Source organism: Chitinivibrionia bacterium (assembly GCA_009779925.1).
Taxonomy (GTDB): Bacteria; Fibrobacterota; Chitinivibrionia; order Chitinivibrionales; family Chitinivibrionaceae; genus WRFX01.
This window is the reverse complement of sequence record WRAZ01000012.1, coordinates 1-54577: the sequence shown is the minus strand read 5'-3', so window position 1 is coordinate 54577 and position 54577 is coordinate 1. Positions and strand designations below refer to the sequence as shown.

Genomic DNA, 54577 nt, shown 5'->3' with positions numbered 1-54577 from the left:
TGTGTGAAAACGGCAAATGCGAACTTTCAATGGGAATGAGCAGCGATTTTGCCTTAGCGATTAAATACGGCGCAACGATGATAAGGGTCGGAACGCGAATTTTCGGACCAAGAGATTACGATAAATAGAACGTGAATGAAACGTAGAGACGTATTGAATACGTCTCTCAAAAACAAATAAAAAGGAGACATTTATGCAGATAACGCCGCTTGAAATAAGAAAGTTTACATTCCGCAAGAAAGCATTCAACGGAATAGACCCCGACCATTTGGACAGTTTTTTACAGCAAATTGCAAGTCAGGTAGAAGAGCAAACGAGCGAAAACACGGCTATGTCGTCTAAGATTAAAGACCTCGAAAACCAGCTCGCTCACTACAAAAAAATCGACAGAACGCTCAACGAAACGCTTATGACCGCGCAAAGAGCAACCGACGACGCAAGAGCAAACGCGCAAAAAGAAGCGGAACTTATAATAAAAGACGCGCAAGTCCGCGCCGACCGCTACGAAAGCGAAAGCCGCGAAAGAGTGTATCGTTTAGAAAGTGAAATCCGCGCCCTTTCCGCCCAAAAAGAGAGTTTCATTTCCCGCTTTCGCTCGTTTTTGAACGACCAAGTTCAATATTTGGACGTAATGGCGAAAAATTTGGATGATGATAAAAAAGGAACCGCGGCAAAAACAACGGAAAAGGTAGCGCTATAGAAGAAGTAAGTCGGATATTTTGCAGGGCGTAAAACTACGCCCTTTTTTTATTTTTTTGCTTCAGGATAAACCCTTAAAATCGCCTCTTTGCTCGCCTCAAAAACACCTCTTTCTGTAATCAAATTCGTTATTAACCGAGCAGGGCTCACATCAAAACCCCAATTTTTTGCAGGGGTATCGTCAGGACAAATCTGAACGTCGCAGATGTTGCCGTTTTTGTCTTTGCCGCTCATTATTCGGACTTCGTCGCCCGTGCGCTCTTCTATTTCTATTTCTTTAACGCCGTCTTCTATTTCAAAGTCGAAAGTGGAAGATGGGAACGCTACGTAAAAAGGGACGTTATTATCTTTTGCGGCGAGGGCTTTAAGATACGTGCCGATTTTATTTGCCGCGTCGCCGCCGAGCGACACCCTGTCCGCGCCGACAATCGCCATATCCACAAGTCCGTGTTGCATTAAATGTCCGCCGCTGTTATCGGCGATAAGATGGTGTTTTACGCCTTGCTGTCCTAATTCCCACGCGGTCAAACTTGCGCCTTGGTTTCTTGGGCGCGTTTCGTCCACCCAGACGTGAATGTCAATTCCTGCGTTTTGGGCGGCGTAAATAGGGGAGAGCGCGGAGCCGTAATCGGTGAATGCAAGCCAGCCTGCGTTGCAGTGTGTTAGAATATTTACAGTTGCGCCGTTTTTCTTTTTTGCTATTTCTTTAATTATTTCGAGTCCGTTTTCACCGATTTTTCTGCAAAATTCCGCGTCTTCGTCGGCTATTGCTTCGGCTTCGGTTTTTGCGACTTTTCTTTTTTCGGCGACCGATAAATTATTGTCGCAAATTTTGGATATTTGTCGAGCGACTGCCCACGACAAATTTTTTGCGGTGGGGCGTGTTGCCGCCAAAATTTCGCCCGATTTTTTTACGTCGTCGTCAAAGTTTTCGTCGCTTGCTTCTAAGGCGGCAATATACATACTGTACCCTGCGGTTGCGCCGATAAGTCCCGCGCCTCTGACAATCATATCTTTTATCGCCCAACGAAAATCCTCGACCGTTTTCAGATTGACGGTTTCAAATGAGTGCGGAAGTTTGGTTTGGTCTATTATTGATACGATTTTATCGTCTTTTTCGTTTAGCCAAATTGTTCTGTAATGTTTGCCTGATACAAGCATATCATTTCTCCTCTATTTGCGTTCTCTTGAATGTTAACGGGCCGCATATTTCAAACCAAATTTTATCGACCAAATCGAAGATTTTATCATAGCGTTTTTCTATTTGCGCGTCAACTATTGTCGATTCGGTTTCGATTAAACAGCCGCCCATTCTTATGTGCTCGTCTTCTATTATATTTATTGAGTATGCGCCGTCGGTGTGGCGGTTGAAATCCGAAAGATGCGAATTTACATACTCGTAATCGTCTTTTGAAACGCGAATTGTTATGCCGTCGCGTTGCGAAATATGCGAAATCGCTTTTCTGATAACGTCTATTATAAGGTTTGCATTCGTGTTAATTTCTGCGTCGAGAATTTTTTTTGCAATCGAAATAACAGCGCTATAAATATCATTTTCGAGTGATTTAAAGTATTTATCACGTTCGCCCAGTTCCGAAGCAATTTGTCCTGCTCGCCACTCTTGAATTTCGTTTTTCAGTTTAGCTTCAATTTCAACGATGGACTCTTGTATTCTGTCCTGACATTCCTCTATTCCTTGAGCTCTTCCGTCTTCAAACGCCTGTTGTTTTATCGCCTCGATTTGGGCGTCTTTTTGCCGCAAACGCTCTTCGCATTCCGCCATAACTTTGCTGAGTTCCACCTCTTTTAGCTCGTCGTTAGAAAAAATGCTCTCGTTTTCGCGCGATTTTTCTTTGCTATCAATGCTGAAAACTTCGGGACTGTGCGAAGAAAACGATTTTGTAGAAGTCAAATTCTCATTTTTGGAACGCAGTATTTTGCGAACTTTAACGAGCGCAGGATCTTTGCGTTTCAGTAATTCGTCGAGCAATTCGTGGGTTTGTTTTTCTTCGGTGTTCATCTGCGCTTCCCTTTAATTTTATACGATAATTTCTTCGCTTCCGCCGCGACCGCTGATGATAATTTCGCCTTCTTCTTCGAGCTTGCGGACAACATCCACAATTATCTGTTGCACCTCTTCCACCTCTTTGAGACGTAGAGGACCGAGATACGAAATTTCTTCCAAGAGCATTTCGGAAGCGCGATTGGACATATTGCTTGTAAATTTTTCCTGCAATTCGGGCGAAGCGCCTTTGAGCGCCTTTGGCAAGTGTTTTTGGTCGATTTTCTTGAGCACCAAGCGCATCGAAGCGTTGTCGAGAAGCATAATATCCTCGAAAACGAACATAAGATTTTTGATTTCCATCGCCAAGCTCGGATTTTCGCGCTCAAGGTTATCAAGAATGTTTTTCTCGGACGAACGGTCGATATTGTTAAGCATTTCTGCAACCGCTTTAACGCCGCCGATTTCGGAAACGTCGCCGCCGAATAGTGATTTAATCTGTTCTATAAGTACCTCCTCAACCAAGTCCAATGTGTCGGGCGTGACCGAATCCATAAGCGCAATTCGCGCCGCTACGTCCACTTGAATTTCGGGCGCCAACTGTGCCAAAACGGGTGCGGAAGCGTTGGGTTCCATGTGCGCCAAAAGAAGCGCTATTGTTTGTGGGTGCTCTTTTCTCATAAAGTTCACGAGTTGCGCGGGGTCAACTTTTTCGAGCAAATTAAAGCCGGTTGTCCGGATTTTCTGCTGAACGCGCTCCATAATTTCTTTTGCTTTTCGTGAGCCGAGTGCGTCTTCCAAAATGGCGCGTGCGTAGTCCACACCTCCTTGCGAAAGATACTGATAAGCCATTGAAAGCGCGGTGAATTCCTGCAGGACAGCCTCGCGAATTTCGGGGGTAACATCTCCCAAACGAGCGATTTCGGTTGTTAAAAGCTCAACGTCTTTTTCTTCTATATGCCGCAAAACCTTTGCTGAAGATTCGCTCCCCAGCGCTACCATAACTATAGCCGCTTTTTTAGGACCGGGAACGTTTCGCGCCGCTGATACTACTTCTGCTGTTTTTGCGTCTCCGCCTTCATAAAATGGCTGATTTGCTGACACTTTTTAACCTCCGTTAAGACTTAATCTTTTTTGCCTAATACGGGCTCGTTGAGCCAATCTTTTATTATTTTCGCCACGTTTTGCGGGTCGTTTTCTGTCATAATTTCGACTTTTTCAAGCAATTCGTTTGAACGTGCTACGTGCGGCGGAATATTCATAATCTCCTCTTCTACATCTTCGAGGTTCGGGATTTCGACTTCCGGGATTGGCGGGTTCATCGCTTCTCCGAGTGATTTAGCAATGCTTCTGAGCATTACAAAAACAACTATTACTATAAGCGCTAAAGCAACATAGTTGATAATTCTCCTCCAAAATTCTTCTTGTTGAGTCAGTGCGGTCTGCTCTTCAAACAATGCCCACATATCGTTATCGAAAGGAACGTTTATTACGGCTACTTGGTCTCCGCGAGTGAGGTCGAAGCCGATTGCGTTTCGCACCATTGTTTCAAAATTCGCCATTTCTTCCACAGTTCTCGGAGTGGATTCGCCGTTTCTGCGCGCGTTATCGACCATAACCGCAACCGAAAGCCGTCTGATAGTTCCGACTTCGTGCAAAATTCGCTCTACAGTTCTGTCGATTTCAAAGTTTGAGCGTTGTACTTCGTTCATTCTGTCGCCGTCGGGTGCGTTTCTTACGCTCATATCTATACGTTCTTCGGAACGAACAACTCTGCTTTCCGGGTCAAATCGCTCAAGAGTGCTTTCTACTCTGTTAAAATCCAAATCGGCGGTGACTTCTACACTCGCTCTTCCGTGTCCCAACACGTTAGCAAACATCGCTTCAAGTCTGGTTTTGAGCGACCTTTCTACGTTTTGTCGCATTTCCATATTTCGCCCGCCCATCATTCCCGGGTCGTTTTCGTCAACGGGGCGCGAAAGGAGCCTTCCTTCAAAATCGACAATGGAAATGTTGTTTATAGCCAAACCGTCCACGCTACTTGCTACCAAAAACGCTATTCCGTCGATTTGACTGCGGTTGAGCGTTCTGCCTGCGCGAATTCTTATTGCAACCGCCGCTTTTGCAGGTTGTCTTTCTTCTAAAAACAGTGAAGTTTCGGGAATTGTAAGGTGAAGACGGACGTCCTCAATCTCGCTTATTGAACGAATTGTGCGCATAAGTTCGCCTTCAAGCGCTCTTCGCGACCTGAGCCGAAGTTCGAAATCCGTGTCGCCGAAGCGTCTGTTATCGAGAATTTCCCAGCCCGCGCCCGTTTGCCTCGACGGAACGCCCTGACGAGCAAGAGCCATTCGCGCTTCGTAGAAATTTCTTTCTTCGACTAATATTGCAGTTCCGTTATTTGTTAAGCGATACCGAAATCCAGCCGCTTCCAAGCCATCGACGATTGCCGCCGCGTCTTCTACTGCAAGCCCCGAGTGAAGTTGACGAAACCCGCTCGGAGCGCCGCCAACGCCTCCGCCTGCCGCGCCGTTCCAGACAGCAAGCCACAAAAGCCCCACGAACATAAGTATCGTGAGGGCAGTGATTATAACCCGCTGTTGCATCGAAAGTTTTTGCCAAACATCCGATACCTGTGCCAGAAGCTGCTTAAAAAAATCTCCCATAAATCCCTTCATCTCTTAAAGGTACGATGAGAAATTACAGTCGCATTCTCATCACTTCTTCGTAAGCCGTCATAACTCTGTTCCGCATTTCCATCATCATATTAAACGCTGTTTTTGCCTCTTCGGCGGCGTTCATAACTTGATGGACATCCGTGATTTCGCCTGCAGCCATTCTCATAACTTTGTCGTCGGCATTAAGGTGCATTGCGTTCACGTCTTTAAGAAAACCCGAAAGAGTGTCCTTAAAACTCGGACCTGTCATTTCGCTCGGTTTTTGCACGTTGCGCATCGGCGAAACTTGGCTTGACGAGCCGAGCGCACGAATTGCATCAATGTTTCCCATAGCAAAACCTCCTCAAAAAATAATTTATGCGTATGCGTCAAAACGAGAACCAAGGCAAATAATTGTTTGTTCCTGCGTTTTTTCTGTTTTTGAGTAAAATAAATCCACTAATTTGCTCGATTGGACTGATACATCGCTTGTATTTCTCAAAACTTGCCCCGTTTTTTGCGCGGAACCCGTTTTTTGCGGCGACGAAACTCGATTGTCTGTCGTGGTCGCGGTCGTATTTGCAGTACGGGCAAGCGCGGGGTTTTTCTGCCTCGCCATCGCCATAACCGCTTGCAAATCCGCAAGTCCTCTCGTTGCTTGTGTTTCCATTTACTACCTCGCTTTTCCCTGATTATCCATTATCGCCCCTCATCCTTGAAATACCGCCATCATCATTTGTTTTGTCGCATTAAATGCTGTTGCATTTGCTTCGTATGCGCGTGTGGCGTTTATCATATTTGTCATTTCTTCAATAACGTTTATGTTCGGCATTGCAACATATCCCTCTTCGTTTGCGTCGGGGTGAGACGGATTGTGCACCATTCTGTGCTCACGGCTGTCCTGCCGAATTTCCGCAACTCGCACACCCATTCCGCCCTGCGCTTCGTGCATTGCAAATCTGGTGGACGGTATATTTAAATGGTTAAGATTTGTCTTGCTTATCGCCAATGCTCTTTCTTCGCGGATAGCCGTCATTGTATCGCGACCGTCCGCTTCAAAAACCACAAATTCGCGCTTAAAAGGTCCGCCTTCGGGCGTTCGCGTGGTTTCGATGTTCGCCAGATTCGACGTAATAACGCTTTGCTGTATTCTTTGCGCTCTCATTCCCGAAGCGCTTATTCTCATTGTCGAAAAAACTCCCTCAATAGACATAATCTACCTCCTCCTTTTATCTTATCGACTGCAATTGAACTGCCGAATTCATTCTTTCGTACGCGGTTCTCATAAATCTCAACGCGTGATTGAATCCGATTTGATTTTCCGCAAGCTGCGCCATTTCGTGGTCGATATCCACATTGTTTACGCCGCTCGGCATTGTGTTATCAACAGGAGTTATTACGTGGTGCCGCACATCGTTCATTGCAGTTCGTCCGATTGGTAAGTGCGCGCCGTTTGTTCTTGCGCCTCTGAGCCGCGACCTATCTATAGCGGTAGAAAGCGCGTCTTCAAACGTCACCTCTCTTCGCTGAAATCCCGGCGTATTTATATTGGCAATATTTGTCGCGATAACTCTTTGACGAGCCATTCTTGCGTCCAATGTTTTTGCCAACGCCTGATTTCTTTGTGTACCGCTCAAAATGGATTGCAACATACCCAACCCTCCTTTTTTTTGAATTATATGCAAAATGTGTGCCAAGCGATATTTAATTGCGAATTACGAATTAAAAATTACGAATTGTTTTTATTTGTGGTAGGAAAAATTTTCCTATCGGGGAATTTTTTGCCGTTATGGGAAAATGTTGCCGATGGTTAAAGTTTCAATATTCTCGCCTAAGTAAAATAGTATATTTCTATGTTTGTTGTATGTAAATAAAATCTCTTTTGTTAAAATATACTCTTTTTCTTAGCGGCAAATAGTATCTTAATTTGGGAATTAAAAAATCTAAAAAAATAAAGGAATACAAGATGCGGCTTGTGAAATCTTTGAACACACACACACACACACACACACACAAGCGGGATTTGCCGCTAATAAGCGTCATCGTCCCTGTTTATAATGTAGAAGCATATTTGCGTCAATGTCTTGATAGTATAATAAACCAAACTTACAAAAATATAGAGATAGTTTGTGTAAATGACGTTTCTCCTGATAATTCTTTAGCAATTCTTAATGAATATGCGGCAAAAGATAGCAGAATAATCGTTGTAAATAAAGAAATAAACGAAGGAGTTGCCTTAGCGCGAAAAACAGGGCTCGAAAACTCAAACGGAAGATATGTTATTATGATTGACAGCGATGATACAATAGAGCCGAATATGCTTGAAGTTATGCTGGGGACGGCTATTTCGCAGGACTTGGATATGGTTTGTTGCGGACTTTTTGCAGGAACTAGAAATGGTGAGATTGTTCCTATGAAAGCCCCCGGTTTTGCGCAAAGTAAAATTGAGCGTATAATTCTCGCTTCGTTCGGCGGTTCTGCAGCTGCTACGGCTGTTTGGAATAAACTTGTTAAACGCGAAATTTATGAAAAAATATCTTACCCGCCGAGAGGATTGGGTGATGACGATTTTATGCTTGGTCAGGTTGTGTATTATTGCGATAAAATAGCCGATGTAGAAGAATGTTTTTACCATTGGCGTTATGTGGAGAATTCGGCTTGTCGCAACAAAAAAAATCCTCAAAAAGAATATGACGGTAGAATTGCTAATTATTGGCGTATAATAGAATTTTGTAAAGAAAAATTCGGCGATGATTTAAGCATTTTTGAGCCGAATTTAACCCGAAAACGACTTTACATTGAAAATATAAATCCGAATAGAAACATTATACTTCAAGAACTTTATGTTCTGAGAAAATTTTTGAAAAAATCTCCTCTAAAAGCGATAAAAGAGGCGCAAAGTTATATTGTCGGACGGGCAAGTTTAAATATAGAAAAAGTGCAAAACACAGATGAAGCGTATCTTGTGCCTGTGTTTATGGAACTTTTAAAGGCTGTCAAAAAAATGTAAAACATAGAGTGTTATATAATCAGCGCTCTCGCCTCAGCTATATGAAAATCTGCCTTTTCTCCGCAGTGTTTGTTCGCAAAATACAAAAATTCGCCGCTTTTCAGTTTAATTGCGGCAGTTATCGAAAAAAGATTTTCGCCTATTATATTTTCGCCGAATTCGACTTTTTGCACAAACAAATTTTCGGTAATTTCACAAGATATTTTCGGAGGGACGGCAACTTGAGGACGACTTTGATTTTCGCGATAATCCGAAAAATTGAAGCACTCCCAATTTTCGTCGAACCCGAAATTATATTCGTTATAGGATTTGCCGTTTTGGCTCACAAATATCTCAAAACAGCCGATAGTCCAAAGTTCGTTTTTGCGTGTCGGCGTTGGTGATATTTTCGGAAAATCGATTTGCGAAATATCGCCTGAAATTTTTGTGATAAGTTTTGTTTTGTCGATTTCGACAGCGACGTTTAAGGTCGATTTATTTTCAAAATCAGTTAATTTTATTTGCTTCATTGCCTTTTTCTCCTTTGACTTGTGGTAAAATAATATTTTCCATAATAGAATATGGCGTTTTGTTGTTCATAAAAAAAATTAAGGAGTAAAAATGCGCATTTCCAAAACTACAGACACAAATAAGTGGGATTTGCCGCTGATAAGCGTTATTGCATAAAGCAAAAAATAGCGTATGAAAAAAGTAATAATTACACTTTTTTTTCTGATTGCGGCTGTTTTCGGAGCGCAACAAAGAGAATTTATATTCATTTTCGACACCTCTGTAAACAGAATTGCGCTTCCGAATGTCATTGTTGACCCGAATTCAGTCAGAATAATTTGTGAACAGCCTTGCGAAATCCCGAATTGGCGGTTTGTCGCAGAAAATAATGCTGTTGTTTTTGCGGAAGAAGTAAGAGCCGGGCAAGAAATCAATATTGAATATACAGAACTGTTTCCGGGAATTTCAAGAACTTACGGCTTAAATTTACCCGTTTTTGTTTCGGACGCTTCGGCTTCGCTCAGCGACCGATGGGGGGCAGGATTTGAGGGCTCTAACCGGTCGCTGAGCGGAGCCGAAGCGATAAATTTTGAGGGAACAAAAACCATCGGCGTTTCAGTCGGAAGCAACGGGGAAGTCGCTATGGAACAAACGCTTCGGGTTGAAATTTACGGGTATATCGACTCAAACACGCGAATTTCGGCTTTTATCGACGACCAATCGTCTTCGCTTGACGGGCAAACGAGCGAGATAGGTGAATTGGACAGAATTTATATGAAAGTCGAAAATTTCGGAGCAGACGGTCTGCCGCGATGGAGCGCGATTGTCGGAGATTTGGAAATAAGAAGTCGAAACGATGGAATATTGAACGAACTTTATACCCCCAAAGGTGTTTTTTTAGAGTTAAGAAACGACGAAATCGGGCGCAAAAATAACGTATTTGCAGGGATTTCGGGAACAAATTCGGGATATATGCGCTTTGAGCCGAGAGCGGGGCTTCAGGGCGGAATTTACAATTTGACGGCAAGAGACGGCTCGCACGTTTTTCTGATACCAAACTCCGTGATAGTTTTGATTGACGGAGGGGTGCAACAAGAATTTGAAAACTACATCGTCGATTATGACTTAGCCTCAGTCAGATTTACCGCCCAAACTCCTATAAGAAGCGGACAAATAATAGAAATACATTACAAATATCGCAATTTTGAATACAACAGTTTTTTGACGGGCGCGCAAAACAAATTTTCGCTTTTGGATTCAACATTAAACTTTGATTTTTCGTTTTTTTTAGACAGGGACATTTTTGAATCTTCTCAAAGAGATTTCACCCGAGACGAGCTCGAATTGATACGTAATTCGGGCAACACCTCGCCGCTTTTAATGCTTGGTAATCCAATTCACAGAAACGATGTTTTGCGAGTGCAGGCTTTTGAGCGGATTTATTCTTTGGACGAAAACGGAATTTATCAATGGGTCGCTAATCCCGAAGATGTTTATCTGGTAAAAGACCTTTTTACTGTTAGGTTTAGGCGAACGGCTGTCGGCGACGGCGATTATGCTCCATATTTTCCGTCTCAACGGGAATGGTTTTTAGCGCTCGGGCTTGGATATACCCCCGAATTTTTGGACGAAGTGGAGCGTGCAGCAAGCGCGGTTTTGGACTTTATTTATTTGTATGTCGGCACAGGAAACGGCAATTATTCGGCGTTTGGCGAAGTCGCGCTTCCGTCTCAAAGTGTAAAAGGCGAAATCTCCATAAATTATGCGCCAAGCGACCAATTAAGAATTAACATTGCAGGGGCGGGCGAAAATTTTGACCAAAATACGCTTTCTGTAATCGGCGACAGGCATAATAATTCATCGGCATTCAGCGCGGATTTGTTTATTTCCTCAAATTTGGAAAATAATTTTGTTGTGCGAAACGAATTTACAGCAAGCGTGGCGGGCGATTTATTTGTGAACAGCATCTTGGATAATCACGAATTAAGCAGAAATTGGGGAATTGAGAACTCCATACCGTATTCGCTGTGGGAAAATATGTTTTCTGCGGGATTTCAGCGTAATGTTCTTCTTACGGGCGGCTACGGACGCGGATATTTTGATAACGTAGGGGCGTATTGCATACGCCCTGCAACAACGAACAACGGCGATTTGGGCGTATGCAATACGCCCCTACAAAATAATCGCCAATTGGTGCAAAGAATTTCTGCGGGATTTGAAAGCGGCGCTCAAACACCATTTGATTTCAGTTATTTATACACAAAACGCACCAATTCCGAATCAACCGCGGGGCGTATTCAAAACGCGGGGCTCGGCTTTGATTTTGGAGATAATCGCCTTAATTTCTTTGCGCGCGAGGACTGGTTTTTGAACGAAGCGCAATATTATAACGGCAGAATTGAGGCAGGAATAACGCATCGCAACGAATTCAGAAGATTTTCCAATTCCTTTACATATAATGAAACGGGAACATCGCAGGAGAATTCGCACTTTTCCAGAACAAGAACCTTGCATTCACTTGCTTTTTCGTCGGCATTAACAACCGATTTTTCAAGAAATCGCACCCTAACTTCGTCGGGAAGTTTTATTTACGAAGAAACGCGAGAAGGCAGCAGTTCGACATTTTTACTGACGCTTGAAGACCGAGTAGTCTCCGACGACCATTCCAAAGGAATAAACACAACTTGGAATTTAAGCAGTGAATCGAGAAACGAGCGCCGTTGGGAATACATAAGAGTGCCGAGCGGAACGGGAACGCATATACGCGACCCGATTTTCGGCGGTTTTACAGAAAGTCCGTTCGGCGATTATGTCGCGCGCGAAATTGTTGTATCGGGCGGCAATGCGCTTGATTTTTTTGTTCGCAATAATTTTTCGGTAAATTGGCATTATAATATGCGAAACGGTCTTAGTTTTTCAGGTTTTTTGCTTAGTGAAGGCGATGTTCGCCACGACAGAAATAATGATTTATCTGCGCCCGCTTGGCTGATTTATCTGCCGTTTGCGGCAAATATTAACGACGATTTGCGTGAAAAAATCTCGCACTCTCTTATATCTTACAATCAGCATTTGTCTGTTATGCCACCCGAAATTCCCATAAGAGCTTCCGCTCGGCTCGGCGCCTCAACAAGTATATCTCCACAAAGAAACAGGCGAGTTTTGGAAGAAGAAACAAACTTTTTGTATATGTGGGAGCGTTTTCATTTGGGATTTTCAAACAAAGGATTTATCGAAGAAACAGACGGCGGCAACATTACACTTCTGATAAGAGACATAAATATTAAGCCTTTGCAAACATTTGTGGCGAGGGACTGGCTGAATATTTTTTTAGAAGAAACTTTTGGGCGTACAGTCAAAAATAATTCGGGAAATTATACGGCGGCTCGCGGTGGCTTTCGTTTTTTGCCGACAAATGCAGGGAGCGCAGAGATTTCATACACTTATGCCTACGTAAATTTCGACGGTGAATTGCGCCACAATATGGCGGACGGTTTTGCGGTAAACGGTAATCACAGAATTTCAGCGAATTTAGGAATAAGAGCAAGCAATTCTCTTCGTTTTTCGGGCTTTGTAAGAGGCGATAAAAACAGGAATACGTCGCAAGATTGGCGCTTTTCTGCTTCTATAAATGCGGAAATTGCGATAAATTGAACTTTAATACTCTTCTCTTTGGCACTCTATCACCACTTCCTTATCATCAAAGTGATGCTTAACTCCCGCGATTTCCTGATATTTCTCGTGTCCTTTTCCCGCGATTATAACACAATCGCCTGCTTTTGCGGATTTCAGCGCGAATTTTATCGCCTCTTTTCGGTCAATTATTGTTTCGTACGGAAAATCTGACGGAAAACCTTCCTTTACGTCGGATATTATGGTACTTGGCTCCTCGTTTCTGGGATTATCGCTTGTTAAAATTGCAAAATCGCAGTTTTTTGCTACTGCTTCCGCCATTGGCGGACGTTTGGTTTTATCGCGGTTTCCGCCTGCGCCGAATACGCATATAAGATTTCCTTTGCAGAGCTTTCTTGCGGTCGAAAGCACTTTTATAAGCGCGTCGGGAGTGTGTGCGTAGTCCACAAAAACGCTGAAAGGGGAGTTCAATTCAACTTTGTCTATTCGTCCCTCTACTTGTTTTACGGCGGCAAGTCCGTCGATTACTGCGGTTTCGTCAAAACCTTTGGCAAGCAAGCCGCAGACTGCTTGGGCGCAGTTTATTACGTTGAAATGCCCTATAAGTTTTGTGCGGAATTTCAGTGTTTTTTTCTGTGGTGTTGGCAACCGTTGCTCTCGCGTTATTTTGAAAAATGTTCCCGACGTATCGCAATGCGCGTCTGAAATTCTATAATCTGCCTCTTGCGAAAACCCTACGGAAAACACATTTGTAGGGGCAGGTTTGAAACCTGCCCTTACTGCTTCACCCAATTCCCCAAACAACCGTCTTCCGTATTCGTCGTCGATGTTTATTATTGCAATGCCGTTGGGTTTTACGTGTTCGGTAAAAAGTCGTTTTTTTGCCTGATAATAATCTTCCATTGTGCCGTGAAAATCTAAGTGATCTTGCGTTAGATTGCTGAAAATTACCAAGTCAAAAAAGAACTCTGCAAGTCTGTCCAAAACAAGCGCGTGCGAACTCGCTTCCATAGAAAATGCTTTAATTTTGTTTTTTGCGGTGCCGAGCATTTTTAATGTATCGACAGCTTCGGGGGTGGTGCGTTCTGCTTCAAAAAATTCGCCGCAAACTCTGTTGCCTGCAGTTCCCAAAAGGACGGCATTCTCTTCTCCGAAAATTTGAGATAAAATTTCGTAGGTTATTGTGGCAATGCTTGTTTTTCCGTTTGTTCCTGTGGTAGCGGAACAAAAAATTTCGTCAAAATTAACGCCGTAATGATTTTTTGCGATTTTTGCCATTTCTTGTTTTGCGTTTCCGCATTTTATCCATTCTGCAGGGAAATTTTTCGGTTTTTCGTTTTCGGATAAAACGGCAATTGCTCCGTTCTTTACTGCGGTATCGACAAAATCGTTTCCGTCAACCGAAAATCCTTTGATTGCGCAGAATAAATCGCCTTTTTTTACTGTGCGCGAGTCGTAAACAATGTTATTAAATTTTACCATAAATCACTAATTCCTCTCTCTACAAACAGTGAACAGGGCATTCCTTCTTGCCAAAATGTGCCGACTGTCGGGTATTGTCTGCGAACTCTTCCTATTCCCTCTTCTACAAAGGTCGGCGTTATTCCGCGCTGACGAAGCATTTCTATTGCGTCTCTGATATTCACTCCTACAAAATTCGGCATTGTTATTTGCGTGTCAATAGAGTCGGTGAAAAGTACAACGCGCGCAAGATTTCTTACTTCTGTACCCGCTGTGGGGTCTTGAGACAATACCACGTTTCCTGTTCCCATAATTTCAAAATCAATTCTGCTTTCCGATGAAATTCTTCTTGCCGTTCTTAAATCGAGACCTGTTAGATTTGGAAAAATTCTTATTTCTCTTTGTTGGTCGCTCCAATGTTGGGTGGCTGCTTCTGTGGTGTCGCGGTATAAGCGAATGTCTTTTCCGATTGTTACTTTGGGTGAAGCGACAATATTTTTCATTATTTGTGCGACGGCGGCGCCCGCAACAGGACCGCCAAATCTGCCGCGCAACGGGTCGTAAACCGAAACGACCGCAACGAGCGCGGGCTGGTCTATGGGAGTAATTCCTATGAAAGACGCCCAATAGTTGTTTTCAAGGTATCTGCCGCCGCGAACTATACGGCTTGTTCCTGTTTTTCCGCCGATGTTTAAGCCCTCTATAAAGGCGGCTCGTCCCGTTCCTCTTTCGTTTACCACGTCGCTCATAAGCAAACGCATAGTTTCGGCGGTTTCTTCGGAAATTACCTGTCTAACGACCGTTCGTCTTGTTTCGCGGCGTTGTCCGTTGTTGCCCGTTATTATGCGACCTCTTTCGTCGGTAATTCTTCTGTAAATCTGCGGGCGCAAAATGAAGCCGCCGTTGGCTATTGCCGAAGTTGCTATAGCCATTTGCAAAGCAGTGACCGAAATCGCGTTTCCGAAACTTATACTCATAGCGTCGCGGGCTCTCCAATTGTTAAAATGGTGAAGAATTCCGCGCTCTTCCTCAAAAAGCCCGATGCCTGTTTGGGCGCCCATTCCAAATCTTTCTATATAACTGTAAAATAACCTGTTGCCGAGTTTGCCCGCAATTTTGAGCGAAGCAATGTTGCTCGAAAGTCGAAACGCCTCGGAAAAAGTAGTTTCGCTCAGCGGAAACGGGTCTCTTATCGGACGTTCGTTTGGAATTTGAAATTCTCCGCCCAATAAATCAACAACTTGGTCGGGAGTAATCAGTCCTTCTTCGAGCGCCGCGGCAAAGGCGATTATTTTGAATATACTTCCCGGCTCATAATTTTCGCCTATAGCTCTGTTTTTGGGGACTGTGGTTCGGCTAACATTCGGGTCAAAACTCGGATTTGAAGCCATTGCGTAAATTTCGCCTGTATGCGGGTTCATAACTATAGCCATTCCGCCGCTCGCTCTGGAATTTCGGACGGTTTCCGCAAGCACATCATCGACTATTCTTTGTATATTAAGGTCGATTGTTAAATGAACGTCCGAGCCGTGCCTTACGTTTTGTTGCATTCGTCCCGACCTAGGAACAAGCCGTCCGCGACCGTCTCTGCGAAACTGCGAAAATCCTACTTCGCCTGCCAAATAATTGTCGAAAGCTCGCTCCACACCCGCAAGTCCCGCCTGCGTTATGTCTCTTTTAACAAAACCGATAAGAGGCGCGGATTTTGTATATGTATAAACTCTTGTCCATCTTGTTAATGTTGTGTCTCTGTTATCTCTCATCGGCACGGAAAATGCTATTTCGTTTCCGTTTCGGTCTAATATTCTTCCGCGTCTGGGATGTTCGGGGATTGTTCTTTCGGTGGAATTTCTGACAAATTCTCTTTTGTCGCCGCCTTTGACTATCTGCAATTCCCAAAGTCGAGTTATAAAAAACAAGCATATAAGAAAAAAAACAAATATCGAAAGGTGTATAAACCCATCGGTTTTCAGCGAATTAACGAACTTTGCAGAAATGTCTCCGATAGTCATTTTTACTCCAAAAGCGACATTATTTGTTCTACGATACTACGATTTTCTCCTCGGACAGTGTAGGTGTTTCGCCGTGTTTCAAGAGTTATTATGTCCATCGGATTTGTTAAGACCATATTTCGGCTTTCTGCAAAATTTCGGATGTCGCTTAATGACACCGCCGAATTTATATGTAATTTCAGTTCGGCTATTTCCTTTTCTATAACGGCTATTTCGTTTCTTCTTGTTTGAATGTCGCGCTCAATGGCGTCGCTGATTTTCGACTCCAAAACAAACACAAACGCTACCGCGCCAAAAAAGAAAAACCACAACAAATTCTTCATAAATTTATCCTTTCTCCGCATCGAAGTTTCGCGCTTCTTGCTCTGCGGTTATCTGAAATTTCATCATCTTTCGCAACGAGAGATTTTTTTGTAATAAGCTCTAATTTCGCCTTGCCTTCGCAAACGCATTTCGGCAATTCCCGCGGGCAAACACAATTTTGAGCATTGTCGCGAAGAAAATTTTTCACAATCCTGTCTTCAAGCGAATGATACGAAAGCACCACAATTCGTCCGCCCGTATTCAAATATTCCAGCGAGGTTTGCAGGGCGGTTTTCAGTTCGTCCAACTCGCTGTTTACGGCAATTCTGAACGCCTGAAAAATTTTCGATAACACCGCATTTTGCAAATTTCCGTATTCTTCGTTCAAAATCGCTACAAATTCGCCCGTTGTTTCAATTTTCTTCAGTTTTCTGCTTACAACAATTTTTTTTGCCATTCTCTGCGGGTTTCTTACTTCTCCGTATTCGCCTAAAATCTCCGCGAGTTCGCTTTCGCTCGCAAAATTTATTATATCCGCGGCATTTTTTTCGTCGTTCCTGTTCATCCGCATATCCAAAAGCGCGTCGCTTCTATAGCTGAAACCTCGCTCGCCCTCGTCGAACTGGTGTGAAGAAACGCCCAAATCCATCAAAATCCCGTCAATTTTTTCAATCTTGTGTTTCTGCAAAATTTCCGCAAATTGCGAAAACGGGCTTTGCTCTATAATTATTTTGGCTTCGACAGGCTCAGCCTCCGATATTGTTGACCATTTCAGAGTGGCACGTTCTACTGCCGTCAAATCTCTGTCAATTCCGATGGCAATTCCGTCTTTACCCAACATTTTCGCAATTTCGGCAAAATGTCCGCCGCCACCGAGCGTAAAATCACAATAAATACCATCTTTTTTGATATTCAAATGTTCGACGCACTCGTTAAGCAAAACAGGAATATGATAATTATCGCTCATTGCCTTTGTACCCAATTTTCTAATTTTATATTTTCTATGCGAGATAAATGTTTTTCATTTTCGCTGACCATAATTAAATTATTTGCAACCGCTGTTGTTCCTATTAGTAAATCAAAATCATCTATTATTTGTCCTTTTTTTTTTAATCTTACCTTTTCTTTTGCAAATAACGGAATTGTCTTTCTTATTGGGATTATTTTTATGTTTTTCGCAAATACATCCAAAATATCAAGATTTTTTATCTTATATTCGCTGCTTTCGGCGCCATAATATAATTCTGCGTATGTAATTTCCGATATAGCACAACTATTTAATCCGCCTATTTGCCGAATTTTTTCTTTTATATTAAATCTGTCTCTTATAAGAAAAGCGCAGATATTGGTATCGAGCAAATACTTTGTTTCTACCATTCGACCAACTTTCTTGTTTTACCTGACGTTCTTGCTGAATAAATGTCTTCAATCATTTCTTCTGCAGATTTGCTGTCTTTCCATTTTCCGCATATTTCGCCAAGAATATCTGTTTCCTTTTTAGGTTGTGTTGGCGTCGTTTTAATATATCTAACGAAAATACCCTGTCTTTTAGCTAAGGCGACAAAAAGTTTTAGGTCGTTTTTGTTTTCCGTCTGAAAAATCGCACTCGTCATAACTTGGCTCCTTTCTTTAAGTTCAAAAATAATAAATGCCGAAAATAAAAACCACAAAACGTCCAAATTTTTTCCAAAATCATAAAATCCCCTAATTTTTCAGAAACAAATATTATTTTACATTTAAGTGTTTGTATAAATTAATGAGGGCAAAATTGCAGATTACATATTATGGCTATAAAACGATAAAAAATTCCTGCCTCACCATCATTTCTGCGAGTTTTCGTTTCCTTTCTTTTCTTGTCTGATTTCGGGTTTTGGCTCGGTATTGCCGAATAAACTATCCACCAACAAGTCAAGAATAGCGTCTCTTTGCTCTTTATTATCAAGATTGTATTCAAAAAAAATCTTTGTGAAATTTACAAGCGTAGATATTCTTGCCACTGCAGAATATTTGGACAAAAAATCAAAAACCGTTTTTAGTTTATGTTTCTGCATATCTAAATGGTTGTGCTCCGACAGATTAAAAGTTTTGAGAACATCGCATAGCATTCGCTCCAAACAAATGTCAAACAACCGCTCTTTGTTCTGAAAATGGTAATTAACAACGGCTACGCTTATTCCAACTTTTTGTGTAATCGATCTGGTGCTTATATTGGTGGTATTCTCTACGCTTTTCTTAATAAGTTCTATAGTTGCGGCTATAATTCTTTCTTTAGTGTTCATTTTTGCTCCTTTTTTCTAAACTAAACAAGTTCTAAACAAGTTTAGAAAATAATAAAATGCCGATATTGTTGTCAAGACTGCCCGTTGAGATTGTTCTGCCAGCCTGTTTCTAATTAAAATAATAGGATATATTTCAGTATTTTCGCAAATATGAATTTTGGGCAGAACAGCCTTTGACTGTTCTTGCTTTAATTTTTTACAGGAGGGTTGCTTTATGGGCAAGTTTATTAATGTTTTGGCGCTGATATTGAACTTACCAACAATTGGGTCCCGATAAGAACTCTTATTCAACAGGTAATCTATCGGTTTACGGTCGAGGGGAAGTATCCGGTGGTGGATTGGTAGGTAGTACGTTTAACGCGCACAACGTAACATTCACAAATTCTTATGCTTCAGGGATAATAACTGGCAACTCCAAGAGTATTAATCAGTTCAACTGTAGAAGGCGGTGGGATTTTAGGCGGGTACTCACGGCGCAACATTTTCTTCTGTATTTTATAATGCCGAGGGAGCAAATAATGCTATGGGACTTTCTAGCTCAAGACCTACAGGTGTATTCGGAGTGCCGCCGTCTGCTCTCCGAAAAGATACAACAGACATCGGTGCAATAGCGATTAACTCAAATGCCCACGCTTGGATTATAATTGGGTGATAAGCATTCTCGCAATTTGTTGGGCGGAAGGTACAGAGGTAAGAAATTGCGTAATACCTAATTGCATCTACCAACAAATCCGCGAAATTCCGCAACTAGCTGAAGCAGACGGTTGCGAGCCATCATCAATTCACAACAGGTAAAATATAGACAACCAAACTCAACGCTAAAACACAAACCGATAACTTACTCCGCCGCTCCGCAGCATTTTTTGTATTTCTTTCCGCTTCCGCAGGGGCAATCGTCGTTTCGTCCGACTTTTGGCATTTGTCTTTCAAACGGGATTGGGGGAGTGGCGGGATTTTGCGGTTTTGCCGCTTGAGAACGCTGTCCGCCCATAATCGGCATTGCGCCGCCGTGGAACTCAACCACTCTGCGATTTTGATTTCTGTATCCGACGTTTTCTACAATTTCTACACGGAAAAGCATACTTGTCGTCTTTTTTGCAATGTTTCCGCGAAGCGCTTCAAAGGCTTTTAAGCCCTCTCTTTGGTATTCGAAAAGCGGGTTTTTCTGCCCGAAACTTGCATAGTGCGCCGACTGTTTAAGGTGATCCATTTCGTAAAGGTGGTGCTTCCACAAATCGTCGATATTTATCAGCAAAACGCGGCGTTCCAATTCGCGAAGTTGCTCCGTGCCGATACGTTTTTCCTTGGTTTCGTAATATTCTTTCACTTCCGCCCAAAGCCCGTCAAAAAGGTCTTCTATGCTGATTTGGGCAAAATTGTATTTTTCCTTGTCGATTACAATGCCGAAAACATTCGCTAATTGAAGTTCCAATTCTTGAATATTCCACTGATTTCTATCTTTTTCGCCGCAGGTTTTAACTAAAATGTCTTCCAACGCGCCCGCAAACTGCTCTTTTATTTCCTTGGAAATATCGTCCCCGAAGAGAATTTGACGGCGCAAACCGTAAATTTCCGTTCTCTGCATATTCATTACGTCGTCGTATTCTTTAAGGTGTTTTCTTATCTCGAAATTTCGTCCTTCGACTTTTCTTTGCGCGTTGCCGATTGCTCTTGTGAGTAGTGAATGCGATATTGTTTCGCCTTCTTCTACGCCTATTCTGTCCAAAATTCCCGCCATTCTGTCCGAGCCGAAAATTCGCATTAAATCGTCGTCGAGCGAAAGGAAAAATTTCGACAAACCGGGGTCTCCCTGACGTCCCGCCCGTCCGCGCAACTGGTTGTCTATACGTCTGCTTTCGTGTCTTTCCGTTCCCAGAACAAAAAGTCCGCCTGCTTCCAAAACTTCCGCTTGGTCTTTTTCTATTTCGCCGACAAGTTCGGGGTAGCGCTCAAGCATTTCTTCGTTGGTGAATGCTTCGGGGTCTTCGCCGTCAAACCGCAGTTTTTCTTTGGCGAGCGCTTCAAAGTTTCCGCCAAGTTTTATGTCCGTTCCGCGACCCGCCATATTTGTTGCGATTGTCACCGCGCCTTTTTTACCAGCCTGCGCAATAATACTTGCCTCGCGCGCGTGGTTTTTTGCGTTCAAAACTTCGTGTTTGACGCCGTTTCGCTCCAACATTCGGCTCAAATATTCCGACATTTCTATGGAAACTGTGCCCACCAAAATCGGCGCGCCTTTTTCTTGAATACCTTTAATTTCTTTGACGACCGCCTCAAATTTTTCCTTTTTTGTCTTGTAAATTTCGTCGTCCGCGTCAATTCTTGTTATTGTGCGGTTTGTCGGAATTTGGATAACGTCCAATTTGTAAATGTCGCCGAATTCTTTTGCTTCGGTCGCCGCCGTTCCCGTCATTCCCGCAATTTTATTGTACATTTTAAAGAAGTTTTGGAAAGTAATTGTCGCCAAAGTTTGACTTTCGCCTGCAACTTTCACGTTTTCTTTCGCTTCTACCGCTTGGTGAAGCCCGTCCGACCAACGGCGCCCCGGCAAAATACGTCCCGTGAATTCATCGACAATCAAAACCTGCCCGTCCTGAACAACATAGTTTACGTCTTTTTCGTAGAGCGCAAACGCTTTAAGCAACTGACTTACGCTGTGAATCCGCTCGGAACGCTCCGAAAAATCTGCGTGCGCCTTTTCGCGGAGTTCGTTTTTCTGCTCGATTGTGAGGTCGGCGTTGTTGTTTATTTCGCCGATTATTACCGCCAAGTCGTTTACCACAAAGAAATCTTTGTTTGCGCCGCCGATAAATTCGCGCCCTTTTTCGTTCATTTCCGCCGAGTGCTGATTTTCTTCAATCGTAAAATACAGTTCGTTGTCGATAGTGTGAAGTTTCTTTTCAATTAAGAATTCCTGTTCGACCGAACGAGTGATTTTTGCGATGTCGGTGTTCTTCATTCCATCCAGATAAATTTGGTTTTTGGGCTCGCCGCGTTTTGCAATAAGCATTAAAAGTCCCAGTTCGCGGTCGTATTCTTCCTTTTGGATTTTTTCTTTGAGTTTTGTGAAATTATCGCTCATAAGTTTGTGCTGAGCGGCGACAAGTTTGCGCACAAGCGGCTGTAATTCCTCGTATTCTTTGTTGTCTTTGTCGGCGGCGCCCGAAATAATAAGCGGGGTTCGCGCTTCGTCAATCAATATGTTGTCCACTTCGTCGATAATGGCGTAATTAAGTTCGCGCTGAACGCAATGCGTGTGATGAATTGCCATATTGTCGCGCAAATAATCGAAGCCGAATTCGTTGTTCGTTCCGTAAGTTATGTCGCAATTATACGCGTCGCGGCGTTGTTGAGACGATGGCTCGGTCTTATCCAAACATCCGACGGTAAGTCCCAAGAAGTTGAAAATCTTGCCCATCCACTCGCTGTCGCGCTTTGCCAAGTAGTCGTTTACCGTGATGACGTGAACGCCTTTTCCGGGGAGCGCGTTAAGGTATGCCGCAACGGGTCCGACCTGCGTTTTTCCCTCGCCCGTTTTCATTTCGGCGATGCAACCGTTGTGAAGCGCGGTAGCCGCCAGAATTTGGACGTCAAAGTGCGCCATATACGGAATATCTTTGCCTGTAATCGGGTCTTTTACGATTTTTCCTTCGCCCAAAACTCTGTGAGTTGCTTCTCGCACAACCGAGAACGCCTCGGGTAAAATGTCGTCGAGCGTTTCGCCTTTTTCTAATCTTTGGCGGAATTCCGCGGTTTTATTTTTAAGTTCGTCGTCCGATAACTTTTTTATGCTTTCCCATTGCGCGTTCACAGTTGCAAGAACGGGGCGCAATTTTTTCATATCTCTTTCTTGCTTAGTGCCGAAAATCAGCGAAAGCAATTTCCAAAAACTCGTCATTTTTTCTCCTTAATTACATATTTCGGAACGGAAAATAATAAATTTCACAGCGAGCTGACGAGATTTTTCGATTTATGGCGATTTTTGGTGGTTTGTCTTTTAATAGAAAAATTTACAGTAATTTCGATAATGGGCAGGGAAATATAGTATATTTAGGAAAGAAAGAGAGAATAATTATGAGATTTAAGCGCGGTAAAAAACTCTCACGAGTTGAAATTATAGGCAAAGTTGCAGTTGAAAACGAAAAGAATACGCACAAGAGTGAAATCGGGAAATTTTTGATTGACACAGCAAAAATTATTCTTGCCGTTTTTGTGGTTGATAATGTTGTCACTAACAGAATTATAAGTAGCACTGAAATGCTTATTGTTGGAGCCGGCATATCTTTGATTTTATTTTCTATCGGTTTGTGGTTAAGCAGTTCAAGGAGGTAAAAATGGAAACAATGCTTGTGCTTTTAGGTTTTGGAGTGATACTTGGAGTAATGGGATATTTTATAGATGTAAGACCAAATCGCAAGATTGGTGTAAGGTTTGCATAATTGTGTAAAATTGCCAATTTGTCTAATGCCATCATTTTTTCGTAGGCGTTTTTACGGTGTTTTTGTGAATATTAACGTTGTCTATCGTGCGGCAAGGAGACGCAAGCATTGTGTCTCTACATAATGGGCGGGAGCGTTTTTAAAACATCTCTTTCAATTCAACCAAAATCAATTCCGCGTCTTTTTTGCCTATTCCTTCAACCGTCATCAATTCCTCAACCGATTTCTCGGAAATTTCCTGCACGCTTCCGAATGTTTTCAGTAGCGCTTCCGCTTTTTTTTCGCCTATTCCTTCGATATCGAGCAAAATTGTGTGATTAAATTGACGTCCGCGGATTTTTTTGTGGTAGGTTATCGCGTATCTGTGAACTTCGTCGCGAATTCTTTGCAAAAGTCGTCGGACAGGGTGGCTTTCTCCAAGCTGAATTTCGGAAAAATTGCAGTGCGGTGAAATTATCAGCTCTTTTTTTTCGATAATCGAAATAACCATTGGCGGGTTTTCAAATTGCGAGATTGCTTTTTGAGCCGCTGATAACTGCCCTTTTCCGCCGTCAATCAGCAGTAAATCGGGGAACGGTTTTTCTTCTTTGACAAGTCGCGAAAGTCGTCTTTTTACTGCTTCCATCATCATTGCAAAGTCGTTTTGACCCGATACGGTTTTTATTTTGAAGCGCCGATAATCCGCTTTATTCGGCATTCCGTTTACAAAACTCACCATTCCCGCAACGCAGAATTTATCGCCGACGTTGCTTATGTCGAACGCCTCTATTGTTATTGGGATTTTTGGCAATTTGCATACTCGCGCCAATTCTTCCAAAATTTCGGTCGGATTATTTATATAGGTTTGCGCAAGATAAATTTGACAGTTTTTTTGCGCTAAATTAACAAGTTTTGCGGCATATCCGTTTTTTGCGACAAATGTTCGTGCTTTGTATTTTTGCGAAATAAAATCGCGGATTAAATCCTCTTCTTCCGAAAATTCCTGCGACAAAACAATGCTTTTGGGGACGGCGTTTGCTGAAGTCGTGTAATAATCTACAATCAGTTTTGCGCGGTCGTCGTAATGCCACGCGGTTATCGGAATAACTTTATTGTTTTGATTGATAAGGTTTCCGTTTCGCACGTTCATAGTTGTAAAGCACAGGAATTTATTCTGTTCGCAAGCCGCAAAAACGTCGCAGTCAAGATTTGGATTGCGAAAATCTATGTTTTGTTTGCGAACTAATTTTTTTATTCCGAAAAGTATGTCTCTGATATTCGCCGCTTTTTCGTATTCCAAATTTTGCGACAAATCCGCCATTTGATTTTCAAGAAAAGATATCATTTCGCGCTGTTGCCCCTGAAAAAACTTTATCGCCTGCTCGGTAAAAATCGCGTAATCCTCTGCGCTAACAGACTGATTACAAGGAGCAAGGCACAGTTTCATTGCCGCGTTTATGCAAGGACGAAGCGTTTTTTTGCTTGAAATATTAAGGTTGCAAGAGCGAATTTTCAGGATTTTTTTGAGGGCGCCAACCACCAATCGCAGTTGGGTTGTATCGGTAAAAGGACCAAAATACGCGTTTTTGTCGGCTTCCACTTTTCGCACAATCAAAATTCGCGCAAATTCGTCGCTGTTTTTTGTTATTTTTATGTAAGGATAATGCTTGTCGTCTTTGAGCAAAAGGTTGTACGGCGGCTTGTGGGCGCGCACTAAATTTGCTTCCAAAAGCAACGCTTCCGTCTCGTTTTGGCAAACAATAAATTCAATGTTTTCTATTTTGGAAACCAGCGCGGGCAATTGAAAACGCCCGTCGCCGCCGTCGTTAAAATACGAGGAAACGCGCTTTTTTAAGTTTATCGCTTTGCCGATGTAGAGAATTTCGTCGGCAATATCTTTCATAATATACACGCCCGAATTTTCGGGAATACCGGCTATAATTTCGCTGAAATTTTTCATAATTCAAGAAATCACATATCTTCCAGTTCTTTTCCTTTGGTTTCTCTTACTTTGGTCAATACAAAGAATATGCTCACAAAAGCAAAGAAACAGTAAATTCCGTAAGCGCCGCCCAAACCTATTTTTGCAAGTAAAATCGGGAATGTCGCCGATATGGCAAAATTAGAAAGCCATTGCGATAATCCGCCCAAAGCAAGCGCCGCGCCGCGAATTCTGTTGTTGAACATCTCGCCGAGCAAAATCCAGCATACAGGTCCCCAAGAAAAAGCGAAGAATACAACGTAAAGATTTGCCGCTATAACCGCCGTGTACGCCGATAATCCGTGAATTTTAGGATTGCCGTACGCGTCCAATCCCGCATTGCCGAAAATTACCGCCAAAACGCCGAGAGCGACGAACATACCGACAGAGCCTGCCAAAAGCAGAGGTTTGCGCCCGATTTTATCAACCAAAACTATTGCGATAATCGTGCTGGCTATATTCACGGCGGAAGTAATAACGCTGGTCATCATAGCGTCTTGTTGCGTGAAACCGACCGATTGCCAAAGAACGTTGCCGTAATAAAAAATAACGTTTATGCCGACAAACTGCTGAAGCGCCGCAATGCCTATACCAACCCAAACAATAGGCTTAAGGCGTGTTTTGCCCGCTATTTTTTCGAGCAAATCGCTGAATTTCGGCGCAACCTCGGAAGTCAGACTCTTTTTTATGTCTTCTATTTTTTGCGCCACAACGTTGGGAGAAAGAATTTTGCTTAAAATTTCGCCTGCTTTGTCCGACTGTTGCCGAGCGACTAAATAGCGCGGGCTTTCGGGAATAAATATGATGAGCAGACCGTAAAGCGCCGCGGGAATACATTCAATCCAGAACATCCACTGCCAAGTTTCAAAAGCGCCGATTGTTGTTACGCCTGTAATTTCACGATACTCGTTTATGATTGCCGCGCCGCCTCCGCCGCTTATAATCCCCAATACATAATTAGACAATAACGCCGCAAAAATCCCCAAAACTATTGCTAGCTGTTGCATACTCGCAAGCCGACCGCGCAAAGGCGCAGGCGCAATTTCGGCAATATATGCGGGAACGATAATACTTGCCGCGCCGATACCAACGCCGCCGAACACGCGCCAAAAGATAAATTCCGCCATATAGTGTCCATGCACGCCCAAAAGCGTAAGGAAATACGGGAAGCCCGCGCCGACGGAGCTCATAAAAAAGATAAAACTTGCAACCAGCATAACTTTGCGCCGCCCGAATTTGTCGGCTAAAGTTCCCGCCGAAAACGCTCCGACAGCCGCGCCCAAAACCGCTATCGCCGCCGCAATTCCCAACTGCGCGTCGTTTGCGCCCAACTTGTAGCGCAATGCGTCCAAAGTTCCGTTTATAACGGATGTGTCAAAGCCGAACAGAAAGCCGCCCAAAGCAGCCGCGCAAGCTATAAACAACGCATATCCGACGGAATATTCTTTTTGAGCCATAAGAGCGTCCTTACATATTTTGTGTTTTACGATTTAATACTAAAATAATATTTGGCTTAAGAGAAAGTGGCAGAAATTGCAAAAATCTTGCAGAAAGTGATACGGCGGATAAAAAAGATACAATATTATCTGTTCGCGCCCAAATAATTATACCCACAAATTGCACAAGCAAGAGCGTCGAAAGCGTCGTCTTTTATTTTGTCTGCGGGAAGTCCCAAAAGCGCTCTTACCATATATTCGACCTGCCCTTTTTCGGCTAATCCGTTTCCTGTTACCGCTTTTTTTATTTGGGTAGGGGAGAACTCGCTGTATTTTGCGCCGCTTTGTCCGACGACGAGCATTACTACCCCGCGCGCGTGTCCCAAAACAAACGCCGAATTTATGTTTTTGCCGACAAAAGGCGTTTCCACGCTTATTAAATCGGGTTTGTGTTTTTCTATGACCTCTTTTACGCTTTCATAAATTCCGCACAAACGAAAAGGCAAATCCTGCTTTACGTCTAATTTTACAACACCGTATTCGACGGGGCTTAGTTTTGACGAGGCAACATTTATTATCCCGTAGCCGAGCGCGCGCGAGCCGGGGTCTATTCCGAGTATTTTCATAATTTGTTAAAAAAGCCGAGAACGTATTTTGTTCTCGGCTTTTTTCCCTTCATTTTGGGGTTATTGACACTGTATTCTCATAAAATCAGGCGCTTTTTCAAATCCGTAAATTGACGGAGTTGGTTGTTTATCAGCGCTTTCGGTGCTTGTTTTTTCTCTGTCAATGCCGTAAATGCTTCCGCCGCTGTTTGAGCCTTTTATTCTATGTTCGTTTACTTTCTGAATATCGGCTGTAGATGTTATTGTTTGCGTTGCAGGTTCGCTCGTATCCGAATTTGGTGTAAAATCAGTAGTTATATTCGATACTCCTTGTGAAGCGCCGACTAATTCTTCAATTTTTATCACCTCTGTTGTTGTTGCATTTCCATCGAACATATTTATTTTTTCACCTTTTTCAAAAGGGCTTGGTTTTACAATAAACGATGATGCAACGTGTTCTTTTACTTCGTCTTCGGAAGCGTTAAGTCCTGCTATGATGAAGAAAACTTTGATTTTTCCGTTCATATTCTCGTTGAAATCTGCGCCGAAAACAATGTTTGCGTTTTCTGCATCAACTTTCAGGTTAATCGCGTCTTGCGCTTTTTCGAGAATTTCGAGCGGAATATCGTCGCCGACAAGATACAATGCAATCACACCTTTGGCGTTTTGCATATTTACTCCGTCGATAAGCGGGCACGAAATCGCACGCTCAATCGCTTCCATCATTGCCTGTTCGCCGTAGTCCCAAGGCGCGCCGTTTGAGGGTGCGTCATAAGTCGATTCTCCCACTCCTATGAAGAGATCCCCTTGACATTCCTCTAAGGTTTTCTTTAAATCTTGGAAGTCAAGTTTGATTGTCGATGCGTCTCTTGTTACATTCACAAAACCTGCAACCATATCCGAAACGAACTCGTCGATTTTAGAAAATCTGACCGAAGCGGGAATATTGGCGTCGCCTATGCAGAAAACTTTTTGGTTGTCGATAACTTCAATCGCGTCAACTTGATCTCTCAGGTCGCTTATGCCTTTAGCGGCTCTGTTCATCACTATTTTGCCTTCAAATCTGAACGGTTTGGTGACCATTGCGATAACATTAGCGCCTTCTTCTTTCGCTATTCTTGCTACAACGGGCGAACAACCTGTTCCCGAACCGCCGCCTTCTCCTGCAATAATGAATACCAAACTTGCGCCGCGTAAAACTTTGCGCAGTTTTTCTTCGGATTCATTAGCCGCCGCTTCTGCGATTTCCGGGTGCATCCCTGCGCCGAAACCTTTGCAGGTCTTTTCGCCCAAAAGCATTACTTTGCAATTATCCGTGCGCTTTTTGTTTAACGCCATATAATCGGTATCGGTCATAATATACTCGACATCTTCACAAGGATTTTTTGTGAGAATGTGTTTCAATATGTTTCCGCCGGCATTACCACAACTCAGTACTACGGTTCTGATTTTTGGGATTATAAAGTTCGCAGACACAAAATCCTCATCAAAATCGCTCTCCACAGCAACCGATTGCGCTGTTTGTACCATTGGTTGTCTGAGCGCTGTTGAGTCCGCCCTATTACCTTTAGCCACACCAATATTGAGCTCCGCAGGCTCAATATCCAACCCTAATTTTGAAAAATCAACAGGCATTTAAATCCTCCCTTAAGAAATTTGTATGTTTTTAATTGTTTCTTTCAAATTATTAAAAAACGCTCCGACTCCACCGCTGTTTCTGTTTTTAGATTTTGCGGAACCGCTTTTTTTCTTTCTCTTTACTCCTTCCGAGTATTCGTAGTTTTCCATTCCGTATTGGCAAAGTCCGATAAGTGTGCTGAAACTCGGGTCATCGTTCAATCTTGGAAATTCTTTTATCGGTATAACGTTAGGCTTGCCGATTTTTACGGGCAAATCAAGAACTTGCATAGCAATAGACGAAATTTCTTTAAGCATTGACGTTCCGCCTGTTATTACTATGCCGTTTTGCAAAATAATATTTCTGTAGGTTGTATTTGCTATGTTGCCGTTCAGTGCGTCTTTTACATTTCCGAACAAGTGTATTACAATATCACGAACCCACGAAGCAAGCGTACCGACCAGTAAAATGCCTTTTTCACCGTTCAAAAAATCAACTTGAATAGTTTCTTTGCTTCCTGTTTTTTCGGGATTGGCGCAAGCATATTCTTTTTTAATGCTTTCCGCATAATCCGTGCTTATATTCTGAAGCAGTTTTTTAATTTCTTTGGTAATGGCTCCGCCTGCTCTTTCCGCATTACAACAAGTCAAAACAGGATATTTATCTCTAAACACCGATAAATCACTGCAACCTTCACCAATATCGACGATTGCAACTCCTGCATCTTTCTGCTCTTCCGTCAAAACCGCAAGCGCCGAAGCCAAACTTGCCGCAACAGGAATAAGTTTTATATTTCCTTCTTCCACGTCGTCGTTATCGACCGCAAATGCTTTACTTATAACACTTTCCAAATTTGCGATATGGCTTTGAGAATCCGTAATGATGTGCCCAGCCGCTTTAATTTCCTGTCCGTTGAGACCTATCGGATTTTCTATTGCTCTGTTGCTGTCCACCTGAAAACATTGTGTTATCATTCCGATTTTTTTGAAGCCGTTGGGTAATACGGACGCTTCAAGCGATTTTTTTAACCACCGAATATCTTCTTCGCCGACTTCTCCGATTTTTGTTGCATAATCGACGCTTTGGATATGCCGCATTTCGGTGGCGGTGTTTTTGCCGCTTATGTTATTGCCCGAAACGGAATAATAAACAGGCGTTTTAGACGGGTCAATATCCTCGCCCCAGTTTTCCTCGACTTCTTTTATTGCCAAATAAATGCAGCTTTTTAATTTCTCCATATTTTTCACATCGCCGTTAGAAAAGCCCTCTGCTTGGCGCATCGCGTATGCGGGAATATGCAATTCTCCGTCTTCGTCCTGTGTTGCAACTGCCACCTTAACCCATCTTGAGCCGAGGTCAATAGCCACTAATGTTTTTTCAGTATCTATCATAATATGTCCCCCTATACTATCTTGCATAAACGACATTTTCAAACGCGTCCAGATAGCGCACGGGAGCTCTTCTGTTTCTGCGTAAAATATCTTCAAATACTACGAAATCGTCAAGTCCGAACCTCAATGTTCCGTTCAGGCGAACAGGCACCGAAATATTGCTTGCCGTAAATTCCACAATCCCAAAATCCCTAAAATGCATACTTCTTATATTGTTTGCATTTCTCCCCGTTCCTCTTACGCTTAAATATGTTCTTTCTAACCTTTTAAGGTCTTCGGGAACGATTCGACGCCCAAATTCGCTTTGGAAAACTCGAAGTCCGACAATCAGAGGAATATTGCCTCTCGTTTCAATGTTTTCGCTCGCCCACAAATATCCGTATCTGTCAGCCCACAGTAATTCGTTGTTTATAACGAACAGGTATCTGGGCGTTCTTTGTGTAATCCTTATTTCAAGCGACTGTTCAAACGGTCTTCTGTTTACTCTGACTTTTTCCACGCCTTCGATTTTTGCTATCTGTTTGGAAATTTCTCGGGTCGATACATTAAAAAGGTGTGCGTTTTCGTCGAGTTCCAGAATATCTTCTATTGCACTCAAATCCAAGTTTTCTCCGCCTCTTATTTCGTGTCCGTGTATGCTGATATAAGGCGTTATTTTTTCTCCTACAACAGGAAGCACAGCCGAGTAAACAAAGGCAATTCCTGCAATTACAGCCGCCGCAATAATGCCGCGCCCGAAAAAGTTGGAAACCTTTGCCCGTTGTTGTGCCGCTTTTCTTTGAGCGTTGGGACCTTTTCTTCTTTTCTTAGCCATTCTTTCCCAATTCCTTTATTAAATTCTCAATTTCCTCGTCAATATTACCCGCGCCGACTACCACGATTATATCGCCCGCTTTGGCAATTTTCGCGCATTCTTCCGCGATGTTTTTTTGCGGAACGATTTTCGATGTCGCTTTCTTGAAAAACTTTGCAATACTTTCTTCGCTGACGCCTTCAATCGGTTTTTCTCTTGCGGGATAAATTTCAGTCATAAGCACAACATCACAGCCATTTTCGAGCGAGGTTGCAAAATTCTCGGCAAAATCACGCACTCTTGTAAACGTATGCGGCTGAAATATCGTAATAAGCCGATTTGTTTTAACGTTTTGCAATGCCGCAAGGGTTGCCGAAATCTTTGTCGGATGATGCGCATAATCGTTATATACTGTAATTCCGTTTATTTCGGTAATTTTCTCAATTCTTCTTTTAATTCCGTCGAATTCACCTGCACCGCGCGCCGCCGTTTCAAACGAAATTCCGAGTTTCAATGCAGAGCAAATCGCTCCGAGCGCGTTTAATACGTTATGTTCGCCTATAAGCTTAAGTTCGACATTTCCCAAAAAATTCTCGTTTTCATAAACATCAAAAACAGTTTTTCCGTTTTCGTATCTTATGTTTTCTGCTCGATATTCCGCGTCTGCCGAAAATCCGTAAGTTATTTTTTCACAGCCGATTTGAGACAAAATTTCGCGAACTCCCGCCGACCCAATGCAAAGCACTGTCGAACCGTCGTTTACCACTTTGCCGAAAAACTGCAAAAAAGCCTCTTTTACGCCGTCGAATGTTTTGTAGATGTCGAGGTGTTCCGCTTCTATTCCGACGCACAAGGCAAGTTTTACCTTTCTCATTTCCAAGAAACTTCTGTCGTATTCGTCCGCTTCTACAATAAAATATTCGTCGTTGTTTCCGATTTGCGCTCCGCTTTTCTGCCCTGAAAAAATGCCGCCGACAATTACCGAGGGAGAAAGCGCCGCCGCGTTCAAAATACTTGCCAAAAAACCTGTTGTCGTCGATTTTCCTGCCGAACCGCAAACCGCAATAACGTTTTTGCACTCTTCTGCCATCATTGCAAGCATTGCCGCTCTTTTTATTGTCGGTTTCTGCGAATTTCTTGCAAAAACAAGTTCGATATTGTCGTCTTTTATTGCCGAGGAATAAACCACCAAATCACTTTTCTGCAAATCCGTGTTTTCTGAATGCCCGATATGAACGTGGATACCTGCTACAATAAGTTCTTTTACAACGTCGCTTAAACAAAGGTCGCTACCGCACACGTCGAAGCCGCGCGCTTTCAGCCAAAACGCCATCGAGGAGCACCCCGAGCCGCCTATGCCCAAAAAATAGATTTTTTTTGCGTTTATCATAACCTTTATCTCCTGCTTATCAATCAATCAATTCATCGACGTCAGATATCTCTCCGTAATTAACCGTATTGGGGTTTTGTACAGATATATATTTATCTTGAGCGCTAAAAATTACATATTCAGGGTTTCCGAGCAAATCCATTTGGCTTGCAGAAAATGAGCCGCGTGCTTGCGCGTCGTCTTTTGGGTCATACGGGCGCGCGTTGAAACTTCTTCTTTGGACGGGGTTGGCTTTTTCCCAAATGTCCGTGTATGTTTTTTCATCAATAATAGTTAATGTTCTTAACTTTACGTTGGAGTATATTACGAATTTACCTTGCCCCTGAAAAGACGGACGCAAGTCGGCGGGCATCACGAATTTATTCTTCGTGGCTCCAGCAGCACCCGACAGCGTAACATCGTAGGACATATATCCAAGGTTTTCCATAAACTCAAAACTCCAAATTATCTAATAAAAACAAATATACTCATATAATATACTATAATTCTGCACGTAAAACACAAAAAAACACAAAAAATCATAAAAAAACACTGGAAGTGAATTTGTGCAAAAAAAACAGCTCTCGCCTTGTTGTTAATGTGGGTGTGAATAACTCGTTGTTTTATAGCGACTTACGTAGTAATGTTTTGCTTTGTTGGCATTTTGCGTTTGGCGGGTGTAATCTTTTCTAAAATAAAAAAGTTGCCCGTGATTTCTCACAGGCAACTTTTTAGCCGTTTTGGGGCTGTTGCTTAGTCGTCGATTCTAACCAAAGTTACACGACGGTTCATTTCTCTTCCTGCTTGCGTATCATTGCTTGCTATGGGGAATTCTTCACCCATACCGACAGCTCTGAGTTGTGTCGCGGGAATGCCTTGCTGTATGAAGTATTGCATAACCGAGTATGCTCTTTCACGAGACAATCTCAGGTTATTCTGAATTCTTCTCGCCGAGCGAACGCCTTCCGCAGAAGTGTGTCCTTGAATTTCAAGGCGAACTTCTGGCCAATCTCTGAGCGAGCGAACAACTTGGTCAAGAGCTGAAAACGATTCGGGGAGCAATTCAGCGCTTCCGATTCTGAAGTTAACGCCTCTCAATACCAATCCTTCTCTCGGAATTTCGAATGCAACGGGCGCTTCCACAGGTATTTCAATCGGGTCTTGATTGAAAATTACCGATATTGTATGGTTTTGCGAAACACTTGGGAAAGTGTGTTGCATAACCGCGCCTACATTTATACCGTCAACAAGAACTTGTCCGATAGAGAAACCTTGTGCAGGAGCGATATTGTAAACTACAAGTCGTCCTTCTCTTACTTCGTTTATTCCCATCGGGGTTATTGTTCCCTGACCTGCCGCAACCGATGCGTTAATAGTGAAGGTCGGAGTCGGCACAACCGGTCTGTCCACTTCTACTACAAGTGTGTCGATTATCAATCTTTCAAGGAATACTGTGTCTCTTACAGTAATAGTATCTCTCGGTCTCGGAGCTTCAATCGGAGCCATAATCGGCAAACTCGGAATAGTAAGTCCGTTCCAACCAAGCGACGCTACAAATCTCAACTTAGGCTCAACACCTGTTTCCATAAGAATACTGCTGGGAGTGCCGCTTGCTTCAAGTGTTCCGTCATTGTTTCGTGTCATGCCGGTTTGCGATGTTTGTCTGTCGCCAATGAATACGCCGTATTCGTGGGCAAGAGAAATATCAAAACCCATACTGACTGTAATTCCGGGAGGCGTCATAATGGCAAATCCGGGAGAAATACGAATCGGGTCGTCAAGTAATCCACGTCCTCTGTAATACTGATCGGCTGCAGTTGGCTGGATTGTGTATGTTCCTGGTCTAAGTTCATTCGGTTCTCCCTGACCCCATAATGCAAAAGATTCTTCTCGCGCTATGCTTCCAAATCTTGGTGCCGCCGAGAAATCAGCAAAAAGGCTCAGCCAATAAGTAGGGCGAACTTCAAGCGCACTGTTCAAATAAAACACGTGGTCGTTTCTATGCTGGGTAATCCAACGCAAACCATAGTTTATGTGGAAAAGGACAGGGAAGTTATCAGACATTTCTCTGAAATCCCAAGTCCAAAGCATTTTCATATCTACTTCGGGACTGCCTGATGTAAAATTGTTGTATGCGCCTGTATTAGACCTTAAATCAGCGGTGTAAGGATTGTCCGCTCCCGCGTACATATATGCCGCTCCCATTCTTTGGTCCAAAAACTGAGTGCCTCTCGGGAACCAGCCGTGGTTAGCAACACCTGTCGGAACTGTAAGCGCTCCGTAATACGCCATTTGGAAAAAGTTATTACGCTGTACGGGCGGATATCTGAATTTTAATGATACTTCCAAATCGCCAATGCCTGTCTGAGTCCAAAAACCATCACCAACCCATGCAAGAGGATCATCACCTCTGCCGGGCCAGTCCCAGTTCAAGCCTGCTCTAGAGAAATTAGGGAAAGTAAAACCGTCTCCTATGTTGTCTATATAAAGCGGAAGCATAACGCCTAAATCCAAAAACCGCGTTAAACCGTAGGCTATACTGAAATTAAAGGTTGTAATGCTTGGACGCGCATCTACATAATCCCAGTCAGGATCAAAGTGAAGTGTACTGGTTGGTACTCTAAGACTTTCCCAACGATAAACATTTTTGATAAAATCTTTGTCTAATGAATGGTTTGCATAGACATTAAGTGCTAATCTGCCATAACCCAATGTTTGCGCTGACAAAGTGTTCCATACTCCCACGTGGCCAAATCTGCTGATGTTTCTTGTTTCATCAGGATCTGGTCCTGCTACTGCTGTCGATACTAAAATCATTACGGCTAATGCCGCTGCCCAAATTTTTCTCATTTGAGTCTTACTCCTTCGTTTAAATTGTTCATTTATTATAAATTTCTCCATATCTAATTAGTATAATACAATAAATCGAAATTTGCTTGTTTTTTTACCACTAAATTAAATTTTTCTTTTATTCGTAAATAATCTCGTACGGATAACCTTGTTCGGCAAGAAAAATCTGTCTTTTCATCGCAAAGTCAAGCTCGGTTGTGTCGCGCGTAACTATAGAATAAAATGTCGCCTGCGAGCCGTTAAGTTTGGGGCGAAGTATTCTGCCGAGCCGTTGCGCTTCTTCCTGTCTGCTACCGAACATTCCCGATACCTGTATGGCGACGTTCGCGTCGGGCAAGTCCACTGCCATATTTCCCACGCGCGAAAGTACCAAGACGTTCAAATCGCCGTGCCTGAACCTTTCGTACAATTCGTCTCTGTCCGAGTTTTTTGTGTTTCCTTTAATTACGGGCGCGCCGAACTCTTTACCGTAAAGGTCGATTTGTTCTATATATTGCCCCAAAATCAGGATTTTTTCGCCTTTGTGCTTTTCAAGCAAATCAGCAACGACGGGCATTTTATTTCTGTTTTCGTACGCTTCTCTTATTTGGTCTCTTTTTCCGAGCGAAAGATAGGTCAATTTTGCTCCGGCATTCAAATCTACACGGATTTCTACGCATTTTGCCTGTGCAATCCAACCCTCTTTTTCGAGGTCTTTCCACGGTTTATCGAATTTTTTCGGACCTATAAGCGCAAAAACATCTGTCTGCAAATTGTCTTCTCTGATTAAAGTTGCGGTAAGTCCGAGCCGACGTCTTGCTTGGATTTCTGCGGTAAACTTAAACACGGGAGCGGGAAGCAAATGCACTTCGTCGTAAATTATAAGTCCCCAATCCTGCGAATTAAATATAGAAAAATGCAAAAAATCGCCCTCTTTGTCTTTACGGTATGTCAAAATTTGATAAGTCGCTATAGTTATCGGCTTTATCACTTTTTGCTCGCCCGAATATTCGCCAATGTCGTCGTCGGTCAGATTTGTGCGGTTTAATATTTCGCGTTTCCATTGATGCGCCGCCGTTATGTTTGTCACCAAAATGAGCGTTTTTTTTGCGAGAGTAGCCATCGTTTTTATGCCAACAACGGTTTTTCCCGCGCCGCAGGGAAGAACAACTACGCCGCTTGCACCGCGCAAATTATCGTCGCCGATAAATGAATCCACTGCCAATTTTTGGTAATTCCGCAAAACGAACGGTTGTTTGTCAAGCCCGACTTCTCTCATTTTTATGTTATAATTTTCACCGTCGGTAAAGCCTGCAATATCGTTAATAGGATAGTTTAAATCGATAAATTTTTGTTTGAGAACACCGCGGTATTTATCTTGCACGAAGTAATTTTCGCCCTCTTTATCTATATAATCGCAAACACTTGGGTTTTTGGATAGCTGGGCGAGCAATTTGGGTTCAACGGAGCATAATTTTAAACGTCCGTTCTCTTTTATCAACTCTATTTTGCCAAATCTTCCGCTTATCTCCTCAATTTGACTTATTACATTTGAAGGGATTGGGTATTTAGTGTATTTTTCGAGCGAGGCGATTATGGTTTGCGCCGAAAGTCCTATCGTTTTCGCATTCCATAAAGACAGCGGCGTAATCGAATAGGTGTGAATATATTCGGGGCACTTTTCCAAATGTGCAAATCCCGAAAGCAAGTCGCGCGCTTCTGTGAATTTCGGATTATCCGCTTCAAGCAAAATTGTGCCGTCGCTTTGTATTATCAGTGGATTTTTAGTGTCAAAACTCATAATTTTTTTGTAAATTCCTATCTTTTAAGCCGCAAAATTACTATTTGCCAACTATTAAATATGTTAAAATGTTGCAATAATCGCATTTTTTCGGTTTTTTTGCCCGCCATTTAGTATTTTCGCTCGAAATGTTTTACAATTGTTTTGTGAAAGAGTGTAAAATGACAGAAAATAAAAAATATGATGTCGCCATAATCGGCACGGGTTTGGGCGGACTGATGTCGGGAGCGCTTTTGGCAAAAAACGGAAAAAAAGTTTTGCTTGCAGAACAACATTCGGTTCCCGGGGGGTGCGCGACAACATTTAAGCGCGGCGGTTTCAAAATGGAAGTGGGCTTGCACGAAATGGACGGGCTTTATAAAGAGGACATCAAAACCAATCTTTTTGACAAACTCGGAGTATTTGATAACATAGAAATAGTGAAAGCTTCCGAATTTTACAAAATCCAAACCTCTGACAAAAAAATTGACTTTACAATGAAAGACGACCCGATTGCGCCGATAAACGAATTGTGCGAACTTTTCCCCGCCGACAAAAAAGGGATAAAAAAATTCTTTTCGACAGTCATCGGAATTCGCAAAAATATAAATAAAATCTCAAAATTCGGGAAATATAAACCTCTGCTTTTCGCGTTTTTTCCGTTAACCTTGCCGTATTTGTTCAGTAATATGAAACAGACGCTCGGAATTTTTTTGAACAAGCACGTAAAAGATGAAAGAGTGAAGTTAATTCTTGCGGCGAACACCGCTTATTATCACGATAATCCGATGGAACTTTCGATGATTTATTTTTCGTCGGCGCAGGCAAGTTATCTTATGGGGGGTGGAAATTTTGTTAAAGGCGGCTCGCAGAATTTGTCGGATTATTTAGCGAAATTCATTAAAGATAACGGCGGAGAGCTTGTTTTTAACTCGACCGTAAACGAGATTATTATCGACGAAAAAACAAAAGCCGCAGTCGGAATAAAAGCGAAAAACAAAAAAGGCGAAACCGCCGAATATTACAGCGACAGAGTAATCGCAAACTGCGCAATTCCGATTTTATACGACATTCTTCCCAAAAATGAAAGCGATATTTTGCGAAAAGAATACGGTAAATACAAAGGTGCAAGTTCGCTTTTGTCTGTTTACATCGGCTTTTCAAAAACGCTCGAAACAGTCGGCGTTAAGGCGTACAACACTATTATTTTCGACGAAAGTTTAAAAACGCTTAACGATTTTACGAAGAGCGTGCGTTCGGGCTACGAAACTTGCCCGATGTTTTTTGTAGATTACGAAAAAATCGACTCTTCAATGGCGCCCGAAGGCAAAAGTTGCGCCACAATTTGCTTAACCGACTACATAGAAAACTGGAAAAATTTAAGCGATGAAGAATACAAAAACAAGAAAAAAGAAGTTGCCGAAATCTTGATAAACCGTTTAGAAAAAGAATTTCCCGGAATAAAAGATTTGGTTGAAATTTACGAGGTAGGCACGCCGAAAACAATAAGCCGCTACACAGGAAATCCGACGGGAACCGCTTACGGTTTTGCGCAAAATCCGGGGCAGATGGTTTTTGAACGCCCCAAACACAAAACGCCGATAGAAAACTTGTATCTTTCGTCGGCGTATTCAATTCCCGGCGGCGGATTTTCGGGCACAATTATAGGTGGCGCAATGTGTTCGAGAGCTGTATTAAAGGATATAAACGCAAAAAAATAACAGAAATATGAGGTCTTTATGATTAAGAAAATTTCGATATTAATTTTAATTTTTGCTCTGTTTCTTTTGAACGGATGCGGCAGAAAAACAATGCTCAACAGGGTGTCGGATACTCTTTCGGGCGGTGGAAACGCCTCTTTCATAATGAACGACGACGACCCCGAATTTGTAGCCGCGGCGCTTCCCTTGGCGCTGAAAATGTACGAGGGACTTATCGAGGCAAATCCGAGGCACGTCGGGCTTAGAAGCGCGGCGGCTATGGGCTTTGCGTCTTACGCTTATGCGTTTCTTCACTACAACGCCGACACTACAAGCGACCCTATAATGAGACGACACCTTTTTACCCGCGCAAGAAATATGTACATTAGAGCAAGGGACTACGGACTTTCGGCGTTAGAATTGCGCCACCCGAATTTTCGCGCGGAATTGGCAAAAAATCCCGAAGCAACTCTTGCCGCCGTCGGAATTCGCGACATAGATTTGCTTTATTGGACGGGAATTGCGTGGATGGGCGCATTTACTTCCGACAGGTCTAATTTTCGCCTTGCGCTAACCGTTCCTCAAGCAAAAGCGCTTCTTTTTAGAGTAGCCGAACTAAACCCCGACTACGGAAACGGCGCGCTTGACGAGTTTTTCATAACGCTTTTCGGCACAATGCCCGCGTCTATGGGCGGCGACCCCGAAAAAGCGCGCTATCATTTTGAGCGGGCGGTAAAATTATCCGAAAATCAAAGCATTTCGGCATACATAAACTACGTAATGGCAATAAGCGTTTCCAACCAAAACGGCGCAGAATTCGACTCATTGTTGAACATTGCCGCCCAAATTCGCGTGGACGACATTCCCGAAATGCGCCTTTTGAGAGTTCTGCAAAATCGCCGCGTTAGGCATTTAAGGGAAAACAGAGATTTGTTTATTCGTCCTATAGTTATACAGAAAGAGGAAGAGATTTCTTCCGGAATTCTTGAAGATTAGCCAACAACCCATTAACCTTTTCTAAAAACAACTCCTCATTTTGAACAGGGGAGTTGTCGTGCAATAAAATTATATCGCCGTCTTGGGCGGCAGTCGCCTTTGCCAAATTCGGAATGTTTTTTATAGCCGATAAAATACGGTTTCCCCCGTCTCGCGTTGATTTCGACCAACCAACGCATTGCAAATCCAGTTTTTTGAGCGCCCCAAACAAATGCGGATTTGAAAGCCCGACAGGCGGACGATAGAGGCGGATTTTCGTAGGGGCAGGTTTGAAACCTGCCCTTACTGTATTTAGAATATCTTCCAAAATTCGTACACTTTCGCCAATTTCTTCTGTCATTTTTTTTGTCATTCTGAAATTACTTGTCCAATGGTGGTGTAAATCGTGCGAGCCGAGAGTATGCCCGTCTTTGACGATTTTTCTTACAATTTCGGGATATTTTTTCGCGTTTTCGGCAATGCAAAAAAAAGTCGCTTTTTGATTATATTTTTTCAGTAATTCCAAAACGCGCGGCGTAATATTCGGACTAGGACCGTCGTCGAAAGTTAGATAAATCGTATTTTGGGGCGCATTTTTAATTTTGCAGACAGATTTTCCGAAAATATTCAGCGACAAAAACCGAACTCCGCAGAACATCAGTGCGAAAAATAGTCCGAGAATAGTGTAAAGAATAAACATAAAACAAAGAAAATTATCTGACCAACGCGCTTGCAAGTATCATAATTGCTTCTTTTGATAAATCACGGTTTTTTAGAGCATAGTAAATTTCATTAAGAGTTTTTTCGTCTATGCGTAATGTTCCACACTTTTTATTGTTAACGTGATACGTGAGTGTTCTCAATAATAAATAAACGGCTATTTTTACATTTAATTCTAATGTGTTTTGTTTTTCAGCATAAAACGGAACAAACTTGACTATCCAAAAACAATATAATGCAACCTCGTTTATTTCTCCCATAATGCAGTCGTGGAATACACGGAAATAAACTTTTCGCATTTGAATTTTATTTATAATTTCACACATAACAACAGCATTACATTGTAAATTTTCGGGAAATAAAGATTTAGGTGCGGTGTTTATCGTTTTACAGAGTTTTGCCGCCGTAATAACAGCAACTTTTTGAGAGATGTTTTCGTAAACAGGAAACTCAAACGGGTCATTTTCTCGTCTCATCAAATCTCCTTATGCAGGAATTTCGGTATTTATGTTAGCGAGAAAATTCATAAACATTGTATTTTGGGAAATGTCAGATTCTTTTTCGTCGAATATGTCCCAAAATCCCTTTTTTTCATCTCTCACAGGAGAATTTTCTATGTTTCGCGAATTTTTCACAAATTCACTATAAACATTGTCTGTGATTTTGATTTCCATAAGGCAAACCTCCTCTTTATTTTCTTTCAAAATACTATATTCCTGAAACTGTGCGCAAGGGATTAGTAAAAAAACGAATGAAAAATTCAGTTTTAGAAAAAAATTCCCCATTTCACTGAAAACAAATATTTCTCCAAATCTTTTGGTTTACTTTTTTCTTGTTATTTATAATACAAAAATGCGGTAGCAAAACTTACCGAATTCGAGCGAGTTTTACCGCATTTTTGCATTACTTTTTCTGCAAATTCGTTCGCATCGTCAAATTCTACAATTAATATTACTTTTTCGTCCAAAATCTCGGCGATTTTTAACGCGCTTTCAACGGAACGGTCGCATACTGTAAAATTTGCGCCTTTAATTCCGAACTCTTTTGCGAGCATTCCGCCGAGCGAATTGTGCGTAGAAAAAACAAAATCTTTAGGCGAGCCTAAACCCGTTTCGTCAAATTTATCTAAAAAAGAAATAGTTTCGTCCAAACAACCAAGCGCGGAAACGCAAATTATCGCCTGGGCGACCGTCGCCTCCGAGATTTTTTTCTGACTTTCGATAACTGATTTCGCCGCCAAATACGCCAACTGATATACGGTCGGTACTCTTCTGGCAAGAGACGATGGCAATAGGTTTTTCATTGTATCTAAATCGCTTTTTGTTATTTTTACGGTTTGCGTAATTGTAGGGGCGTATTGCATACGCCCTGAATATAACGTACAAACATCAGGGCGTATGCAATACGCCCTGACGTCGCACATTTCAATTACCACCGCCGAATTGTTTCCGCCAAAACCAAAAGATGTTTTTAACACGAATTTGCTTTGCTTATCTATTGCTTGGGTATTCGGAGAAACGCCGATGTCCTCATCTTGCTCCGTAAAACCAGCCGACGGTGGAATTATCCCATTTTTCATTGCGTTCAAAACCATTGCGGTTTCAATCGCTCCGCTTGCGGCAAGCGTGTGTCCGATTTCGCCTTTAAACGACATAAACGGCGGAATATTCTCTCCGAAAACTGCTCTGTAAGCATTCGTTTCCGTCAAATCGTTGTCTAAAGTTCCTGTGCCGTGCGAGCAAATCCAGTCTATTTTATCGGGCGAAATTCCCGCTTCGTTAATCGCCTGATTTATCGCCGAAATCGCACCTTCTCCGTTTGGACTTGGCGCGGTTGCGTGATATGCGTCGCAGGACGAGCCGTATCCGATTATGTAAAATTCGGGGCTGAGATTGTTTGTTTTTGCGAATTTTTCACTGCATAAAATAACGCCGCCCGCTCCCTCGCCTAATTTTATTCCCGCCCTGTTTTTGTCGAACGGGTGGGCGTTTCCGCTCGGATCAATCAGCATAAGCGAGCCGAAGCCGTTTTCGGTAAGTCCGCATAAGGCGTCGCTTCCGATGGCGGCGGCAAAATCGACGGCGCCTTTTTCGATTGCTTTTTTGGCAAGTCCGATTGCGTGAAGTCCTGAAGAACAAGCGGCGGAAATCGTAAAATGTTGCTTGAATTTATATTTTTCGGCTAAAAAATTCGTCATTTCGCCGGCTTCGTGTCTCAAAAAAGATTTACCGATAATTTCGTCTGTTTTTTTTGCTTTCAGATATTCGCTTTCGCTTCTGTCTAAACCGCCGACGGTTGTTCCTACAAACAATGCGGACGAAAATTCGTCGAAATTTACATTTTTAAGCAGATTATCAAGGACAATGTCGGCAAATTTTTCGGTTTTTCCGTAATTATCGCCTGATTGAGCGCCCGTCGCCGTCTGTTTGGAAATATTTTCGCAGTTAAACGAGTGGCGAATTATCGGAATTTTCATTGATTTCTGTTCTCCGAAATGTATTTTGCCATACTTGCGACGCTCGCAAAAACTTCGCGCCCTACCTGCGGGCTCGGGATTTTTACGCCGTATTTTTTCTCAATCATAATTGTTAGTTCAAGCGTGTCGATGGAGTCGATACCCAATTCGCCGTTTACAAGTTGCGCGTTTTCATCAATGTCATTCGGTGTAATATCAGAAAGTTCGAATAAATCAACGATTTCCAATTTTAGTTCTTCAATAAGTTCTTTCATTTTTTCTCCTGATTTGTTTTAATTTTTTAGCCCAACGGCATTAAAATAATATTTGCCAAATCCCCAAAACAAAAAACGAGGGAGATTGCCCTCGTTTCTCCAAATTCAAATCTCACCCATAATTCGTCTTTCTTTGCGCGCCGCGGCAATTTCTGCATTTATTTCCTCGTCTGTAATATCGGAAGTTCCTGCTATCTCGGCAGCCCGTCGCATTGCTCCTAAGATTCTTTGCGCCTCTGATTTTCTCAAAGTTTTGCAGGCATTGGTTTTTAATGAATACATAATAAACTCCTTGTTTATTGGGGGTTCTTTTTGTTAAATATACCATTTGCCAAATCCCAAAAACAAAAACGAGAACAGCGCCCTCGTTTTTGCTAATAAAATCATCTAACCGCCATAAAACAGTTTCACAAACTCCGCCACCGTCAATCTATGCACCCCTAAAATCCGAGCAATAACGCTTTTGGGAACTTTTTTTATCAAGCAATTCTTTGATTTCCATTTCTCAGCCTGTTAATTTTTTGACTTTCGATTTACTGCCGAACGGACGACCTAATTTAACTTTCTCCACTTTTTTACGGGCGAGGGAACTTCGCGTGTGCGTTGGGAGATGAGGTTGCGTTCGATTTCGGCGGAAAGTCTGACAACATTACCATAATTTCGTTTATCTTGTTGTGCATTTTAGTATTTTAGAATGTTTTTGAGTAAAAAATAACTAATTTGACATATTTTCAAGAGGTGATTTTGAGGAAATTTCTTACGCAAATTGACAAATTGTTAGTTGGAAGCATTACAGTTGGCTTTACGTTTCTAATAGGTTTGTTGTGGTGGATATTTACACCAAGCCACCTTGTCCCTATGTGGCTTTTGTCTTTGGTAATTATATTGGGTTATTTTATGTGTATTATTACGTATGGAATTTGTAAATCAAAAGAGAGAGTCGTTTTATATACTCTACCAAGAGTAAAAGCGATTGATAGAGCAAAAAAATTAACGTTTATAGTAGAAAAAAACGAACTATTTTCACAAGGTATGATGGTATCAATTTGTCATCAACAATTTGACAGTCAAATTGAAAAATTACTTGGAATTGGAATTGTAGAGACAATTAACACAAGCGGTAATATGCAAATTGTTTTCTATGATAACGATATTTCAAATAACGAACACTATGAACTAATTGGAAATCTGCAAAACAACAAAAAAGATTGTTGTGCAATTAAAATAAAGCCAACAATCCACAAAGATTTACTAAAAGGAGAATTAAAATGGTTTTGACAAATGAAAAAATTGAGGCGAAAGTAATTAAAGTTATTGACGATAAAAAAATCGTTATTAACAAAGGAATTGCTGATAATGTAGCGAAAGGTCAGCGTTTTCAAATCTATTATCTAGGCGAGGAAATTTTAGATCCTGATACGCAAGAAAGTTTAGGGAAATTAGAAATAATATGTGGTGAAGCAATTGTAGAGCACCCACAGGAAAAAATGTCCACGCTTGTTTCTGATTTATTTAGATTAGTGCCTAGGAAAATAACGCGTAATGGACTTTATCCTTTTGTTGCTAATGTGGAAGAGACAACCGATACAAAAGAAACAATACCTTTCGAAAATATTACGAATGAGTGTTTGGCTAGACGAATAAGGTAAAAATCATTTATATTTGTGTTGGTAATAAGAATGAAAGTATCAGATTTTCATTCTTATATTTCCTCACTCAACCCATACAACCCATAAACCAACAAATCAATCTCCCTCTCCAACTCACTCGTATCAGCCGCAGGGTTTTCCTTTTTTGCAGAGAGAATTTCATCAACAAGAGCAATAAACGGTTGCTGTTCTGACAACGGGACTTTTTTTATTGGTAATTTTCCGAGATTGACTTTTTTAACTTCGGCAAACAAACGTCCTTTCTCTTGTGCGATTTTTTGATATACTGAATTAAGCAAACGACTGTTTAACAGTGCCAATAAATACTTCAAACTAAACGTTTCGTCAATTTTCCCTATGTTATAAACGTTGTTTAGGTTTATGTATTTGTTTGTTTCCAAATGTGCTATTAAGCAATCTGATGTCTGTCGTAAAACGATTTTTTCATCATCAAAAAAAGGAGCTGTTTCTCGTGGTTCTGCAAGCCATTTGCCATAACTTAAAAACATCGCTGGGCTGTTTAAAAGGCAATATCGATGAAAATCTTTTCCAATAATACACGGAATATAAGTATCATTTATCTTTGTCGTTGCGGTAAAAATTTTATTTTCAACGGTATGCTCTGTTTGTTTAGGGTTGCCTTTGCCTTTTTGATAAGCCTTTATCCCAACAATCACATTTGTTGCACTTGTTAGCGAAACGGTATTTGTATATAATTCCTGAATGTTGAATTCTGAACTATTTAAGTTGTATGTGCCATCTTGATTAAAAAATTCCTCATATAAACGTAGTATAGGTTGATTTAGCACATCTTCTTGCTTGTCGCACAAAAGGACTTTGACGTCTGTTTTCTTATTTTCATTTTTACTGATAATCAGTGTAGCCGTATCACCTATATCTGCTTCTTCAAAGACCTCAAAAAAATATTTACAAATATTTTCAATCCTATATTTCTGTAAAAAATTTCTAATTTTTTTGAAATAAAATTGATTTGCAAAAGTTGCAGGAGTGATAAAAGCAAGCATCCCTTTTTCTTTAAGTAAATTTGTTCCTTTTTCGTAAAACAAAACGTATGTATTCGCCTGATATTCAAATGTTTCATAATTGTTTTTTAGTAATTTCTTTTCTGTTTCCGACAATAAAGATGTTCCATACGGTGGATTTCCAATTACTAAATCAAACCCGACAAAATCGCCTTTCTCGTCCAAAACTTCGGGGAATTCAAAGCTCCATTCAAAGGCGTTGCTTGCCGCTTTTTCTTGGTATGTTTTTTCTCGTTTTTCTAGTTCTTTTTCTAATTTTTCACGCTCAGTGTCCCATCTTTTTTCGTCTAAACGCATTGAAGAAAGGTGGTTGTCGTATTTCGTTTTTGCTGCTTGCCATTCGAGAAAATCTAAATCTTGGTGTTTCTTTATTTCGTAAAGTTCTTTTTTTATTTTCGCGATATTTTCACGAATGTTTTTCTTGCCTTCTTTAATGTCGGAGCATTTTTTGTATTGAGAAACAAGGGTTTTGTATTCGTGAATTTTTTGTGTTGTAGTTGCTAAATTACCGCTTCCGATTTCGCGACCTTCAACAATAATTCGGCGTAAATCAAACCTGCTGATTAGCGAATTTCCGCATTTTATGTTTATGTCAATATTCGGCAATGTTTCTAAATCTTTACCTGTTCCCTGAGCGGAGTCGAAGGACGGACGATAATATGTGTTTTTCAGCAACTCTATCCACAAGCGTAAACGGCAAATTTTTACGGAATTCGGGTTTATATCCACTCCGAACAAACAGTTTTCGATTATTGTCTGTTTTTCGTTGAAAAATGTTTCTTGAACTCGTTGGCTTTCGATGTTTCTGGGGTTGTATGCAAAAATGTCGCCGTCGGAATTTTTCACTATTAACTCGTCGTTTTCTATTGATATTTGATAATCCCGTAATCGTTTTCCGTTTTTATCCGCCAAAATACCGAGTTCGGACTTTAAGTAAATCATTTCGTTCAAAGCGGATACTAAAAAGTGTCCCGAGCCAACCGACGGGTCGCAAATTTTTATTGAATTGAAAATCGCGTTCGCCTCCGTTATTGCAATATCGGCGATTTTATTGTATAAATCTGTAATGTTTTCGCACTTCCAACCCTTGACTTCATTGAATTTCTGCACAACCGAACGCCCGATTGTTTCGCGGCACATATACATCGTAATAAACGACGGAGTAAAGAAAGAGCCGTCTTTGTGTCCGTTAATTTTTTCAAAAATCAAACCCAAAACCGCCGCCGAAATCAGCGTTTTATCGGAATTTTCGCCGCTAAAATCGTAAGCGTCCAAAAATTTCAGAAAATATTCCAACGGTTTTAATCGTAGAGACGTAATGCTTACGTCTCCTTGTCTTGCGTTTTTGTTTAACACCGATTTCGGATAAATTGCAATTTCGGCATTGTCGTCCAAACTATTTATGCCAATCGTTTCGTTTTCCATATCCGTTTGCTCAAAAAGCGAACTGTTCAGATACGGAACATTTGCAAATTTTGCGCTTACCCGTTCGTTGCGCTCATTTATCTTTTTAGCCAAAACGCCAAAGAAAAGCATATTCAAATCGCCGTATCCGCTTAATTTTTCGGTCGATAAAAAGGCGTAATTTTTGTCTTGCGAATGATATTTCAGAATTTGGCTTTCAAGCAATTTCAAAAACAGAATTCTGTTTATCCAAGTTATCGCCAAATCGAAAGCAAAACCTACTGCATCTTCTTCGTTTTTTGCTTTGTTATTGTATTCTATTTGTTCAATGGCATTTTCTATAATTGAGCCGTGGTCGCGATTTTCTTTTTTTCTCACGATAATTTTTTTGCCGCCGTCTGCAATTTCTTCCAAGCCGATAATATATAAAAGTTCCCCGTAAAATTCTTTGTTCAGTTGGTTGCTGTCGGTTGTTTCCGACTGGATTTTCAAGAGATTTTCGGGCGCAAAAAACTTATATAAATGCTCGTGATTTTCTTTGCGAATGTCGAAATGCGTGAAAATTATATCGTTTTTTATAGTTTCGATTTTGTCTTTGGCAATTTCCTTGTAAAAGAAATCGGTTTTTGTGCCCGCCAAGGTTTTCGCCTCAAATTCTTCAAAGCGTTTAACAAATTTATTGTCGCCGTAAAACAGTTTTTCAAAGTTTTGCGCGTCAAAAACAAACCATTCGTAAAGATTAGTGATAATTAAATGCCGAAGTTCAAAGTTTTTCTGCGTTTTTCGTTCTTTCATATAGTAATAAACCAACTGCTGAAGCGACTTAAGATTAAGGTTTTGCAAACTTATCATTTCGGTTTTCGCGGTCGGACTTTTTGTTTCTATAACCACGCCGACGGGCGATTTTTCGCTTTGGGTATTATGAATAACCAAGTCAATATCGTCTTTTGTATTTATGTAATGCTTTCTTTCATAATAAACCGCGTTCAAAAAATCTTTAATCAGCCCTTTATGAAATTCTTCGCTCTCTTTTTCGTTTATACGCCCAAGCATATCCGAGAATTCTTTGTCGAATTTTTCGATTTGCTCCTGCTCAACCTTTTGCTTCAAAAAAGCAGGATTTAACGATTGTTTAACGGTCTTCGGCATTGGGTTTCCTACGTGTGTAATTTATTCCCACTATTATTACAGGCAAAAATACATAATTTATACCTGCCAAATCACAAAATTCAACAATTTTTATACGAAGTCCTTACAAAAACGCCCGAATGTACTTTTTTTATGCCCAAACTTCGGGCGAATTCCGCGAAAATTTCAAAATCGTCGGCTTCGTAATATTTTTGTACGTCGAAAGCGAGTTTTGTCGGCTTAAAATATTGTCCGATGCTCAAAATGTCTATCGGGATTTCGGCGAGCGTTTTTATCAGGTCTGTTATTTCGGCTTCGCTTTCGCCAAGTCCGAGCATAAATCCGCTTTTTATCGGGATTTTCGAGTTGTTTTTAAGGAATTTTAACACTTCTATGGAACGTGAAAAATCTGCTTTGTCTCGAAGTTTGGGATACAAATTTTTCGGCATTTCTATGTTGTGCGAAATGCAGTCGATGGGGGAGTTCAGGATTATTTCAATGGAATTTTTGTCGCCGTTAAAATCGGGAATAAGGATTTCGATTTTGCAATTCGGGCATTGATTTTTTATTTCCAAAACGCATTTTGCCAAATGATTTGCGCCGCCGTCGGGTAAATCGTCGCGGGTGGTGGTGGTTATTACAACGCTTGACAATCCGAGTTTTTTTATGGCGGTTGCAAATTTTTGCGGCTCGTTTTCGTCGATTGGTAGGGGAGAGGGGGAGACAAGGCGTGCCTTGTCTTTACAACCTAATGCGCAGAATTTGCAGTTTCGGGTGCAAATGTTTCCGAGCGCTAAAAAACTTGCCGTGCCGTCCGAAAAGCATTCGCCTTTGTTGGGGCAGTTTGCGCTTTCGCAGATTGTGTTTATTTTTTCGTCAATCAAAATTTGCGCGACAAAATCGCTTTTTTGCCCTGTCAAAATAGGGCGCATATAAGATTTGGGCATTCTGAGCATCAGATTTTTCCGAGTTCGTCTGTAAGTTTTTTGAATTCGGCGCGTAATTGATGGGCAAGTTTTATAACTTTGCGCAAAATTTCGGGAATATCTTTAGGCTTAACTAAAATAACGATTAGCGCCAAAACTATAAGAATTTCCGAAAGGGCTATTCCGCTTGTCATTGTTTTTTTCTCCTTCCCGCCAAAAACGCCAACAAAATTCCGAGCGCGTAAAGCAGTAAAAGCGGCATTGCAAGCAAGATTTGCGATATGGCGTCGGGGGGTGTAAGAACTGCCGCGATTATAAAAATAAAGATAATTGCGTAGCGAAAATATTTAATCATAAAACGGTGGTCGATAATTCCCATTTTTGCCAAAACAAACGAAATTACGGGGAGTTCAAAGGCAATTCCGAAGGCAAAACCCATTTTTATGAGGAAGCGAAAATATTCGTCAATTCTGAAAAACGGCTCGACTTGCCCTGCCGCAAATCCCGTTAAAAACTGCAATAAAAACGGAAGCAAAAAGTAGCAAAAGGTAAATCCCGCCAAAAAACATACGGTCGAAGCGATTGCGGCGGGCAAAATTACGGCGCGTTCGTTTTTGTAGAGGGCGGGGGCGATAAATTTCCAAATCTGCCAGAAAATAAACGGCGAGGCGAGCAAAATTCCACCTGTTAGCGCGATTTTTACGCTAAGCATTACCACTTCGGCGGGGGCGGTGTAAATGATTATAGGCGTGGGGTCGCTGAAACGAAGCGGATAAATTGCGACAATCTCGAATATTTCCCGCCAAAAAACGAGGCAGGGAACCATACTAAATATTATGGCGGTTCCACTGCGAATTAGCGCGCGCCGCAGTTCTTCTATGTGCGCAATCAGCGACATTTCGTTATTTGTTGTCGTTTGCTGTTTGCTCACTTGCCGCTACGCTTTTGTCGGTCGATAATTCGTCTTCAACTTCTTTGGCGGCTTTCTTAAATTCGCGAATTCCGCTGCCGAGCCCTTTTGCAAGTTCGGGCAATTTCTTAGCGCCGAAAAGCAACAAGAAAATCAGCAATATTACTAAAATGTTCCAAATTCCGATGTTTCCCATATTTAGTTTCCTCCTTTTGTTTGTATTAAAAATAATATTTGCCAACAACAGAAAGGAGACGCAAGCATTGCGTCTCTACAAATTAGGCGAAAATTGTATGAAAAAAATTATCTACTCACATCAACTCTCGACGAACGGGAAAATCTATTGTCGCTACCGGCTTCTTGACTTCCTGTTAGCAATAATAATAAGCGGAACGCCTATGGGTGCGCCATAAACGGTAGAAGTCAATACAATTCCTGTTATTCTCATACCTCTATAACTCGAACTGCTTGTTGAATTCAAGTTTTCATTTCTCGAGGCAGTATGAACGCTTAAAAAATTAACATCGCCTTCTTGGGCAGAACGAAAATTTGTAAAAAATGCAGGATAACCTGTAGCTACCACGTCAAGATTATGTCCTTCTTGTGTGTAAAAAAATGTTGTTCCTATAAGAACATCGGGCGCAGTAATAGATGGAGGGTTGTGTCCGAGCGCGTTTGCTATTGCCTGCCGTTGCAAACTTTCAATACCTTCTTCTATCTTTCCGCTTGCTTCGCCTCTTACGCGCGTTTCAGATACAGATAAATCCGCAACTACGGGAAGAGCTTTAATGGCTGGAGAAATTTCAATTGCGGGTAGAGTGTTTCTTGCACTTCTTGTTCCGTGGTGTCCGCTCGCAGTTCCGGCTATCAGCAAAATGCAAGCAATAGTTCCTAAGCAAAAAGTTGTTTTCATCTTGCTGCCTCCTGCTTACCGAAAAGCCAAATGTCTTCACTTTTGGGCGTTCTGAAATTTTTGAAAACAGCAGGATAGCCAATAACAACTATAGTCATATTTTGATTTCTCTCTGCTCTCGTTCCTTTAGTTTCATAAAAGAAGTTCGCTCCAACTAAAGCATCTGCATTTCCTTGCAACGCATTAGCAATTGCTTCTTGCTCCAACGCTCTCCTGAGAGAGGGAAGCCCGCTTGCTTGCCCCATTACTTTCCTGTCGGAAACAACTAAATCTGCAAGTGTCGCTGTTGTGTGTGCCGATGGCGCGAATTCCAAAGCTGATAAAGTGTTTGTTCTTGCCGCTGATGTGCATCCGACAAATACAAAACACATTGTCGCTAACAATGTAAAACCGCCAATAGCATTGAGTAATTTACTCATATTAAAACCGCCTTTCTGCCAAATTCTTTCGGCAAAGTTAAAAAGTTAAGCCAAAACAGCTACAAGGCTGTTCCGCCAAAATTCATATTCCTGCGAAAAAAGACGAATTGAAACAATTCACAGATTAAAATAATAAAAACCGCAAAAAGCAAGCAGAACAGCCACAAGGCAGTTGCTTTTAGCAATTTTAAAATTAAAGAGCTACGAATTGCAGGAACTAAATCCTAAACAATTTGTCTTTTTTCGCACGCATAAAATAATATTTTGTTTTGGGTGAAATGGGAAAATTGTTGTGTTTTGTGTTGCTATTAACGCATTTTTACCACTAATGAATCATTTTTGACATACAAAAAACTATCGAAACTTATATCTTCGTCGATTTCTTCCCAACGAATACCGACATTTGACAGTTTCCATTTTGTTTTTTGTTCGGCGGTTGCTTTCTTCAATATAGGATAATCACTTAACGGTTGCACGAAAACCTTATTGTTTTCCGTGCAAAGAAATAAATTATCCTTATCAAACGAAACTTTTGCGTTTTTACCGAACATTATTTACCTCCGAAATAATTATTCCAATTCGATATTAGAGTCTCTCTGTTTTCCTCAATTATACTTTCGGCAAGTTTTAATTCTTGTTTTTTGAAACCATTGTTTTCGATAAAAGAGATTTCGGGCTCCAGCGCCCATTTCGCATACGCGTCGCCTTTTTCCACGTGAACGTGTATCGGCAAGTGCTCTTTTGAGTAAAAATAAAATCTCATTCCGAAAAAAGAAAACGCAGTCGGCATTTTTTCTCCTTTGTTATCATTTTCATATAAATATAATATTTGCCGCAAACAAAAAGGAGCCAAGGCATGCCTTGGCTCTACAAACTGGGTGAAAATTGTATAAAATGTTATATGTTTATTTCAACTCTCGACGAATGTACAAACCGCCTGCCGCTGATATTGGTTGCTTCGACACTATATAACTCTTGTTGGCACATTACTTGCTTGCCTATAAAAATTGATGTTGCTGAAAAATTTTCTAACTTCTCTTCTCACGTTTCTTTTAAAAAGCTCGCGTATCAAACCCTTTCCGTCAAATGTTCCACTGCTTCCGCCGCTGACCCAGTTATTGTTTACTAGAAAAAACGACAAATTATCATTAATGTAAAACTCTAAAACATCAACACTAAGATTGGCACTGCTGGTTCGCACGCCTGTAAAAGTAAGAGATGTAGTTTTTGTAACGCCATCTCCATCTATACGTTCAAAATGACGAACTATAATATTAATGGAGTCTGCCGATCTTCTTTCTGCTACACCTACCAAAAATGAACGCCCTTGTTCAATATGCGACAACATCACCCTCATGGCGCGATTATCATAGTCATTATTTACATCATTCTTCTCTTTATGTAAAACAACACGAACATTATCATTTTGCCTTTCATTGGTTTGGTTTTGCAGCATGTGCAATTCAGGCGGCACCTGTTGTAGTGTGGAAAATTTATCTACAGCAGTTCCACATTGTCCGCAAAAATTTGTTCCTGTTAATAATTGTGTTCCGCAGTTCATACAAAAGACACTCGCAAAGCAAATGCCAATCGACAACAAAACGGCAATCGCCGCGACTTTGAATTTTGAAAATGGCATACCAATTTCTCCTTTTTTTATTTGTTAGTATAATCAATATGAGGAGAATTTATCTGCATGAAAATTTCAACGGCTGTTCTGCCCATATTGAGTTTTACCATATACCGAATATGTCTATTGTTTTTTGTTTATCAAAATAGGACGGCATAACAACCTAAAGGGCTATTTCGCCTATTTGATAAATATAAAACTGCGAAGTATAAATCTCCGCAAATTCGGCATATAGTAGTACTAAAATACATTCTGCCAAAACCAAAAAAATGCTTGAAAATTGCCATAAATTTATATTTTTATATACCATTTTAAGCGGCATTATATTATTTTTCTTAAAAAAGGAGGTCTTTATGGTGCTATCCAGAAGAGATTTTATTAAAGGCGGTATCGTTGCGGCAGGCGCGGCAACCGCTTTGGGAGGAATAGGTTTGGCGCGCAATTTGTTTGCCGAAAAACCTATGGAAATTATTGACATCGACGGTGAAAATATACAGATAGAAAACACACAGGCGCTCAGATATATTGATTTGGAACTCAGCGGCGAACTTGCAAAACGCGAGCAAGCGCTTTGGGATTTATTTTCGCCTTGTCGTCTTTGTCCGCGTAATTGCAATGTCAATCGCGCGGCGGACAGAGCGGGCGCTTGTTCTCTCGGAAGAGATTTTAAGGTCGCTTCGTTTGCTCCTCACTTCGGCGAGGAAAGACCGCTTCGCGGCGTGCGCGGCTCGGGAACTGTTTTCTTTTCGAACTGCAATTTGCTCTGCGTATTTTGCCTTAATTGGCAAATAAATCACCGCGGCGACGGAACGCAAACCACCCACGCCGAGCTTGCAAATATGATGCTCGAACTTCAGCGCAGAGGCTGCCACAACATAAATTTGGTTACGCCGACTCACGTTTTGCCTCATATTATAAAAGCGCTTCGCATTGCCATATCCGACGGGTTGCATTTGCCGTTAGTTTACAATTCCAGCGGATACGAGTCGCTTGAGGTCGTTAAACTTTTAGACGGCATTGTCGATATTTATCTGCCCGATTTTAAGTATCAGGACTCTGCGATTGCCGCGCGCTTTTCAAAAGGAGCGCCGAATTATACGGAGCATACTGCCGCCGCCATAAAAGAAATGCACAGACAAGTCGGCACGTTGCGCCCCAACGGCATTGCAAGTCGCGGGGTGCTTATTCGTCATTTGGTTTTGCCCGAAAATCTTGCGGGGACGGATAAATTTGTCCGCTGGGTCGCCGACGAACTCGGCACGGATACCCACGTAAATATTATGAGCCAATACACGCCAAAGTTTATGGCAAACGATTATCCGCCGCTTAACAGACGACTGATCCCCGGAGAATTCGACCAAGCAATGCGCTGGGCGCGAGAGGCTGGGTTGCGGAATTTTCATTGAGGGAGGGAAAAAATTATCGCCTTGCTTGTCTTTGCCCCCTGCTTTTTGCCTTGCAAAAGCCCAAAATGGAGAGGACGGGGGTGAGAAAAAACTATAATGGTCGATAATTTTAGACAATGGCATAATGTCTTTTAAGGTGGTTTTCAGTTAAACATTAGGTTAAAGATAAGTTAAGCATGAATTATTTTATACACAACTCTTGAAACTCGCAATAATTGCAAAAGCTTTGTCTTTGGCATTTATCAAATTTGTCGAGGGTTAG

53 protein-coding genes and 1 pseudogene are annotated in these 54577 nt (G+C 41.7%); 10 read left to right on the top strand and 44 right to left on the bottom strand.

Features of this window, described 5'->3' with window-relative positions:
* Both FWE23_05495 and FWE23_05490 read left to right on the top strand, forming a co-directional pair.
* A partial coding sequence (locus FWE23_05495; GenBank protein MCL2844888.1) for a YggS family pyridoxal phosphate-dependent enzyme occupies positions 1 to 128 on the top strand: 128 nt, incomplete at its 5' end.
* Between the two features lie 65 nt (positions 129 to 193).
* Complete coding sequence (locus FWE23_05490) at positions 194 to 700, top strand: DivIVA domain-containing protein (GenBank protein MCL2844887.1); 507 nt, start codon at positions 194 to 196, stop codon at positions 698 to 700.
* Positions 701 to 747: 47 nt separating this feature from the next.
* On the opposite strand, the gene mtnA is transcribed toward FWE23_05490, so the two are convergent.
* The 8 genes from mtnA to flgB are packed head-to-tail and all read right to left on the bottom strand — an operon-like array spanning position 748 to position 7010.
* The gene (mtnA, locus tag FWE23_05485) at positions 748 to 1860 is read right to left on the bottom strand and encodes an S-methyl-5-thioribose-1-phosphate isomerase (protein ID MCL2844886.1); all 1113 of its coding nucleotides are present in this window, start codon (positions 1858 to 1860) and stop codon (positions 748 to 750) included.
* Position 1861: 1 nt separating this feature from the next.
* Complete coding sequence (locus FWE23_05480; protein MCL2844885.1) at positions 1862 to 2719, bottom strand: FliH/SctL family protein; 858 nt, start codon at positions 2717 to 2719, stop codon at positions 1862 to 1864.
* An 18-nt stretch (positions 2720 to 2737) separates the two neighbouring features.
* Entirely contained in the window at positions 2738 to 3805 is a 1068-nt protein-coding gene (fliG, locus tag FWE23_05475) for a flagellar motor switch protein FliG (GenBank protein MCL2844884.1), read from the bottom strand.
* 20 nt (positions 3806 to 3825) lie between these two features.
* Entirely contained in the window at positions 3826 to 5367 is a 1542-nt protein-coding gene (fliF, locus tag FWE23_05470) for a flagellar M-ring protein FliF (protein ID MCL2844883.1), read from the bottom strand.
* A 34-nt stretch (positions 5368 to 5401) separates the two neighbouring features.
* The gene (gene fliE / locus FWE23_05465; protein ID MCL2844882.1) at positions 5402 to 5710 is read right to left on the bottom strand and encodes a flagellar hook-basal body complex protein FliE; all 309 of its coding nucleotides are present in this window, start codon (positions 5708 to 5710) and stop codon (positions 5402 to 5404) included.
* 24 nt (positions 5711 to 5734) lie between these two features.
* Positions 5735 to 6028, bottom strand: coding sequence for a hypothetical protein (locus FWE23_05460; GenBank protein ID MCL2844881.1), 294 nt, complete (start codon positions 6026 to 6028; stop codon positions 5735 to 5737).
* Between the two features lie 39 nt (positions 6029 to 6067).
* Entirely contained in the window at positions 6068 to 6571 is a 504-nt protein-coding gene (gene flgC, locus FWE23_05455; protein ID MCL2844880.1) for a flagellar basal body rod protein FlgC, read from the bottom strand.
* Between the two features lie 16 nt (positions 6572 to 6587).
* On the bottom strand, positions 6588 to 7010 hold the full coding sequence (flgB, locus tag FWE23_05450) for a flagellar basal body rod protein FlgB (protein MCL2844879.1): 423 nt from the start codon (positions 7008 to 7010) through the stop codon (positions 6588 to 6590).
* Positions 7011 to 7324: 314 nt separating this feature from the next.
* Between flgB and FWE23_05445 the strand changes: the two genes are divergently transcribed.
* A complete protein-coding gene (locus FWE23_05445; protein ID MCL2844878.1) occupies positions 7325 to 8368 on the top strand; it encodes a glycosyltransferase in 1044 nt (347 codons plus the stop codon).
* Between the two features lie 11 nt (positions 8369 to 8379).
* Here FWE23_05445 and FWE23_05440 read toward each other — a convergent pair whose 3' ends face one another.
* Complete coding sequence (locus tag FWE23_05440) at positions 8380 to 8877, bottom strand: hypothetical protein (protein MCL2844877.1); 498 nt, start codon at positions 8875 to 8877, stop codon at positions 8380 to 8382.
* A 172-nt stretch (positions 8878 to 9049) separates the two neighbouring features.
* Here FWE23_05440 and FWE23_05435 point away from each other — a divergent pair, with 172 nt between their 5' ends.
* Positions 9050 to 12508, top strand: a complete 3459-nt coding sequence (locus tag FWE23_05435) for a hypothetical protein (protein ID MCL2844876.1) — start codon at positions 9050 to 9052, stop codon at positions 12506 to 12508.
* Positions 12509 to 12511: 3 nt separating this feature from the next.
* On the opposite strand, the gene FWE23_05430 is transcribed toward FWE23_05435, so the two are convergent.
* The 8 genes from FWE23_05430 to secA form a co-directional block, all read right to left on the bottom strand.
* The gene (locus FWE23_05430) at positions 12512 to 13969 is read right to left on the bottom strand and encodes a UDP-N-acetylmuramoyl-L-alanyl-D-glutamate--2,6-diaminopimelate ligase (GenBank protein MCL2844875.1); all 1458 of its coding nucleotides are present in this window, start codon (positions 13967 to 13969) and stop codon (positions 12512 to 12514) included.
* A complete protein-coding gene (locus FWE23_05425; protein MCL2844874.1) occupies positions 13963 to 15960 on the bottom strand; it encodes a penicillin-binding transpeptidase domain-containing protein in 1998 nt (665 codons plus the stop codon). The genes FWE23_05430 and FWE23_05425 overlap by 7 nt, the downstream gene beginning before the upstream one ends.
* Positions 15961 to 15962: 2 nt before the next feature.
* Positions 15963 to 16283, bottom strand: a complete 321-nt coding sequence (locus FWE23_05420) for a hypothetical protein (GenBank protein MCL2844873.1) — start codon at positions 16281 to 16283, stop codon at positions 15963 to 15965.
* Entirely contained in the window at positions 16280 to 17230 is a 951-nt protein-coding gene (gene rsmH, locus FWE23_05415; protein MCL2844872.1) for a 16S rRNA (cytosine(1402)-N(4))-methyltransferase RsmH, read from the bottom strand. The genes FWE23_05420 and rsmH overlap by 4 nt, the downstream gene beginning before the upstream one ends.
* Positions 17227 to 17640, bottom strand: coding sequence for a PIN domain-containing protein (locus tag FWE23_05410; GenBank protein MCL2844871.1), 414 nt, complete (start codon positions 17638 to 17640; stop codon positions 17227 to 17229). The genes rsmH and FWE23_05410 overlap by 4 nt, the downstream gene beginning before the upstream one ends.
* Positions 17634 to 17876 (bottom strand): hypothetical protein, encoded by a 243-nt coding sequence (locus FWE23_05405; protein ID MCL2844870.1) that lies wholly within the window; start codon positions 17874 to 17876, stop codon positions 17634 to 17636. The genes FWE23_05410 and FWE23_05405 overlap by 7 nt, the downstream gene beginning before the upstream one ends.
* A gap of 207 nt (positions 17877 to 18083) precedes the next feature.
* Positions 18084 to 18542, bottom strand: a complete 459-nt coding sequence (locus tag FWE23_05400; protein MCL2844869.1) for a TetR/AcrR family transcriptional regulator — start codon at positions 18540 to 18542, stop codon at positions 18084 to 18086.
* A gap of 838 nt (positions 18543 to 19380) precedes the next feature.
* Positions 19381 to 22440, bottom strand: a complete 3060-nt coding sequence (gene secA / locus FWE23_05395; protein MCL2844868.1) for a preprotein translocase subunit SecA — start codon at positions 22438 to 22440, stop codon at positions 19381 to 19383.
* A 176-nt stretch (positions 22441 to 22616) separates the two neighbouring features.
* Here secA and FWE23_05390 point away from each other — a divergent pair, with 176 nt between their 5' ends.
* The gene (locus FWE23_05390) at positions 22617 to 22874 is read left to right on the top strand and encodes a hypothetical protein (protein ID MCL2844867.1); all 258 of its coding nucleotides are present in this window, start codon (positions 22617 to 22619) and stop codon (positions 22872 to 22874) included.
* Between the two features lie 246 nt (positions 22875 to 23120).
* Here the strand turns inward: FWE23_05390 and uvrC are convergent, their stop codons facing one another.
* The 10 genes from uvrC to FWE23_05340 form a co-directional block, all read right to left on the bottom strand.
* On the bottom strand, positions 23121 to 24920 hold the full coding sequence (gene uvrC, locus FWE23_05385; protein ID MCL2844866.1) for an excinuclease ABC subunit UvrC: 1800 nt from the start codon (positions 24918 to 24920) through the stop codon (positions 23121 to 23123).
* Between the two features lie 11 nt (positions 24921 to 24931).
* Positions 24932 to 26398, bottom strand: a complete 1467-nt coding sequence (locus tag FWE23_05380) for a sugar porter family MFS transporter (protein MCL2844865.1) — start codon at positions 26396 to 26398, stop codon at positions 24932 to 24934.
* Positions 26399 to 26523: 125 nt separating this feature from the next.
* Positions 26524 to 27003 carry a crossover junction endodeoxyribonuclease RuvC gene (gene ruvC / locus FWE23_05375; protein MCL2844864.1) on the bottom strand — a complete coding sequence of 160 codons (480 nt, stop codon included), beginning with the start codon at positions 27001 to 27003 and terminating at the stop codon, positions 26524 to 26526.
* Positions 27004 to 27063: 60 nt separating this feature from the next.
* Positions 27064 to 28617 carry a cell division FtsZ family protein gene (locus FWE23_05370; protein ID MCL2844863.1) on the bottom strand — a complete coding sequence of 518 codons (1554 nt, stop codon included), beginning with the start codon at positions 28615 to 28617 and terminating at the stop codon, positions 27064 to 27066.
* 12 nt (positions 28618 to 28629) lie between these two features.
* Positions 28630 to 29991 carry a cell division protein FtsA gene (ftsA, locus tag FWE23_05365; protein ID MCL2844862.1) on the bottom strand — a complete coding sequence of 454 codons (1362 nt, stop codon included), beginning with the start codon at positions 29989 to 29991 and terminating at the stop codon, positions 28630 to 28632.
* Between the two features lie 16 nt (positions 29992 to 30007).
* Entirely contained in the window at positions 30008 to 30805 is a 798-nt protein-coding gene (locus FWE23_05360; protein ID MCL2844861.1) for an FtsQ-type POTRA domain-containing protein, read from the bottom strand.
* Positions 30798 to 32174 (bottom strand): UDP-N-acetylmuramate--L-alanine ligase, encoded by a 1377-nt coding sequence (gene murC, locus FWE23_05355; GenBank protein ID MCL2844860.1) that lies wholly within the window; start codon positions 32172 to 32174, stop codon positions 30798 to 30800. The genes FWE23_05360 and murC overlap by 8 nt, the downstream gene beginning before the upstream one ends.
* Positions 32175 to 32193: 19 nt before the next feature.
* Positions 32194 to 32601: a hypothetical protein gene (locus FWE23_05350; GenBank protein ID MCL2844859.1), complete on the bottom strand. Its 408-nt coding sequence runs from the start codon at positions 32599 to 32601 to the stop codon at positions 32194 to 32196.
* Positions 32602 to 32906: 305 nt separating this feature from the next.
* Positions 32907 to 35003 (bottom strand): OmpA family protein, encoded by a 2097-nt coding sequence (locus FWE23_05345; GenBank protein ID MCL2844858.1) that lies wholly within the window; start codon positions 35001 to 35003, stop codon positions 32907 to 32909.
* A gap of 118 nt (positions 35004 to 35121) precedes the next feature.
* Complete coding sequence (locus tag FWE23_05340; GenBank protein ID MCL2844857.1) at positions 35122 to 36783, bottom strand: helicase-associated domain-containing protein; 1662 nt, start codon at positions 36781 to 36783, stop codon at positions 35122 to 35124.
* A gap of 161 nt (positions 36784 to 36944) precedes the next feature.
* Between FWE23_05340 and FWE23_05335 the strand changes: the two genes are divergently transcribed.
* A complete protein-coding gene (locus tag FWE23_05335) occupies positions 36945 to 38483 on the top strand; it encodes an NAD(P)/FAD-dependent oxidoreductase (GenBank protein ID MCL2844856.1) in 1539 nt (512 codons plus the stop codon).
* Positions 38484 to 38501: 18 nt separating this feature from the next.
* Positions 38502 to 39458 (top strand): TRAP transporter TatT component family protein, encoded by a 957-nt coding sequence (locus FWE23_05330; protein ID MCL2844855.1) that lies wholly within the window; start codon positions 38502 to 38504, stop codon positions 39456 to 39458.
* Here the strand turns inward: FWE23_05330 and FWE23_05325 are convergent.
* From FWE23_05325 to FWE23_05295, 7 genes and pseudogenes are all read right to left on the bottom strand, one after another.
* Entirely contained in the window at positions 39412 to 40074 is a 663-nt protein-coding gene (locus FWE23_05325; protein ID MCL2844854.1) for a polysaccharide deacetylase family protein, read from the bottom strand. The genes FWE23_05330 and FWE23_05325 overlap by 47 nt on opposite strands.
* A gap of 76 nt (positions 40075 to 40150) precedes the next feature.
* Positions 40151 to 40633, bottom strand: a complete 483-nt coding sequence (locus FWE23_05320; GenBank protein MCL2844853.1) for a hypothetical protein — start codon at positions 40631 to 40633, stop codon at positions 40151 to 40153.
* 9 nt (positions 40634 to 40642) lie between these two features.
* A complete protein-coding gene (locus tag FWE23_05315) occupies positions 40643 to 40831 on the bottom strand; it encodes a hypothetical protein (GenBank protein MCL2844852.1) in 189 nt (62 codons plus the stop codon).
* Positions 40832 to 40992: 161 nt separating this feature from the next.
* Positions 40993 to 42633 carry a hypothetical protein gene (locus FWE23_05310; protein ID MCL2844851.1) on the bottom strand — a complete coding sequence of 547 codons (1641 nt, stop codon included), beginning with the start codon at positions 42631 to 42633 and terminating at the stop codon, positions 40993 to 40995.
* On the bottom strand, positions 42630 to 42887 hold the full coding sequence (locus FWE23_05305; protein ID MCL2844850.1) for a phosphopantetheine-binding protein: 258 nt from the start codon (positions 42885 to 42887) through the stop codon (positions 42630 to 42632). Before FWE23_05305 ends, FWE23_05310 begins: the two co-directional genes overlap by 4 nt.
* A 105-nt stretch (positions 42888 to 42992) precedes the next feature.
* Positions 42993 to 43169, bottom strand: coding sequence for a hypothetical protein (locus FWE23_05300; protein MCL2844849.1), 177 nt, complete (start codon positions 43167 to 43169; stop codon positions 42993 to 42995).
* 105 nt (positions 43170 to 43274) lie between these two features.
* Positions 43275 to 43526: pseudogene (locus FWE23_05295) on the bottom strand (invertase).
* Positions 43527 to 43631: 105 nt separating this feature from the next.
* On the opposite strand from FWE23_05295, the gene FWE23_05290 reads away from it, so the two are divergent.
* Both FWE23_05290 and FWE23_05285 read left to right on the top strand, forming a co-directional pair.
* Complete coding sequence (locus tag FWE23_05290) at positions 43632 to 44165, top strand: hypothetical protein (GenBank protein ID MCL2844848.1); 534 nt, start codon at positions 43632 to 43634, stop codon at positions 44163 to 44165.
* Positions 44156 to 44536: a hypothetical protein gene (locus tag FWE23_05285; protein MCL2844847.1), complete on the top strand. Its 381-nt coding sequence runs from the start codon at positions 44156 to 44158 to the stop codon at positions 44534 to 44536. The genes FWE23_05290 and FWE23_05285 overlap by 10 nt, the downstream gene beginning before the upstream one ends.
* Positions 44537 to 44589: 53 nt before the next feature.
* On the opposite strand, the gene FWE23_05280 is transcribed toward FWE23_05285, so the two are convergent.
* From FWE23_05280 to FWE23_05235, 10 genes are all read right to left on the bottom strand, one after another.
* Entirely contained in the window at positions 44590 to 48132 is a 3543-nt protein-coding gene (locus tag FWE23_05280) for an Eco57I restriction-modification methylase domain-containing protein (protein MCL2844846.1), read from the bottom strand.
* Positions 48133 to 48212: 80 nt separating this feature from the next.
* Entirely contained in the window at positions 48213 to 49067 is an 855-nt protein-coding gene (locus tag FWE23_05275) for a lipoyl synthase (GenBank protein MCL2844845.1), read from the bottom strand.
* Positions 49067 to 49231: a hypothetical protein gene (locus tag FWE23_05270; GenBank protein ID MCL2844844.1), complete on the bottom strand. Its 165-nt coding sequence runs from the start codon at positions 49229 to 49231 to the stop codon at positions 49067 to 49069. The genes FWE23_05275 and FWE23_05270 overlap by 1 nt, the downstream gene beginning before the upstream one ends.
* Positions 49228 to 49968 carry a twin-arginine translocase subunit TatC gene (gene tatC, locus FWE23_05265; protein MCL2844843.1) on the bottom strand — a complete coding sequence of 247 codons (741 nt, stop codon included), beginning with the start codon at positions 49966 to 49968 and terminating at the stop codon, positions 49228 to 49230. The genes FWE23_05270 and tatC overlap by 4 nt, the downstream gene beginning before the upstream one ends.
* On the bottom strand, positions 49940 to 50143 hold the full coding sequence (locus tag FWE23_05260) for a twin-arginine translocase TatA/TatE family subunit (protein MCL2844842.1): 204 nt from the start codon (positions 50141 to 50143) through the stop codon (positions 49940 to 49942). Before FWE23_05260 ends, tatC begins: the two co-directional genes overlap by 29 nt.
* 153 nt (positions 50144 to 50296) lie before the next feature.
* On the bottom strand, positions 50297 to 50860 hold the full coding sequence (locus tag FWE23_05255) for a hypothetical protein (GenBank protein MCL2844841.1): 564 nt from the start codon (positions 50858 to 50860) through the stop codon (positions 50297 to 50299).
* Complete coding sequence (locus tag FWE23_05250) at positions 50857 to 51279, bottom strand: hypothetical protein (GenBank protein ID MCL2844840.1); 423 nt, start codon at positions 51277 to 51279, stop codon at positions 50857 to 50859. Before FWE23_05250 ends, FWE23_05255 begins: the two co-directional genes overlap by 4 nt.
* Before the next feature lie 308 nt (positions 51280 to 51587).
* Positions 51588 to 51830: a DUF2442 domain-containing protein gene (locus FWE23_05245; protein MCL2844839.1), complete on the bottom strand. Its 243-nt coding sequence runs from the start codon at positions 51828 to 51830 to the stop codon at positions 51588 to 51590.
* A complete protein-coding gene (locus FWE23_05240) occupies positions 51830 to 52069 on the bottom strand; it encodes a DUF4160 domain-containing protein (GenBank protein MCL2844838.1) in 240 nt (79 codons plus the stop codon). Before FWE23_05240 ends, FWE23_05245 begins: the two co-directional genes overlap by 1 nt.
* 174 nt (positions 52070 to 52243) lie before the next feature.
* Positions 52244 to 52918: a zinc ribbon domain-containing protein gene (locus tag FWE23_05235; GenBank protein MCL2844837.1), complete on the bottom strand. Its 675-nt coding sequence runs from the start codon at positions 52916 to 52918 to the stop codon at positions 52244 to 52246.
* A 344-nt stretch (positions 52919 to 53262) separates the two neighbouring features.
* On the opposite strand from FWE23_05235, the gene FWE23_05230 reads away from it, so the two are divergent.
* Entirely contained in the window at positions 53263 to 54315 is a 1053-nt protein-coding gene (locus tag FWE23_05230; GenBank protein ID MCL2844836.1) for a twin-arginine translocation signal domain-containing protein, read from the top strand.
* Positions 54316 to 54577 lie beyond the last annotated feature (262 nt).

Excerpts from the sequence above, each read along its gene's own strand:
- FWE23_05480 (MCL2844885.1), bottom strand. The coding sequence starts at position 2,719 with ATGAACACCGAAGAAAAACAAACCCACGAATTGCTCGACGAATTACTG.
- FWE23_05250 (MCL2844840.1), bottom strand. The coding sequence starts at position 51,279 with ATGAGTAAATTACTCAATGCTATTGGCGGTTTTACATTGTTAGCGACA.
- fliE (MCL2844882.1), bottom strand. The coding sequence starts at position 5,710 with ATGGGAAACATTGATGCAATTCGTGCGCTCGGCTCGTCAAGCCAAGTT.
- FWE23_05255 (MCL2844841.1), bottom strand. The coding sequence starts at position 50,860 with ATGAAAACAACTTTTTGCTTAGGAACTATTGCTTGCATTTTGCTGATA.
- fliF (MCL2844883.1), bottom strand. The coding sequence starts at position 5,367 with ATGGGAGATTTTTTTAAGCAGCTTCTGGCACAGGTATCGGATGTTTGG.
- FWE23_05370 (MCL2844863.1), bottom strand. The coding sequence starts at position 28,617 with ATGCCTGTTGATTTTTCAAAATTAGGGTTGGATATTGAGCCTGCGGAG.
- FWE23_05445 (MCL2844878.1), top strand. The coding sequence starts at position 7,325 with ATGCGGCTTGTGAAATCTTTGAACACACACACACACACACACACACAC.
- FWE23_05340 (MCL2844857.1), bottom strand. The coding sequence starts at position 36,783 with ATGAGTTTTGACACTAAAAATCCACTGATAATACAAAGCGACGGCACA.
- FWE23_05400 (MCL2844869.1), bottom strand. The coding sequence starts at position 18,542 with ATGAACACTAAAGAAAGAATTATAGCCGCAACTATAGAACTTATTAAG.
- FWE23_05230 (MCL2844836.1), top strand. The coding sequence starts at position 53,263 with ATGGTGCTATCCAGAAGAGATTTTATTAAAGGCGGTATCGTTGCGGCA.
- FWE23_05410 (MCL2844871.1), bottom strand. The coding sequence starts at position 17,640 with ATGGTAGAAACAAAGTATTTGCTCGATACCAATATCTGCGCTTTTCTT.
- secA (MCL2844868.1), bottom strand. The coding sequence starts at position 22,440 with ATGACGAGTTTTTGGAAATTGCTTTCGCTGATTTTCGGCACTAAGCAA.
- FWE23_05260 (MCL2844842.1), bottom strand. The coding sequence starts at position 50,143 with ATGGGAAACATCGGAATTTGGAACATTTTAGTAATATTGCTGATTTTC.
- FWE23_05305 (MCL2844850.1), bottom strand. The coding sequence starts at position 42,887 with ATGAAAGAACTTATTGAAGAACTAAAATTGGAAATCGTTGATTTATTC.
- FWE23_05435 (MCL2844876.1), top strand. The coding sequence starts at position 9,050 with ATGAAAAAAGTAATAATTACACTTTTTTTTCTGATTGCGGCTGTTTTC.
- FWE23_05335 (MCL2844856.1), top strand. The coding sequence starts at position 36,945 with ATGACAGAAAATAAAAAATATGATGTCGCCATAATCGGCACGGGTTTG.
- FWE23_05235 (MCL2844837.1), bottom strand. The coding sequence starts at position 52,918 with ATGCCATTTTCAAAATTCAAAGTCGCGGCGATTGCCGTTTTGTTGTCG.
- FWE23_05330 (MCL2844855.1), top strand. The coding sequence starts at position 38,502 with ATGATTAAGAAAATTTCGATATTAATTTTAATTTTTGCTCTGTTTCTT.
- flgC (MCL2844880.1), bottom strand. The coding sequence starts at position 6,571 with ATGTCTATTGAGGGAGTTTTTTCGACAATGAGAATAAGCGCTTCGGGA.
- FWE23_05390 (MCL2844867.1), top strand. The coding sequence starts at position 22,617 with ATGAGATTTAAGCGCGGTAAAAAACTCTCACGAGTTGAAATTATAGGC.
- FWE23_05360 (MCL2844861.1), bottom strand. The coding sequence starts at position 30,805 with ATGGCTAAGAAAAGAAGAAAAGGTCCCAACGCTCAAAGAAAAGCGGCA.
- FWE23_05430 (MCL2844875.1), bottom strand. The coding sequence starts at position 13,969 with ATGGTAAAATTTAATAACATTGTTTACGACTCGCGCACAGTAAAAAAA.
- FWE23_05440 (MCL2844877.1), bottom strand. The coding sequence starts at position 8,877 with ATGAAGCAAATAAAATTAACTGATTTTGAAAATAAATCGACCTTAAAC.
- FWE23_05310 (MCL2844851.1), bottom strand. The coding sequence starts at position 42,633 with ATGAAAATTCCGATAATTCGCCACTCGTTTAACTGCGAAAATATTTCC.
- FWE23_05345 (MCL2844858.1), bottom strand. The coding sequence starts at position 35,003 with ATGAGAAAAATTTGGGCAGCGGCATTAGCCGTAATGATTTTAGTATCG.
- rsmH (MCL2844872.1), bottom strand. The coding sequence starts at position 17,230 with ATGAGCGATAATTATCATATTCCTGTTTTGCTTAACGAGTGCGTCGAA.
- FWE23_05240 (MCL2844838.1), bottom strand. The coding sequence starts at position 52,069 with ATGCCGACTGCGTTTTCTTTTTTCGGAATGAGATTTTATTTTTACTCA.
- FWE23_05315 (MCL2844852.1), bottom strand. The coding sequence starts at position 40,831 with ATGGAAATCAAAATCACAGACAATGTTTATAGTGAATTTGTGAAAAAT.
- FWE23_05285 (MCL2844847.1), top strand. The coding sequence starts at position 44,156 with ATGGTTTTGACAAATGAAAAAATTGAGGCGAAAGTAATTAAAGTTATT.
- FWE23_05425 (MCL2844874.1), bottom strand. The coding sequence starts at position 15,960 with ATGACTATCGGAGACATTTCTGCAAAGTTCGTTAATTCGCTGAAAACC.
- FWE23_05405 (MCL2844870.1), bottom strand. The coding sequence starts at position 17,876 with ATGACGAGTGCGATTTTTCAGACGGAAAACAAAAACGACCTAAAACTT.
- FWE23_05280 (MCL2844846.1), bottom strand. The coding sequence starts at position 48,132 with ATGCCGAAGACCGTTAAACAATCGTTAAATCCTGCTTTTTTGAAGCAA.
- FWE23_05300 (MCL2844849.1), bottom strand. The coding sequence starts at position 43,169 with ATGTATTCATTAAAAACCAATGCCTGCAAAACTTTGAGAAAATCAGAG.
- ftsA (MCL2844862.1), bottom strand. The coding sequence starts at position 29,991 with ATGATAGATACTGAAAAAACATTAGTGGCTATTGACCTCGGCTCAAGA.
- FWE23_05460 (MCL2844881.1), bottom strand. The coding sequence starts at position 6,028 with ATGGAAACACAAGCAACGAGAGGACTTGCGGATTTGCAAGCGGTTATG.
- murC (MCL2844860.1), bottom strand. The coding sequence starts at position 32,174 with ATGATAAACGCAAAAAAAATCTATTTTTTGGGCATAGGCGGCTCGGGG.
- uvrC (MCL2844866.1), bottom strand. The coding sequence starts at position 24,920 with ATGAAAAATTTCAGCGAAATTATAGCCGGTATTCCCGAAAATTCGGGC.
- FWE23_05420 (MCL2844873.1), bottom strand. The coding sequence starts at position 16,283 with ATGAAGAATTTGTTGTGGTTTTTCTTTTTTGGCGCGGTAGCGTTTGTG.
- flgB (MCL2844879.1), bottom strand. The coding sequence starts at position 7,010 with ATGTTGCAATCCATTTTGAGCGGTACACAAAGAAATCAGGCGTTGGCA.
- FWE23_05320 (MCL2844853.1), bottom strand. The coding sequence starts at position 40,633 with ATGAGACGAGAAAATGACCCGTTTGAGTTTCCTGTTTACGAAAACATC.
- mtnA (MCL2844886.1), bottom strand. The coding sequence starts at position 1,860 with ATGCTTGTATCAGGCAAACATTACAGAACAATTTGGCTAAACGAAAAA.
- FWE23_05490 (MCL2844887.1), top strand. The coding sequence starts at position 194 with ATGCAGATAACGCCGCTTGAAATAAGAAAGTTTACATTCCGCAAGAAA.
- FWE23_05270 (MCL2844844.1), bottom strand. The coding sequence starts at position 49,231 with ATGACAAGCGGAATAGCCCTTTCGGAAATTCTTATAGTTTTGGCGCTA.
- FWE23_05350 (MCL2844859.1), bottom strand. The coding sequence starts at position 32,601 with ATGGAAAACCTTGGATATATGTCCTACGATGTTACGCTGTCGGGTGCT.
- ruvC (MCL2844864.1), bottom strand. The coding sequence starts at position 27,003 with ATGAAAATACTCGGAATAGACCCCGGCTCGCGCGCGCTCGGCTACGGG.
- FWE23_05275 (MCL2844845.1), bottom strand. The coding sequence starts at position 49,067 with ATGCTCAGAATGCCCAAATCTTATATGCGCCCTATTTTGACAGGGCAA.
- FWE23_05245 (MCL2844839.1), bottom strand. The coding sequence starts at position 51,830 with ATGTTCGGTAAAAACGCAAAAGTTTCGTTTGATAAGGATAATTTATTT.
- FWE23_05380 (MCL2844865.1), bottom strand. The coding sequence starts at position 26,398 with ATGGCTCAAAAAGAATATTCCGTCGGATATGCGTTGTTTATAGCTTGC.